The sequence below is a fragment of the Rhizobium sp. NFR07 genome (genome assembly GCF_900111905.1).
GTDB lineage: Bacteria > Pseudomonadota > Alphaproteobacteria > Rhizobiales > Rhizobiaceae > Neorhizobium.
Genome location: NZ_FOKM01000003.1, coordinates 108,498 through 164,243 on the forward strand (window position 1 = coordinate 108,498; position 55,746 = coordinate 164,243).

51 protein-coding genes and 3 pseudogenes (1 of these 54 cut by a window edge) are annotated in these 55,746 nt (G+C 62.0%); 24 read left to right on the forward strand and 30 right to left on the reverse strand.

Annotation, left to right across the window (positions count from 1 at the left end):
- Positions 1 to 79 precede the first annotated feature (79 nt).
- The gene (locus BM216_RS07455; RefSeq protein WP_244530114.1) at positions 80 to 1,057 is read right to left on the reverse strand and encodes a YiiG family protein; all 978 of its coding nucleotides are present in this window, start codon (positions 1,055 to 1,057) and stop codon (positions 80 to 82) included.
- Between the two features lie 378 nt (positions 1,058 to 1,435).
- On the opposite strand from BM216_RS07455, the gene BM216_RS07460 reads away from it, so the two are divergent.
- Positions 1,436 to 3,367, forward strand: coding sequence for a methyl-accepting chemotaxis protein (locus BM216_RS07460; protein WP_092998440.1), 1,932 nt, complete (start codon positions 1,436 to 1,438; stop codon positions 3,365 to 3,367).
- A 364-nt stretch (positions 3,368 to 3,731) separates the two neighbouring features.
- On the opposite strand, the gene BM216_RS07465 is transcribed toward BM216_RS07460, so the two are convergent.
- The 3 genes from BM216_RS07465 to BM216_RS07475 all read right to left on the reverse strand — a co-directional run bounded on the left by BM216_RS07465 (position 3,732) and on the right by BM216_RS07475 (position 7,030).
- A complete protein-coding gene (locus BM216_RS07465) occupies positions 3,732 to 4,796 on the reverse strand; it encodes a magnesium transporter CorA family protein (protein ID WP_092998442.1) in 1,065 nt (354 codons plus the stop codon).
- A gap of 719 nt (positions 4,797 to 5,515) precedes the next feature.
- Positions 5,516 to 5,905 (reverse strand): hypothetical protein, encoded by a 390-nt coding sequence (locus tag BM216_RS07470; RefSeq protein WP_092997364.1) that lies wholly within the window; start codon positions 5,903 to 5,905, stop codon positions 5,516 to 5,518.
- A gap of 132 nt (positions 5,906 to 6,037) precedes the next feature.
- A complete protein-coding gene (locus BM216_RS07475; protein ID WP_092997367.1) occupies positions 6,038 to 7,030 on the reverse strand; it encodes a YihY/virulence factor BrkB family protein in 993 nt (330 codons plus the stop codon).
- Between the two features lie 116 nt (positions 7,031 to 7,146).
- On the opposite strand from BM216_RS07475, the gene BM216_RS07480 reads away from it, so the two are divergent.
- Together BM216_RS07480 and BM216_RS07485 are read left to right on the forward strand one after the other, a co-directional pair.
- Positions 7,147 to 8,721: a helicase HerA-like C-terminal domain-containing protein gene (locus BM216_RS07480; protein WP_092997370.1), complete on the forward strand. Its 1,575-nt coding sequence runs from the start codon at positions 7,147 to 7,149 to the stop codon at positions 8,719 to 8,721.
- 170 nt (positions 8,722 to 8,891) lie between these two features.
- Positions 8,892 to 10,493: an EAL domain-containing protein gene (locus BM216_RS07485; RefSeq protein ID WP_092997373.1), complete on the forward strand. Its 1,602-nt coding sequence runs from the start codon at positions 8,892 to 8,894 to the stop codon at positions 10,491 to 10,493.
- 64 nt (positions 10,494 to 10,557) lie between these two features.
- Here BM216_RS07485 and BM216_RS07490 read toward each other — a convergent pair whose 3' ends face one another.
- From BM216_RS07490 to BM216_RS07505, 4 genes are read right to left on the reverse strand one after another with little or no spacing between them, the layout of a single operon-like run.
- On the reverse strand, positions 10,558 to 11,382 hold the full coding sequence (locus tag BM216_RS07490; protein ID WP_092997376.1) for a VOC family protein: 825 nt from the start codon (positions 11,380 to 11,382) through the stop codon (positions 10,558 to 10,560).
- Between the two features lie 46 nt (positions 11,383 to 11,428).
- A complete protein-coding gene (locus tag BM216_RS07495) occupies positions 11,429 to 11,914 on the reverse strand; it encodes a DUF1579 domain-containing protein (RefSeq protein ID WP_092997380.1) in 486 nt (161 codons plus the stop codon).
- Between the two features lie 50 nt (positions 11,915 to 11,964).
- Entirely contained in the window at positions 11,965 to 12,429 is a 465-nt protein-coding gene (locus BM216_RS07500) for a DUF1579 domain-containing protein (RefSeq protein WP_092998444.1), read from the reverse strand.
- A gap of 42 nt (positions 12,430 to 12,471) precedes the next feature.
- Positions 12,472 to 13,224, reverse strand: a complete 753-nt coding sequence (locus tag BM216_RS07505) for a DUF899 domain-containing protein (protein ID WP_092997383.1) — start codon at positions 13,222 to 13,224, stop codon at positions 12,472 to 12,474.
- A 57-nt stretch (positions 13,225 to 13,281) separates the two neighbouring features.
- Here BM216_RS07505 and BM216_RS07510 point away from each other — a divergent pair, with 57 nt between their 5' ends.
- From BM216_RS07510 to BM216_RS07520, 3 genes are all read left to right on the forward strand, one after another.
- Positions 13,282 to 13,728, forward strand: coding sequence for a MarR family winged helix-turn-helix transcriptional regulator (locus BM216_RS07510; protein ID WP_210217031.1), 447 nt, complete (start codon positions 13,282 to 13,284; stop codon positions 13,726 to 13,728).
- A gap of 346 nt (positions 13,729 to 14,074) precedes the next feature.
- The gene (locus BM216_RS07515; RefSeq protein WP_092997388.1) at positions 14,075 to 16,504 is read left to right on the forward strand and encodes a glucose/quinate/shikimate family membrane-bound PQQ-dependent dehydrogenase; all 2,430 of its coding nucleotides are present in this window, start codon (positions 14,075 to 14,077) and stop codon (positions 16,502 to 16,504) included.
- Positions 16,505 to 16,742: 238 nt separating this feature from the next.
- Positions 16,743 to 17,642 carry a bestrophin family protein gene (locus tag BM216_RS07520; protein ID WP_092997391.1) on the forward strand — a complete coding sequence of 300 codons (900 nt, stop codon included), beginning with the start codon at positions 16,743 to 16,745 and terminating at the stop codon, positions 17,640 to 17,642.
- 66 nt (positions 17,643 to 17,708) lie between these two features.
- Here BM216_RS07520 and BM216_RS07525 read toward each other — a convergent pair.
- Positions 17,709 to 18,552 (reverse strand): annotated as a pseudogene (locus BM216_RS07525) (SDR family NAD(P)-dependent oxidoreductase).
- A gap of 130 nt (positions 18,553 to 18,682) precedes the next feature.
- On the opposite strand from BM216_RS07525, the gene BM216_RS07530 reads away from it, so the two are divergent.
- From BM216_RS07530 to BM216_RS07540, 4 genes are all read left to right on the forward strand, one after another.
- Complete coding sequence (locus tag BM216_RS07530; RefSeq protein WP_092997394.1) at positions 18,683 to 19,567, forward strand: LysR family transcriptional regulator; 885 nt, start codon at positions 18,683 to 18,685, stop codon at positions 19,565 to 19,567.
- A gap of 249 nt (positions 19,568 to 19,816) precedes the next feature.
- Positions 19,817 to 19,978, forward strand: coding sequence for a hypothetical protein (locus BM216_RS33990; RefSeq protein WP_177230731.1), 162 nt, complete (start codon positions 19,817 to 19,819; stop codon positions 19,976 to 19,978).
- A 136-nt stretch (positions 19,979 to 20,114) separates the two neighbouring features.
- Positions 20,115 to 20,315, forward strand: a complete 201-nt coding sequence (locus BM216_RS07535; RefSeq protein WP_092997397.1) for a hypothetical protein — start codon at positions 20,115 to 20,117, stop codon at positions 20,313 to 20,315.
- 109 nt (positions 20,316 to 20,424) lie between these two features.
- Positions 20,425 to 20,694 carry a DUF982 domain-containing protein gene (locus BM216_RS07540; protein WP_177230732.1) on the forward strand — a complete coding sequence of 90 codons (270 nt, stop codon included), beginning with the start codon at positions 20,425 to 20,427 and terminating at the stop codon, positions 20,692 to 20,694.
- Positions 20,695 to 20,722: 28 nt separating this feature from the next.
- On the opposite strand, the gene BM216_RS07545 is transcribed toward BM216_RS07540, so the two are convergent.
- Positions 20,723 to 21,088: an MbcA/ParS/Xre antitoxin family protein gene (locus tag BM216_RS07545; RefSeq protein WP_244530115.1), complete on the reverse strand. Its 366-nt coding sequence runs from the start codon at positions 21,086 to 21,088 to the stop codon at positions 20,723 to 20,725.
- 196 nt (positions 21,089 to 21,284) lie between these two features.
- Between BM216_RS07545 and BM216_RS07550 the strand changes: the two are divergent.
- A pseudogene (locus tag BM216_RS07550) lies at positions 21,285 to 21,916 on the forward strand (LysE family translocator).
- Positions 21,917 to 22,020: 104 nt separating this feature from the next.
- On the opposite strand, the gene BM216_RS07555 reads toward BM216_RS07550, so the two are convergent.
- The gene (locus tag BM216_RS07555; RefSeq protein WP_092998446.1) at positions 22,021 to 22,443 is read right to left on the reverse strand and encodes an organic hydroperoxide resistance protein; all 423 of its coding nucleotides are present in this window, start codon (positions 22,441 to 22,443) and stop codon (positions 22,021 to 22,023) included.
- Between the two features lie 173 nt (positions 22,444 to 22,616).
- On the opposite strand from BM216_RS07555, the gene BM216_RS07560 reads away from it, so the two are divergent.
- Complete coding sequence (locus BM216_RS07560) at positions 22,617 to 23,051, forward strand: MarR family winged helix-turn-helix transcriptional regulator (RefSeq protein WP_092997406.1); 435 nt, start codon at positions 22,617 to 22,619, stop codon at positions 23,049 to 23,051.
- Between the two features lie 27 nt (positions 23,052 to 23,078).
- On the opposite strand, the gene BM216_RS07565 is transcribed toward BM216_RS07560, so the two are convergent.
- From BM216_RS07565 to BM216_RS07575, 3 genes are all read right to left on the reverse strand, one after another.
- Positions 23,079 to 23,495 (reverse strand): lipocalin-like domain-containing protein, encoded by a 417-nt coding sequence (locus BM216_RS07565; protein WP_092997409.1) that lies wholly within the window; start codon positions 23,493 to 23,495, stop codon positions 23,079 to 23,081.
- A 104-nt stretch (positions 23,496 to 23,599) separates the two neighbouring features.
- The gene (locus tag BM216_RS07570; RefSeq protein ID WP_092998448.1) at positions 23,600 to 24,322 is read right to left on the reverse strand and encodes a L,D-transpeptidase family protein; all 723 of its coding nucleotides are present in this window, start codon (positions 24,320 to 24,322) and stop codon (positions 23,600 to 23,602) included.
- 223 nt (positions 24,323 to 24,545) lie between these two features.
- Positions 24,546 to 25,370, reverse strand: coding sequence for a L,D-transpeptidase (locus tag BM216_RS07575; RefSeq protein WP_092997412.1), 825 nt, complete (start codon positions 25,368 to 25,370; stop codon positions 24,546 to 24,548).
- Between the two features lie 296 nt (positions 25,371 to 25,666).
- Between BM216_RS07575 and BM216_RS07580 the strand changes: the two genes are divergently transcribed.
- Complete coding sequence (locus tag BM216_RS07580) at positions 25,667 to 27,640, forward strand: methyl-accepting chemotaxis protein (RefSeq protein ID WP_092997415.1); 1,974 nt, start codon at positions 25,667 to 25,669, stop codon at positions 27,638 to 27,640.
- 65 nt (positions 27,641 to 27,705) lie between these two features.
- Here BM216_RS07580 and BM216_RS07585 read toward each other — a convergent pair whose 3' ends face one another.
- The gene (locus BM216_RS07585; protein WP_092997418.1) at positions 27,706 to 28,164 is read right to left on the reverse strand and encodes an Rrf2 family transcriptional regulator; all 459 of its coding nucleotides are present in this window, start codon (positions 28,162 to 28,164) and stop codon (positions 27,706 to 27,708) included.
- Between the two features lie 153 nt (positions 28,165 to 28,317).
- On the opposite strand from BM216_RS07585, the gene BM216_RS07590 reads away from it, so the two are divergent.
- Entirely contained in the window at positions 28,318 to 29,232 is a 915-nt protein-coding gene (locus BM216_RS07590; protein ID WP_092997421.1) for an NAD(P)/FAD-dependent oxidoreductase, read from the forward strand.
- Positions 29,233 to 29,250: 18 nt separating this feature from the next.
- On the opposite strand, the gene BM216_RS07595 is transcribed toward BM216_RS07590, so the two are convergent.
- Positions 29,251 to 30,144: an alpha/beta hydrolase family protein gene (locus tag BM216_RS07595; protein ID WP_092997424.1), complete on the reverse strand. Its 894-nt coding sequence runs from the start codon at positions 30,142 to 30,144 to the stop codon at positions 29,251 to 29,253.
- Between the two features lie 245 nt (positions 30,145 to 30,389).
- Between BM216_RS07595 and BM216_RS33995 the strand changes: the two are divergent.
- Positions 30,390 to 32,660 (forward strand): annotated as a pseudogene (locus BM216_RS33995) (methyl-accepting chemotaxis protein).
- Between the two features lie 89 nt (positions 32,661 to 32,749).
- On the opposite strand, the gene BM216_RS07605 reads toward BM216_RS33995, so the two are convergent.
- From BM216_RS07605 to BM216_RS07630, 5 genes are all read right to left on the reverse strand, one after another.
- Positions 32,750 to 34,513, reverse strand: coding sequence for a hypothetical protein (locus BM216_RS07605; protein WP_143102749.1), 1,764 nt, complete (start codon positions 34,511 to 34,513; stop codon positions 32,750 to 32,752).
- 546 nt (positions 34,514 to 35,059) lie between these two features.
- Complete coding sequence (locus tag BM216_RS07610) at positions 35,060 to 36,163, reverse strand: hypothetical protein (RefSeq protein ID WP_092997430.1); 1,104 nt, start codon at positions 36,161 to 36,163, stop codon at positions 35,060 to 35,062.
- Between the two features lie 179 nt (positions 36,164 to 36,342).
- Positions 36,343 to 37,971 carry a cisplatin damage response ATP-dependent DNA ligase gene (locus BM216_RS07615; RefSeq protein WP_092997433.1) on the reverse strand — a complete coding sequence of 543 codons (1,629 nt, stop codon included), beginning with the start codon at positions 37,969 to 37,971 and terminating at the stop codon, positions 36,343 to 36,345.
- 259 nt (positions 37,972 to 38,230) lie between these two features.
- Complete coding sequence (locus tag BM216_RS07625) at positions 38,231 to 39,247, reverse strand: ligase-associated DNA damage response exonuclease (RefSeq protein WP_177230733.1); 1,017 nt, start codon at positions 39,245 to 39,247, stop codon at positions 38,231 to 38,233.
- Positions 39,248 to 39,280: 33 nt separating this feature from the next.
- Positions 39,281 to 40,813: an MDR family MFS transporter gene (locus tag BM216_RS07630; RefSeq protein ID WP_092998454.1), complete on the reverse strand. Its 1,533-nt coding sequence runs from the start codon at positions 40,811 to 40,813 to the stop codon at positions 39,281 to 39,283.
- Between the two features lie 115 nt (positions 40,814 to 40,928).
- Between BM216_RS07630 and BM216_RS07635 the strand changes: the two genes are divergently transcribed.
- A complete protein-coding gene (locus BM216_RS07635; protein WP_092997436.1) occupies positions 40,929 to 41,459 on the forward strand; it encodes a MarR family winged helix-turn-helix transcriptional regulator in 531 nt (176 codons plus the stop codon).
- 6 nt (positions 41,460 to 41,465) lie between these two features.
- Here BM216_RS07635 and BM216_RS07640 read toward each other — a convergent pair whose 3' ends face one another.
- A complete protein-coding gene (locus BM216_RS07640; protein WP_092997439.1) occupies positions 41,466 to 42,998 on the reverse strand; it encodes a diguanylate cyclase domain-containing protein in 1,533 nt (510 codons plus the stop codon).
- A gap of 164 nt (positions 42,999 to 43,162) precedes the next feature.
- Here BM216_RS07640 and BM216_RS07645 point away from each other — a divergent pair, with 164 nt between their 5' ends.
- The gene (locus BM216_RS07645; protein ID WP_092997442.1) at positions 43,163 to 44,536 is read left to right on the forward strand and encodes a TIGR03808 family TAT-translocated repetitive protein; all 1,374 of its coding nucleotides are present in this window, start codon (positions 43,163 to 43,165) and stop codon (positions 44,534 to 44,536) included.
- On the opposite strand, the gene BM216_RS07650 is transcribed toward BM216_RS07645, so the two are convergent.
- Entirely contained in the window at positions 44,533 to 44,850 is a 318-nt protein-coding gene (locus BM216_RS07650; protein WP_092997445.1) for a type II toxin-antitoxin system RelE/ParE family toxin, read from the reverse strand. The genes BM216_RS07645 and BM216_RS07650 overlap by 4 nt on opposite strands.
- Positions 44,847 to 45,134 (reverse strand): ribbon-helix-helix domain-containing protein, encoded by a 288-nt coding sequence (locus BM216_RS07655; protein ID WP_092997448.1) that lies wholly within the window; start codon positions 45,132 to 45,134, stop codon positions 44,847 to 44,849. The genes BM216_RS07650 and BM216_RS07655 overlap by 4 nt, the downstream gene beginning before the upstream one ends.
- 130 nt (positions 45,135 to 45,264) lie before the next feature.
- Here BM216_RS07655 and BM216_RS07660 point away from each other — a divergent pair, with 130 nt between their 5' ends.
- Positions 45,265 to 45,912: a glutathione S-transferase family protein gene (locus BM216_RS07660; RefSeq protein WP_092997451.1), complete on the forward strand. Its 648-nt coding sequence runs from the start codon at positions 45,265 to 45,267 to the stop codon at positions 45,910 to 45,912.
- Between the two features lie 26 nt (positions 45,913 to 45,938).
- Positions 45,939 to 46,460 carry a hypothetical protein gene (locus BM216_RS07665; protein WP_092997454.1) on the forward strand — a complete coding sequence of 174 codons (522 nt, stop codon included), beginning with the start codon at positions 45,939 to 45,941 and terminating at the stop codon, positions 46,458 to 46,460.
- Here BM216_RS07665 and BM216_RS07670 read toward each other — a convergent pair.
- A complete protein-coding gene (locus BM216_RS07670) occupies positions 46,450 to 47,355 on the reverse strand; it encodes a LysR substrate-binding domain-containing protein (RefSeq protein WP_092997457.1) in 906 nt (301 codons plus the stop codon). The genes BM216_RS07665 and BM216_RS07670 overlap by 11 nt on opposite strands.
- A 103-nt stretch (positions 47,356 to 47,458) precedes the next feature.
- On the opposite strand from BM216_RS07670, the gene BM216_RS07675 reads away from it, so the two are divergent.
- Positions 47,459 to 47,665: a hypothetical protein gene (locus BM216_RS07675; protein WP_092997460.1), complete on the forward strand. Its 207-nt coding sequence runs from the start codon at positions 47,459 to 47,461 to the stop codon at positions 47,663 to 47,665.
- A 4-nt stretch (positions 47,666 to 47,669) separates the two neighbouring features.
- On the opposite strand, the gene BM216_RS07680 is transcribed toward BM216_RS07675, so the two are convergent.
- Both BM216_RS07680 and BM216_RS07685 read right to left on the reverse strand, forming a co-directional pair.
- Positions 47,670 to 48,293: a glutathione S-transferase family protein gene (locus BM216_RS07680; protein ID WP_092998456.1), complete on the reverse strand. Its 624-nt coding sequence runs from the start codon at positions 48,291 to 48,293 to the stop codon at positions 47,670 to 47,672.
- 75 nt (positions 48,294 to 48,368) lie between these two features.
- Positions 48,369 to 49,376: an asparaginase gene (locus tag BM216_RS07685; RefSeq protein WP_092997463.1), complete on the reverse strand. Its 1,008-nt coding sequence runs from the start codon at positions 49,374 to 49,376 to the stop codon at positions 48,369 to 48,371.
- A gap of 90 nt (positions 49,377 to 49,466) precedes the next feature.
- On the opposite strand from BM216_RS07685, the gene BM216_RS07690 reads away from it, so the two are divergent.
- Positions 49,467 to 50,204 (forward strand): DUF3750 domain-containing protein, encoded by a 738-nt coding sequence (locus tag BM216_RS07690; RefSeq protein WP_092997466.1) that lies wholly within the window; start codon positions 49,467 to 49,469, stop codon positions 50,202 to 50,204.
- Between the two features lie 18 nt (positions 50,205 to 50,222).
- Here BM216_RS07690 and BM216_RS07695 read toward each other — a convergent pair whose 3' ends face one another.
- Positions 50,223 to 51,929 carry a thiamine pyrophosphate-binding protein gene (locus tag BM216_RS07695; protein WP_280141672.1) on the reverse strand — a complete coding sequence of 569 codons (1,707 nt, stop codon included), beginning with the start codon at positions 51,927 to 51,929 and terminating at the stop codon, positions 50,223 to 50,225.
- Between the two features lie 111 nt (positions 51,930 to 52,040).
- Between BM216_RS07695 and BM216_RS07700 the strand changes: the two genes are divergently transcribed.
- Positions 52,041 to 52,505, forward strand: coding sequence for an Lrp/AsnC family transcriptional regulator (locus BM216_RS07700; RefSeq protein WP_244530116.1), 465 nt, complete (start codon positions 52,041 to 52,043; stop codon positions 52,503 to 52,505).
- A gap of 94 nt (positions 52,506 to 52,599) precedes the next feature.
- Here the strand turns inward: BM216_RS07700 and BM216_RS07705 are convergent, their stop codons facing one another.
- Positions 52,600 to 52,746, reverse strand: coding sequence for a DUF1127 domain-containing protein (locus BM216_RS07705; RefSeq protein WP_092997469.1), 147 nt, complete (start codon positions 52,744 to 52,746; stop codon positions 52,600 to 52,602).
- A gap of 629 nt (positions 52,747 to 53,375) precedes the next feature.
- Here BM216_RS07705 and BM216_RS07710 point away from each other — a divergent pair.
- Positions 53,376 to 54,644 (forward strand): YcxB family protein, encoded by a 1,269-nt coding sequence (locus BM216_RS07710; protein ID WP_092997472.1) that lies wholly within the window; start codon positions 53,376 to 53,378, stop codon positions 54,642 to 54,644.
- Positions 54,641 to 55,210 carry a hypothetical protein gene (locus BM216_RS07715; protein WP_092997475.1) on the forward strand — a complete coding sequence of 190 codons (570 nt, stop codon included), beginning with the start codon at positions 54,641 to 54,643 and terminating at the stop codon, positions 55,208 to 55,210. The genes BM216_RS07710 and BM216_RS07715 overlap by 4 nt, the downstream gene beginning before the upstream one ends.
- A gap of 18 nt (positions 55,211 to 55,228) precedes the next feature.
- Here BM216_RS07715 and BM216_RS07720 read toward each other — a convergent pair whose 3' ends face one another.
- On the reverse strand, positions 55,229 to 55,746 hold the 3' portion of the coding sequence (locus tag BM216_RS07720) for an NAD(P)H-quinone oxidoreductase (RefSeq protein ID WP_092997478.1). Its footprint extends 496 nt past the window's final position; 518 of the gene's 1,014 nt are visible here — the last part of the coding sequence; its start codon lies beyond the right edge, outside the window; the stop codon is at positions 55,229 to 55,231.

Below are 55,746 nucleotides of genomic sequence, written 5' to 3' on the forward strand. Positions count from 1 at the left end.
TCCCCGTTGTGGGGGAGATGGCCGGCAGGCCAGAGGGGGCGGGCTTGCGCCGACTAGCGACTGCCAAGCAGCCCCCACATCAATCCTTCGCAAAGGTCGTCGCGGTCTGCGAGGTCGAGACCATCGTGTTGTAGTCCGAGACGATCCATTCGATGTCGTCGCCGCCGGCTTTGCGGGCGTCGCCCTTGACCTTCTGCAGCGTCTCGTCGAGATCGCGCAGCTTCGACAGGAGCGAGGCCGGGCGGGATTCGAAGACGTGGAAACTGTCCGGATGCTCGAGCGCGTAGTCGTCGAACTCGCGAACGGCTGAGGCATAGCTGTCGAGCTGCGTCTTGAAAACGGCCATGTCGACCACCGGCTTGTCGTTGTCCGGCATCAGATCCATCATCGCCTCGGCGTGGATCATGATGTTGCGCACATGCCAGCGAGACTTCTTGCCCTCGGCCTTTTCCAGCACTTCAAGAGAAGCGAGATCGAGCTTCAACTTTTCGGTCCGGAGCGCCAGGTCAGCCGCCTTGCGGTGCTCCTCGTAGGTCGGGGAAAGCGCGGCGATATCCTTGTGGAAGGCCTTCGCGCCCGCCATCTTGTCGGACTTGTAGTCGAGCCGCTCGTAATATTTATTGGCCTTCTCGATGACCGGCGCCAGCTTCTGGTAGGTCTCGACATAGGCGAGCATGGCCTTGTCGAGTTCCGGCATTTTCGGCTCGGCCTTGGCGGCCTCCTCGACGGCTGCGATTTCCTCGCGCACGTCGTAGAGCGAATAGAGGCCGTAGACGACCTTCTCCTTGCCGGTCGGACCCTTCTTCATGTCTACCCAGCTCGCGTAGCGCTGCAGGGATTCCGACGCACGCAGCGAGCGGTTGAGGAACTCGACATAGGAATTCATTTTGCCGATCGCCTCGTCGGTCACGACCGCCTCGGCCCCGGCCGGATCGGCAGGTTTGGCCTCGGATTGAGCGATGGCGGACGAGTCACTCGTCATCAGCACCCAGAGTGGCGCCTGCAGCAAAAGAGCGAAAGCCGCGACGGCGACCGCCTTCGACGCAAAATACCGCATTATGAATACCCCCAGAAAGACTTGGTCTTGAAACGAATGGCATTTGGAGCTGGAACTCCGAAGGTCAATTGTAAGAATTCGTAAAAGATAGAGAAATAGTTCACGGCATGGGGCGTGCAGCCCAACGCTGAAAAATCAATCCAGATTTGCATGCCCGCCAGGCGCGCAACTTTGTTGCATTGCAAATGTTCAGCAATCAAACAATTTTTCGCTGCCGGCCATATTCATTAAGCGGCAATTAAGCATGGCGGCCATAGCGTGGCCTCCAAGCCCATGACAGGCCCGCAGGCCAGCCGCCTCCCGTCGTGCCCCTTCCTTCCATTGCCCTTTCCCGCCCAGACTGCGTCCAAGCGCGGTCCGTTTCTCATGGTGTATGCGATGAGCTTTCTCTCGAACGCGAAAATTCGAACCAAAATCCTTTCCCTGATCGTACCCGTCTGCCTTATCGGCGTCGGTGGCCTGATCGCCGCTTCCTACAGCTTCAAGCAGGCGGACGAGCAGTATTCTGCCTTCATCGCCGAAGACAACGTTGCCGCGACCCAGGTGTCGCGCGCCTCGACCTCGATGCTGTCGGTCGCCTATAGCGCCTATCAGCTGACCGTCTATCCCGAGGGTTCCGAATTCCGCGCCGTCGCGGTCAAGAATTACGAAAGCGGCAAGGGCGCCATCGCCAAGCTTCTGTCCTCGGCAAAGGAGCTCATTCCGGGGCAGGCAGACTCGCTCTCGGAATTCGAACAGCGTACGCAGCAGATCATCCAGATGACCGACACGGCGGTCGCCCTCACCAACCAGGGAAGGATGCAGGAAGCCCAGGCGGCGCTTGCCTCCGTCGACCCGCAGATCGCCAGGATCCGCGACGACCTGCGTGACTGGAACATCGCCTATTCCAAGATGGTGCTGGACGGAAGTGCAGCCATCTCGACCCAGATCAACTCGACGCTGATCACCCTGCTTGCGACCGTCGGCGTGCTGTTTGCCGCCGCGATCGCCGCTTCGCTCTTCGTCGCTGCCCGCGGTATTTCCGGCCCGATCGAGGCGTTGCGCGCCCGCATGGCATCGCTTGCTAACGGCAAAACCGAGCAAGAAATTCCCGGCCTGACGCGTAGGGACGAAGTCGGCCAGATGGCCGGCGCCGTCTCCGTGTTCCGCGACAACGCCATCGAGCGCATCAATCTGGAGCGCGAGGCACAGGCCAATCGCAGCCTGTCGGAAAAGGAACGTGCCGAGCGCGAAGCCGCCAAGGCCAAGGAAGCCGCCGACGTGAAGTTCGCGGTCGAGAACATCGCGACCGGCCTGTCGCATCTCTCCGACGGCAATCTCGCCTACCGGATCAGCCAGCCGTTCACCGAGACGCTGGACAGCGTGCGCCATGACTTCAACTCGTCGGCGACGAAGCTGCAGGACGCCATGACGCGTGTCGCCCAGAACGCCCGCGGCATCAATGCCGGAGCCAACGAGATCCGCTCCGCCGCCGACGACCTTGCCAAGCGCACGGAACAGCAGGCCGCCTCGCTGGAGGAGACGGCAGCTGCTCTCGAGCAGATCACCACGACGGTGAAGGACGCTGCCAAGCGCGCCGCTGAAGCAGGCTCGCTGGTCGCCCGCACCCGCCAGGGTGCCGAACGCTCCGGCGAAATCGTCCAGACCGCGGTCAGCGCCATGGAAGAGATCGAGAAGTCGTCCGGCGAGATCGGCAATATCATCGGTGTCATCGACGACATCGCCTTCCAGACCAACCTTCTCGCGCTGAACGCGGGCGTCGAGGCGGCCCGCGCCGGTGAAGCCGGCAAGGGCTTTGCCGTCGTCGCCCAGGAAGTGCGCGAGCTCGCGCAGCGTTCGGCCAATGCGGCGAAGGAGATCAAGGCGCTGATCACCACCTCCAACGAGCAGGTGCGCAACGGCGTGGAACTGGTCGGCGAGACCGGTGAGGCGCTGAAGACGATCGTGACGGAAGTGCAGGAGATCAACCGCAACGTCGCGGCGATCGTGGAATCCTCGCAGGAACAGTCGTCCGGTCTCCAGCAGATCAACACGGCCGTCAACCAGATGGACCAGGACACGCAGAAGAACGCCGCCATGGTGGAGGAATCCACCGCTGCCAGCCACGGTCTCGCCCGCGAGGCGACATCGCTCAACGCGCTACTGGCCCAGTTCAAGCTGGCCGATGGTCACGTTGCCCAGCAGCCGGTTCGCCCTGCAGCGACGAGTGATGCACCGGCCGTCTCCCCTGCCCGGTCGCTCGCCCGCAAGGTCGCCGGCGCGTTTTCCGGCGATGCGGCAGTGGCGCAGAACAGCTGGGAAGAATTCTGAGCCGAACGCGATCCCTGATTGTCAGAAACAGAGAAGGCGGAGCAGCAATGCTCCGCCTTTTTCGCTTCTAACAAAGCTGTTTTTGGCTGCAGCAGCTTCGATTTCCCTCATTCCTGTGCTTGTCACAGGAATCTAGCCACGGCGCGTCTGCGCTGTGAAAAGACTCCTTCCGCCCAAGGACTTGGGCTGCTGGATTCCTGTGACAAGCACAGGAATGAGGGAGTATGCCAATGCCGCTGCCGACTAAAAACAGACCTCGGCATTGCTAAGCCACGAACTTTGTCAGCAGTCTGTAGGCGGAGCAGCGGTGCTCCGCCTTCTTTCATTGTCGGGATATCCTTGCCTGTGATCAGACCGGGGCCGATTAGAGCCAGCCCCTGCGTTTGAAGTACAGATAGGGCACAGCCATCGAGACCACCATCAGGACAATCGCCGAGTGGTAGCCGTAATGCCACTGCAGTTCCGGCTGGTAGGCGAAGTTCATGCCGTAGACGGAGGCGACGAGCGTCGGCGGCAGGAACATGACGGAGGCGACCGAGAAGATCTTGATGATCTGGTTCTGCTCCAGATTGATCAGGCCGAGCGTCGCGTCGAGCAGGAAGTTGATCTTGCCCGAGAGGAAGGCGGAGTGATCGCCGAGCGAGGTCGCGTCCCGCTGCAGAAGCTTCAGCCGCTGGCGCATTTCCTTCGGCAGCTTGCGGTCGACGCCGTCGAGTGCGCCATAATAGGCGACGACACGGGAGACGCTGACCAGGCTTTCGCGGGTGATGGTGATGAATTCGCCCTTCTGACCGATCGCGCGGATCAATTCCTGCAGGTCGCGCTGTTTCTTGTTGGCCTTGGAGGCCTTGGCGGCGAAGACGTCGCGGGAGATCTGGTCGATATCGTTGCCGAGCCGTTCCAGCGTATCCGCCATGCGATCGATGATCGCTTCGATCAGGCCAGTCATGATCAACTCGCCGGTTGCCGAATGCAGGCCCATGCCGTTCGCCTTGCGGGCACGCGCCATGAAGGCGTCGAACGGGCGGGGCTCGGAGTGGCGCACGGTGACGAGGACATGGCCCTTGACGATGAAGGTGACCGGCACCTTGAGCGGCGTCCCGGCATCCGGCCGGGTCAAGACGGTCATGGTCATGAACTCGGCACCGTCTTCCTGGTAGAGCCGGGCGGAGAGCTCGATGTCCTCCATCTCGTCCATGGTGGGCACGACGATGCCGAGGCATTCGCCGACTTCACGCTCTTCCTCAGCCGTCGGGCTGATCAGGTCGTACCAGACGACGGTCTGCTTGCGCTCTGCGGCAGGCTGCCCGACGAGTGAGGGCTCTGGCGGCGCGGATGCTGCGGTCAGTTCGTTTGCGGCCTCTTCCACCGGCTCGTCGACGACGGCGGGGACAAGGCGGTCGATGTCATAGGCGTGGATACGCAGCATGACGGCTCCTTTTCGGACCATCGGGTCCCCGGAGCGCGTATCCCGTTTTTCAAAGGATCAGAGCCCCGAGGCGGCAGGTCTATGTAATGACGTCGAACTTCGACTGTCGGGGTTCATCTCAATTGTCCTTTGAAATAGGGCAGTCCGAACGGGTGCCCCTTCACGGCGTGAAATGTGCCTCAACCGACCAAAAGTCAAACGGTTTTTTCGCGCCGCAATCGCCGCTCGCAGAGCTTTGATCGCATTGCAGCAGCGGTTCCGTTTGTGCATTATTAATAACTAATATATAAGCTCGGAGACCTGCCCCTCGTAGCTCAATGCCAGAGCAGTTACCGCGTTTGTAGCAGGTCCAGATTCAATTCCTCGGCGGGGGCACCAACACCTCTGCGAGCGTCACAGATCCCCCTCGATCTGGCAATGTTGCGAGTGCCAATCGACAAAAGGCCGCCGGTATAACAGGAACCGGCGGCTTTCTTGTTCCTACACATTTCAGATAAGTGCGTACATTTGCACGGATTAAATAAAACTCTCAAGTAAACATGTTCGCATCTCAAATGTATAACTTCTTATTTACTGATTCATCTCAACAAAGGTCTTCCCATATTCGAAAAAAATATTAGAATTTCCGCAAAACAATCAAAAATCTGATCACAGAAATTGAAAAGCCGCCGGTCTACAGGAGCCGGCGGCCTTCTTGTGTCGGTTACCTACCGAATGGATCAGACGAACTGACTGAGGCCCGGCACCGAGGCGATGACGGTATCGACGGTCTCGTCGCCGGCATGTTCGCGGGCGACCGCCATGGTCTCCTTGGCAAGTGCCGTGATCTCGCCCATGCCGAGCCCCTGGCTCATCAGCTGCTGGCCGAGCGCCATGACGCCACCGCCGAAGCTTGCCATCAGGCCGCCGAGCAGGCCGCCGCCACCGGCGCCCTCGCCGTTGAACTGGGCAACCAGTTCCGGCGCGCCGGGGATCGCTTCGATCATCCGCGCCACCGCGCCGTCATCCGCCTCGCGCTGCAGGAAGCCGAGCATCATGCCGATCGCCTTTTCCGCGACATCGGGTGCAAGGCCGACATTATCGGCGACGCGGGAAACGAGTTCGTTCATCAGAGGTGTCTCCTCGAAAATCTGACGTTAACGTCAACGTAATACACATTCGGCTGGAATATGGCCAGCGGCGGAACCTTGTTATTCACGGGCAAGGGATGATCGCGCAAGGTCTAATCTGGCTATGCCTGGTCAATCGCTCGCCCGCCCCAGCGTATCGGCCATATAGGCGCCGCGCTCGCCCATCGGTTTCGGACGGCCGGTGGTACTGTCCTTCGCCGTCTGGTGCTCGAGCTCGGCATTGATCTCGGCGCCGACGATGACGATGATCGCCGAAATCCAGGTCCAGACCATGAAGCCGATCAGGGCGCCAAGCGTGCCATAGGTGGCGTTGTAGTCGGCGATGTTGGAAAGATAGTAGGAGACGCCGAGCGAAGCGGCGAACCACAGGATGGTGGAAAAGGCCGCACCCCATGTGAGCCAGCGGACCTTGGCCGGCTCACGGCTCGGGCCGAAGCGGTAGAGTGCCATGATGCCGATCCCGACGAAGACCATCATGATCGGCCAGCGGGCAAAGCGGATGATCAGCTCCGCCCATCGATCGAGCCAGAGATAGTTGAGCACGGCCGGCACCACGCCCATGGCAAACAGGATGACCACCGCGATCACGAAGGCACCGAGAGTGAAGACGAGCGAGGCGACATTGAGCCACAGCAAGCTGCGCTTCTCGTTCTCGCCATAGGCGACGTTCATCGCCTCGAACAGCGCCTTGATACCGTTATTGGCACTCCATATCGCCAGCGCCAGGCCGCCGACAAGGCCGATCGACAGCGTCGCGCCGCGCTCGGACGACAGCGCCCTCACTTGATCGAGGAAGATGTTCAAGGCATCGGCCGGCATGACGCTGCTCAGGGAGGCGATGCGCTCGGCAATGGTGGCGGGATCGGCGAGGAAACCGTAGATCGAGACGAGCACGCTCGCGGCTGGAAACAGCGCCAGCAGCAGGTAATAGGTGACCCCGGCGGCGATCAGCGTCACCCGATCCTCCGTGACGGCGGAAAACACGCGCCAGAAGACATCCATCAGGCCACGCGCAGGAATTTCCGCCGGCGTGTCCGCCGCCCGGCCCCGCTCCGTCCCTGCCTTGCCGCCCTCGCCTTCCGCTGCATCGCCGCTGATCGTCATAGCGCCCTCTTTTCAGGCGGTTGCCGCTTTCCGTTCGTCTGCAAAACCGTTGCCCCTCCCCGCGGGCCATCTTATAAGCATTTGACAACAAACGCCGCGAGGGAGCGCATAGTTGCATGACGGACGAGACGGGTAAGCTCTTCATCGGCGGCAGCCGCAAGCCGGACGACACGCTGAACAAGGCGGAATATCTGGACCTCAAGTTCGGCAACCGCCACGGCCTGGTCACAGGCGCGACCGGCACCGGCAAGACGGTGACGCTGCAGATCCTCGCCGAAGGCTTTTCAAAGGCCGGCGTTCCGGTCTTCGCGGCCGACATCAAGGGCGATCTTTCCGGCGTTGCGGCCAAGGGCGAGGCGAAGGATTTTCTGCTGAAACGCGCCGAGCAGATCGGCCTGCAGGATTACGATTTCGAACAGTTCCCGGTGATCTTCTGGGATATCTACGGCGAGAAGGGCCACCGCGTCCGCACGACCATCGCCGAGATGGGGCCGCTGCTGCTTGCGCGGCTGATGAATGCGTCGGAGCCGCAGGAAGGAGTCTTGAACATCGCCTTCAAGCTTGCCGACAAGGCCGGCTTGCCGCTGCTCGACCTGAAGGACCTGACCTCGCTTTTGAACTACATGGCGGAAAATGCCGGCGAGCTTTCCAAGGAATTCGGCCTGATCTCCAAGGCCTCGGTCGGCTCGATCCAGCGCGCATTACTGGTTCTGGAACAGCAGGGCGCCGAGCATTTCTTCGGCGAGCCGGCGCTGAAGATCTCCGATATCATGCGGACGAACCCGAATAACGGTTACGGCCAGATCTCGATCCTTGCCGCCGACAAGCTGATGATGAACCCGCGTCTTTACGCGACCTTCCTCCTCTGGCTTCTCTCGGAACTGTTCGAGGAGCTGCCGGAAGTGGGCGACCCGGACAAGCCGAAGCTGGTCTTCTTCTTCGACGAGGCGCATCTTCTGTTCGACGAGGCGCCAAAAATCCTGATCGACCGCGTCGAACAGGTCGTGCGCCTGATCCGCTCGAAGGGCGTCGGCGTCTATTTCGTCACCCAGAACCCGCTCGACGTGCCGGAAACGGTGCTGGCCCAGCTCGGCAACCGGGTGCAGCACGCGCTGCGCGCCTATACGCCGCGCGAACAGAAGGCGGTGAAGACGGCGGCCGACACGTTCCGCCCCAATCCGGATTTCGACTGCGCAACCGCGATCACCCAGCTCGGCACCGGCGAGGCGCTGGTCTCGACGCTGGAAGCCAAGGGCGCGCCTTCGATGGTGGAGCGCACCCTGATCCGCCCGCCGGCCGGCCGCATCGGGCCGCTGACGGATGAGGAGCGTCAGGGCGTGATGGATCGCAGCCCGGTTCTCGGCGTCTACGACGAGGATATCGATCGCGAAAGCGCCTTCGAAATGCTTGCCTCGCGCGCAAAGCAGGCCGCGGATGCAGCCGCGGCCAGGAATGCGCAGGACGAACTCGAGCCCGCCCCGCCCGCAGGCTCGGGCGAGACGACCGGCTGGACCTTGCCGGGCTTTGGCGACAAGGACGAGGACGAGCCTCGTGGCCGCAAGACCGTCGGCCGCTCCGGCTACCAGCGCGAGACGATCGTGGAGGCGGCGATGAAGAGCGTGACGCGCACGGTCGCCACACAGCTTGGCCGGGCACTGGTGCGCGGCATATTGGGCAGCCTCAAGCGCTGATTGCCGCCGCGCAACACGAACATATACCCGCAGTTGCCGCAACTGCGGGTTTTCTCCTGTGATGTGAAAATAGTTGGTGATTCAAGGCATTATAGAGACGTTGCCTTAACCCCTCGCCTTTAAGGATGCCGCCCGTATTCCCGTGACTTGATTGCACGAGCGAGGCGCCAGTGAAGCGTTCAGGGGTCATAGCCCAAACCATCATCCTCGCCGTCGTCGGGGTGCTTCTCCCGTTATCCGCCACCATCTATGCCGCCTGGACCCTTTCGGCGAAGACCGAAGAGGATCGGCTGATGGACATTGCCCATCAGGCCGTGACCCGCACCGAGAGGTCGATCCTGAATGCCGCCGGGGTCCTGCGCGGGATCGACGGAAACAGCAGCTTCACAGCCTGCTCGGACGCCCATATCGCCGAAATGCGGCGGCTGACGGTCAATTCGCGCGGCGTCAAGGAAATCGGCTATCTCGATGACGGCGTGCTGAAATGCACGTCCTGGGGCCTGGTGACCAAACGGATCGAAAAGCTCAAGGCCGATTTCACCATCGGCGACGATATCGAGGCCTGGGTGTCCGTGCCGCCGCTGTTCAGCGGCGCCGACCCGATGACGGTCGTCCAGGTGGGCAAGCACAATGCGCTGATCGACCCGATCCGCCCCATCGACCTTCTGGCAGACGCCCATATCCGCATCGCCATCATCGCGCCGAACGGCGCCCAGGCCGCCAATCTCAACGGCATGGCTTCGGCCGACACGGAGCGGCTTGCCAGGAAAGGCAGCAGCGGCCTGGAGAACGACCATGTCTATGCCATTGCCTCCGAGGCCGGCTGGACCGCCATCGCCGTCAACCAGCAGGACGAGCTTCTGGAGCATTTCCAGGGCCAGCTCTTGGTCTTCCTGCCCTTCGGCGCCTTTGCCGCGCTGTTCATCGTCGTGCTCGTCGTGCGCATGTCGCGCAAGCGGCTGTCGCCGCTCAGCGAATTGCAGATCGCGGTGCGCAATCGCGAATTCATCGTGCATTACCAGCCGATCGTCGAACTGGCGACGGGACATTGCGTCGGCGCAGAAGCGCTGGTGCGCTGGAAACGGCCGGACGGCAGCCTGGTGCGCCCCGACCTGTTCATTCCGCTTGCCGAACAGAGCGGCCTGATCCAGCCGATCACCGACCAGGTGATCGACGCGGTCGTGAAGGATCTGAACGAGCTTCTGGTGCAGCACCGCGCGCTGCATGTGGCGATCAATTTCTGTGCCGAGGACATCCGGACCGGCCGCATTCTCGAAACGGTCGAGAAGCGGATCAGCCGCACCGGCATCGAAAACCGGCAGATCTGGATGGAAGCGACCGAACGCGGCCTTCTCGACATTACCGAAGCGAGCAAGACGATCGCCGAGGCCCGCACACGCGGCCACAAGGTGGCGATCGACGATTTCGGCACCGGCTATTCGAGCCTGCAATATCTGCAGAGCCTGCCGCTCGATGCTCTGAAGATCGACAAGTCCTTCATCGACACGATCAACAAGCAGACCGCCACCAGCTCCGTCGTGTCCTACATCATCGACATGGCCAAGGCGTTGAAGCTCAGTGTAGTTGCCGAAGGGGTGGAGACGAAGGAACAGGCGGACTACCTGATCGAACACGGCGTCGAGTTTGCCCAGGGCTGGTATTACAGCAAGCCGATGCCAGCCGACCTGTTCATCGCCTACGTGCATTCCGACCTGCAGCGCCAGGCCAGCAAGATCGTGCCGCTGCGGCGCGCGCATCGCGGACGCCGCTGAGACAGGCCGACCGGCAGGCGCAGGACATGAGAGTGCCCCGCGCCTTCCTTTCCCATCACAATGATCAGCGCTTCGGTGCCACGAGGCAGAAGAAGGCGCCCTGCGGGTCGGTGGCCTGGACGATCCAGCTGTCGCCGGGAACCGGCATAGGGCCGTTGACGACCTGGCCGCCACCCGCCTTGACCCGCTCGATCGCAGCATCGATTGCCTCAACGTTGAAATAATAGCTCCAGCACGGGATCGGCACGCTCTGCGGTTTCGTCATCATGCCGCCGATCACCTCTCCGCCATGAGCGAAGATGCGGTAAGGGCCCATTTCGCCCATGTCGAAATCGTGGTCCTTGGTCCAGCCGAAGATTTTCGAATAGAAATCGAAGGCCTCGTCGACATTGCCGGCGTAAAGCTCGCGCCAGCCGACATTGCCCGGATCGTTGGGGCCGAGTTCGCGCGGCGGATTTTCCGGCGGGATCGGCGTCATGATGCAGATCACCGCGCCATGGGGATCGGCGACGACCGCGAAACGGCCGACGCCGGGAATATCATCCGGTTCGCGCTGCACGCGGCCGCCGAGTGAGACATAATCCTTGCATGTCTGGTCGACATCATCGACGGCGACATAACCGGTCCAGTTCGGCGGCAGCTCGCCTTCCAACTCCGGCGGAAAAACCATCATGCCGCCGATGCCGGGGCAATTGTCACCCTCGCCCATCTCGAACAGATAGTAGGGCGGCATATCTTCACCTCCGCCGGGCATGGACATTTCGTTGATCTTCCAGCCGATCACCGACGTGTAGAAATCACCGGCGGCCCTGGTGTCGGTGGTTATCAGCTCGCACCAGATGAACTTGCCGTGCGTGGATGACCGGTTTTCTGAAACTGTCTGCAGCATATTGCTCTCCTCTCCTCGATGTCGCTGTCGCTGTCGCGCCGAAGCTTCAGCCCCGGGCCGCGTGTTGGCGGGTGTAGTGAATGTCCTGAAATGTCTTCCAGCTGCCATCCGGTTGCCTCGTGGCGGAGGTGAAGAGCCGGTGGTCGTCGTCCTCGAAGACGATCTGTTCGCGGTATTCAACGGTGCCACCGCTGCCTTCGAAATCCGGCCCGGTGGTGTAGAGGCTCAGCGTGTTACCATCCTCGGAGAGATTACCCTCATACGTCCAGAGCATGCCCATCATCGTGCCGATCCATGTGCCGACATACTTGCCTTTTTCGGGATCGTAACCGACCGTCAGGATGGTCTTCGCCCAGCCGCCGGGCGTATCTCCCTCGCCTTCGGCGACATACCACATGCCGTCCAGCGAACGGCAGGTTTCGGTCCAGCGGGCATCAGGGCCGGTCATCGAGGACTTGACGTCCCAGGTGCCGACCATGCGCTCCAACGCGAAATGTTCGGGCTGGGGCTTATACATCTCTGCTGCGCTCATCGTTCTCTCCCTTCGGGTTCGAGCAGGTGGGCGGGTGCGGCGAGCCGGTCTCAGCTCTTCCGATGGTAATGCGCTTCCATGAACTGTTTCCAGCTGCCGTCCGCCTGCCTGGCGGCGGAGGTGAAGGTGCGGTGGTCGTCGCTGAGGAACGTAACCCGCTCGCGATAGTCGGCCATGCCCTCGCCGCTCATCGACGGGCCGGTCGTATAAAGGCTGAGCGTCTTGCCGTCGGGCTCGACATCGCCTTCATAAACCCAGAGATAGTCCATCATCGAGCCGAGCCAGGTACCGACATATTTGCCCTTGGCCGCATCGAAGCCCAGCGTCAGCATGGTTGTCGCGGGGCCTTCATCGCCCGGCATATCGCCATTGCCTTCGGCGACGATCCAGAGGCCGTGCAGCGAACGGACATCCTCCACCCACGGAACGCCGGCGCTCATTTCCGAGGTGACGTCCCAACTGCCGACCAACTTTTCCAGGAAACCGTGCTCTGCGCGCGGCTTCGCCATGACCATGGTCATATCTTCCTCCCTGAAGTTTTTCGACCCTACGCCGCCTCAATGGCAGCAGGATGAAGACCCGCTTTCGGGCTTCTGTTCGTATTCATCGTGGCGCTTGACGAAGTTCATCGTCTGCTCTTCGTTGCGGCCGAAAGGCGCGCGGTCGAGCAGCATCAGCGTGCCGATCGCCTCCTCCGATCCCCGCGCATAGGTGGAATAGGTGTGGAAGACCTCGCCCGCCTCGCTCCTGTAGAAGGCTGACAGACCGGGCAGTTCTTCGTAGCCCTCGCTCGGCGGGATTTCGCGGAAATTGTAGGTGATCGCCTCGCCCTTCATGTCGTCCTCGGTGAAGGAGACGTGGAAGTCGAAATTGAAGTCGTTGCCGCTGGCGGAGACCCAGGGAAAATGCCAGCCCATACGCTCCCTGTAGCCCTCGATCTCTGCCAGCGTGCCGCGCGAAACGGCGACCAGCGTGACGTCGTGATTGTTGAGATGCGCAAGCGTGCCGTCGAAATGATCGGCCATGAAGGAGCAGCCAACACAGCCCTCCTTCCAGCCGGGACCAAACATGAAATGATAGATCAGCAACTGGCTGCGGCCGTCGAAAAGTTCGGCAAGCGTCTTCCTGCCCGTCGGCGTATCGAAGACGTAATCCTTCTCCACCTTCACCCAAGGCAATTGGCGGCGCGCCGCGCGCACCTTGTCGCGCAGCCGCGTCTCTTCCTTCTCGAGCGCCAGAAGCTCTCGGCGCCTTGCAAGCCATTCATCCTGGGAAACGGCGGGATTTTTCGAGATCGTGGTGACATCCATGTCTTCGGCCTCCTCTTCCTTGACAGATTACGTTGATATCAACATGATTATCCCATGCTGTCAAATCTCGATTCGGTTCCGTTCTCCACCACCCTGCATGTGCGCGACACGTGCCTGTGCTTGCATGTGCAGCGGGCAGCACGGGCGCTCGCCCGTCGGTTCGACGTGGCGATGAAGCCGATCGGGCTGAACAACGGCCAGTTCTCGCTGATGATGTCGCTGAACCGTCCGGTACCGGCGACGATGAAATCCGTCTGCGACCTGCTCGCCATGGACCGCACGACGCTGACGGCGGCCCTCAAGGTGCTGGAGCGCCGTGGCCTGGTGAAGAGCGATGTGGATCCGAAGGATCGTCGTGGCCGGTTGCTGACCTTGACCGACGCGGGCATGGCGATGCTGTCTGCCGCCGTGCCGATCTGGACCCGCGTCCATGCCGAGATCGATCAGGAACTCGGCGATGACGGCTCTCTCGCCATACGCGAATCCCTTTCTGCAATTCGCTGAAAACAAGAGAATAAAAGCGTATTTTCAGATGCGTGGAAACATTGAACAGTTTGTGTACGAAATAGTACATACATTCCCTTGCAATTTCGTCGCAGGCGGCATTATACCGCAGCGCGGGCATCACAAATGCCCGTGGCTGTCGCGCATTGGGAGGGTGTGGCTGGCCTAGACGAAGTCCTCGAGAGGACGCTCCCGACCCGCCGGTCATAGATGATCGGCCCGCCGCCGGCGTCCTTCGACAGAAGCATGGTAGGCGCATCTTGAACCTCTATTCCGCTCCTGACGTCACTCCCGGGGATTTCGGCTGTCGACATTGTCGAACCCGAAACTGGAGCTAGAAATACCCATGGAAACCTCTCGAAGCGCCCTCTCCGCGATCGCCAAGACCTGGCTGTTCGTGCTTGGCGCCGTCCTCGTCCTCGCGGGCCTGTTCTTCGCCATCGGCGGGGGCAAGCTCGTCATGCTCGGCGGCAGCTGCTACTTCCTGCTGGCCGGCATCGCCATCATCGCAGCCGGCGTGCTGACCATCCTGCGCAAGCCGTCCGGCGCGCTTCTCTTCGGCCTCGTCACCATCCTCACCGCCATCTGGGCCGTATGGGATGCGGGCCTCAACTTCTGGCCGCTGATCTCGCGCCTGCTCGCCTTCGGCGTCGGTGCGACCGTCGTGGCGCTCAGCTTCCCGCTCCTGCGCAGGGCCGCCGGCAGGACACCGGCCTATCTGCCGTCCTTCCTTGTCGCCGCGGTGCTTGCCGTCGCTTCGGCTGCCGGTTTCGCGGGCATGTTCGTGCCGCATCCGACCGTTGCCTTCACCGGCACGCCTGCGCCCCTCACCCCGGTCGATCCGGCCAAGGAGCAGAAGAACTGGGAAGCCTATGGCAATACCAATGGCGGCTCGCGCTTCGCAGCGCTCGACCAGATCACCCGCGACAACGTCAAGGACCTGACGGTTGCCTGGACCTACCGGACCGGCGATACGCCGATCAGCCCCGGTGGCGGCGGCGCGGAAGACCAGCTGACCCCGTTGCAGGTCAATGACCGCGTGTTCCTCTGCACCCCGCACAACAACGTCATCGCTATCGATGCCGACACGGGCAAGGAGATCTGGAAGAACGAGATCAACGCGAAATCGTCCGTGTGGATGCGCTGCCGCGGTCTTGCCTATTTCGATGCCGCCGCTCCGCTCGCCCAGCCGACGATCGACGGTTCGACGCCGGTCACGCCCGTGACGGTTGCCGAAGGCGCGCTTTGCCAGCGCCGCATCATCATGAATACCATCCAGGCCGAGCTGATCGCGCTCGATGCCGATACCGGCGCCTTCTGCCCGGACTTCGGCAACAATGGCCGTGTCGACCTGAAGATCGGCCTCGGCGATGCACCCGATCCGCAATACGTCCTGACCGCGGCACCGACGGTTGCCGGCACGACGATCATCATCGGCGGCCGCATTGCCGACAACGTCCAGACCGACATGCCGGGCGGCGTGATGCGCGGCTTCGACGTCGCGACCGGCGCGTTGCGCTGGGCATTCGACCCGGGCAACCCGACGGTCAACACTGCGCCGGAAGACGGCCAGACCTACAAGCGTTCGACCCCGAACGTGTGGGCGGGCACCTCCTATGACGCGGCGTCCAACACCGTGTTCCTGCCGGTCGGCAGCCCGTCGGTCGACCTCTATGGCGCGACCCGCACCGAACTCGATCACAAGTATGGTGCATCCATGCTGGCGCTCGACGCCACGACCGGTCGCGAGAAGTGGGTCTACCAGACGGTCCACAACGACCTGTGGGACTTCGACGTACCGATGGCGCCGTCCTTCGTCGACTTCCCCAAGGCTGACGGCACGACCGTTCCGGCCCTCGTGTTCGGCACGAAGGCCGGCCAGATCTGGGTACTCGACCGCGCCACCGGCCAGCCGCTGACCAAGGTCGAGGATGTTGCGGTCAAGCCCGGCAAGATCCCGAACGAGCCCTACGCTCCGACCCAGAAACTGTCCGTCGGCATGCCGCAGATCGGCGCCCAGACGCTGACCGAAAGCGACATGTGGGGTGCGACCCCGTTCGACCAGCTTCTGTGCCGCATCTCCTTCAAGGGGATGCGTTACGACGGCGTCTACACGGTGCCGGGCACAGACCTGGCCCTCAACTTCCCCGGCTCGCTCGGCGGCATGAACTGGGGCGGCGTTTCCACCGATCCCACGACGAACACCGTTTTCGTCAACGACATGCGTCTCGGCCTGTGGATCCAGATGAAGGAAGCCGCCCCGACGACCGCCGTCAACAGCGGTTCGGAAGCCACCAACACGGTCATGGGCGTCGTGCCGATGAAGGGCACGCCCTATGCCGTCGACAAGAACCGCTTCCTGTCGGCTCTCGGCATTCCCTGCCAGGAACCGCCTTTCGGTTCGCTGACGGCGATCGACATGACGACGCAGAAGATCAAGTGGCAGGTGCCGCTCGGCACGGTGGAAGACACCGGTCCGTTCGGCATCAAGATGGGTGTTCCGATCCCGATCGGCATGCCGACGATCGGTGGCTCGCTCGCCACCCAGGGCGGTCTCGTCTTCTTCGCCGCCACCCAGGACTACTATCTGCGCGCCTTCGACTCGGCCACGGGCAAGGAAATCTGGAAGGCCCGCATGCCCGTCGGCAGCCAGGGCACGCCGATGACCTACAAGTCGCCGAAGACCGGCAAGCAGTATGTCGTCATCTCGGCCGGCGGTGCCCGCCAGTCGCCCGACCGAGGCGACTACGTGATCGCCTACGCGCTGCCGAACTGATCATCGGTTCGCCACAAATGCTCGAAATGCCCGGCCATGCGCCGGGCATTTTTCGTTTGAACAGCTGCGCAAAACCCCGCTCAAAAAAAGTTTATCGCAGGAACCGCCCTGCCCTGCCTGGTGAAATTATTTTCAAGATCGCCTGATCACTTCGATTGCTGCACCGCACCTCGAAATTGCTGCAATGCAGCTTAATTTCGAAACTGCGCATTTAAGCGAGTGAACGAGGAAGCTTTTCATGGTCTTACCCCAGTCCGCCCGTCTGCACCGCATGCTCGGCTATATCGGATGGCCGCTTGCTCTTCTGTTTCTCTGGGACCTGGCCGTCACGCTGGCCTATGTCTACCTCCCCCACCCCTGGCTCAACCTGCCCGTTCTGCCGATGAGCCTGCTCGGCTCGGCGCTCGCCCTGTTTCTCGGCTTCCGCAACAACAATGCCTATAACCGCTGGTGGGAGGCCCGCACGCTGTGGGGCGCGATGGTGAATGCCTCGCGCTCATTCGCCCGCGAGGTCTATTCGCTGATCGACGACCGGCCGGAGAGCCGTCACCTGCGCCGCACGCTGGTAACGCGCCAGATCGCCTATGTGCATGCCCTGCGCTGCCATCTGCGCAGCCAGAAATCCTGCGAGGAGATCGATGAATTTCTGCCCGAGGATGAAGCGGAAAAGGTGCGCGGCTTCAACAACACGCCGAACGCGATCTTGAACGGCAGCGCGGCGATGCTGGCGGAAGCCGAGAGCAAAGGCTGGATCGACAGCTATCGTCGGATCCAGATCGAAAGCCTGCTCGTCGACATGAGCAATGCGCAGGGTGGCATGGAGCGGATCAAGAACACGCCGTTGCCGCGCGAATACGCCTATTATCCGACGCTGTTCGTACATGCCTTCTGCATTCTCCTGCCGATCGGCCTCGTCGATACGCTGACGATCTACACGCCGCTTGCCTCCACCGTGGTCGGCTTCATGCTGCTTGCCATGGACAGGATCGGCGCCGACCTCCAGGACCCGTTTGCCAACCGCGCCCATGACGTGCCGCTGTCCTCGATCTGCCGTACGATCCAGATCGATCTCGAACAGCTGATCGGCAAGCCCAAGCCGGCAACGCCGCTCAAGCCGGTCGGGAATGTTCTTTGGTAATCTTGCAAGGAAAAACGCCCGGCTTCGTGCCGGGCGTTCTGTTTGATCCGTGTCTTTCCGTTTCGTTCAGGCAGCCTCGGTCTTTGCGAAATCCGTCGAGACGGAGATGCTGCGGAAACGTTCCAGAATGGCTTTGTCGGAAGCGATCTTGGCTTCGATGGCGGCGACCGTGTCGCTGCCGAGCGGCAGGCGGACAGGCGGGTTCTCCATGTCGACGAAGTCGATGAGCACCGAGGCAAGACGGTCCGGATTGCCCGGCTGGTTGCGGCTGATGACCTTTGCCTTTTCACGCACCGCGCCCCGAGGTCTGCGCGTAGTCTTCGATCACCACCGGGCTGGTGGAAAGCGAGTTTCCCTCCAGGAAATCCGTGCGGAAATAGCCGGGCTCGACGGCGGTGGCATGGATGCCGAGCGGCGCGACTTCATCAGCCAGCGCTTCGGTCAGGCCTTCCACGGCAAACTTTGCAGAGGAATAGACGCCAAAGCCGGCAGCACCGCGATATCCGCCGACCGACGAGAAGTTGAGGATATGGCCGGCGCGCTGGCGGCGCATATGGGGCAGCACGGCGCGGGTGACGGAAAGAAGACCGAAGACATTGGTGCGGAAGATCGCTTCGACTTCCTGCCCGGTTGCTTCCTCGACCGCGCCGAGCAGGCCGAAGCCGGCATTGTTGACGAGAACGTCGATGCGACCGAAAAGGGTGACGGCGGCTCTTGCGGCCTCATGGGCCTGGGCCTCGTCGTTGACATCTAGTGCGACGGGCAGAAGGTTGGGATGATTGCCGAGGCGCTCGATGACCGTCTGCGGGTTGCGGGCAGTGGCAACGACATTGTCGCCCTTGGCGAGCGCCTTTTCGGCGATGAGAGCACCAAAACCGCGGGATGCTCCAGTGATGAACCATGTACGCATGAGAATCTCCTATTTGTCATCTGAGACGTCGAAGCCGTCGACCACCGGCGGCTTGAGGAGAGTTCTACGCCCGGAACGTTCCTGAGATAATCGACTCGATTGTCCTCGGCTTAGTGAATACAATTCAGCAATGCGGATCATTGCCCCTACCGACCTGACACCCTTCCTGGCGCTTGCGCGGCACAAGAGCTTTCGGCGCGCAGCCGACGAACTCGGATGCACGCCGTCGGCACTCAGCCATGCGATGAAGGCGCTGGAAGAGCGGATGGACCTGCGCCTGTTCAACCGAACGACCCGCAGCGTGGCGCTGACGGAGGCCGGAGAACGCTTGCTTGCCCGCGTGGCGCCGGCCTTCCGCGACATCGAGGATGCGCTCGATGACCTCAACAATTTTCGCGGCACGCCTGTCGGGCGGCTGAGGATCAACGCATCACGCCCCTCGGCGCGCATGGTGCTCCTACCGCTCGCCGCGCGCTTTCTTGCAAACCATCCACGCATCGGCATCGAGATCGTCATCGACAACGAGTTCGTCGACATGGTTTCGGAGGGTTTCGACGCCGGCGTGCGCTTCGGCGAGACGGTCGCGCAGGACATGATCGCCGTGCCGATCGGGCCGAGGCAAAGAACCGCGATCGTCGCCACGCCGGACTTTTTCGAAACCCATGCGAAACCGACGACACCCGAACAGCTGAAGTCCCTGCCCTGCATCGGCTACCGTTTCGGCTCCGGCCGGCTTTATGCCTGGGAGTTCGAGCGCGGCGGCGTGGAACTTTCCGTCGAGGTGGACGGCCCGCTTGTCCTCGACGATCAGGACATGATGGTGGATGCGGCACTTCTGGGCAGCGGCATCGCCTTCACCTTCGAGGATCAGATAAAGGATCTGGTGAAAGAAGGTAGGCTCGTGCGCGTGCTGGAGGACTGGTGTCCATATTATTCCGGCTTCTATCTCTACTATCCGAGCCGCCGCCAGATGCCGGCGGCGCTGAGAGCGTTCGTCGATTTCGTCAGGGCTTGATGGTGCGGCAAGTTTGCAGGCCTCGGCTGCAAGGTGGCCATGAACTTGTTTAGAACACATTGGCCTCCTATGTAGCTGTCATCGGCATTGCTGATGAGCGCTGAAAACCTTCGCCGCTCGCAAATGCCGCCGCTGCTTCAGCTTTTGACCATGGATGTACCGGCACTGGTTGATAAGGCAGCGATGAGAGAGGTCGGAGCAATATAGCCCCGGCCTTTTTTCGTCTCTCGGCTACCCCGAAAGAAACCCATGAACAAAAAAGATCCGCAGTTGCTGCTCAAGCGAGCAGTGCGACAGCACGCGAATACGAGTGGGGGCGGCCATCTCGGCGGCACCAATCACGGGCAGGGTTACGACGCCAAGACAACGTCCGGCGCAAACGCACCGAAGCGCCGTAGCGGCAAGGCCTGATCCTCAATTCAAGCTTCGGAAAACCAGCGCCCCGCGGCTTCATCTGCGGGGCATTTTTTCTTTGTCTCACCCGCAGATCATAAATCATTTTGGAACAATTCCGTCGCTTGCGCGATGGTTAAGAAAGGAGTTTTCAATGGACAGGAAAATGGTAGAGGCCACAGTGAAGGTCGACGGCACCCGCATTCCGGTGGGACTGATGAACGTAGGCCAGGCACTGGAACTGCCGCGCGAAAGCGGCATGCGGTTCAGCCACCCGGACGGCATGGCCGGCGAAACGGAGCACCTGCTCACCCGTAACGAACTTGCTTCGCTGGTGGAGCAGAGGGCGTCTTAAAGTCCCGCTTCGATAAATTAGCATAATTCAAATCGGACAAGCGGACGGTTTGATGGTAGCTTTGCTTGTCGAAGAGAAACTCTCTCGGTTGAACCGTAAGGAGCCTGCCGTGAGTTCGGTCATACCCGTCGGTTTTTCCCTCGAATGGAGCTATCCGGTCATCGTCAGAGACGGCGAGATCAAGGATAGGTCCATTTGCGGCCCAAGGGCCGCGTTGAAATACCTGCACAATGATCTGACGATCCGTTCCGGCCGCACCTACTGGCGGGCGGTGGATGCGTGCAACGACGCGCTGCGATATCGCGGCGATATCGATGACGCCCGCAATTCCTTCATCGCCGCCTATGCCGAATGCATGACCAAGCTCAGCATTCACTGAGCCATTTTCCATCATTCGAGTTCGATGCTCACGCGGGCAGGAGCCCGGAACTGTCTTCTGCGGCAGCGCAGCTCATCAGATAATCAAGAACGTCGACCAGTCCGGTCCGCGTCCGGATCATGTCGGCCGGAACTGCGCCGAGAGCACGGTTGTGACGTCCAAGCCATGACCTTGCCGCCTCCTCTTCACCCACGCCCATGGCGTGGAGATTTCGAAACACGCCAATCAGCAGCAGCGCCCTTTCAAACGGCTCCGAGCCCTTTTCGAGCAGATGATCCAGACACTGCATGCGCTGGACGGACACCTCCTGCAGACCGAGAATTTCAGCCAGCGCATGATCATCGATGCCCAGCAGTGCCGCAGCCGTGGTAGCGGCCCTGGTCACGACCTGCATTTCGGAGACGACCGGGCGTGATCTTTCCTTGGGCATCGGGGTTGGCTGCGCTCATGTTCCAGCGGTTGAGGGTCCGGCCATTGTCGGGGCGAAGTCGCCGGCAAATTGCCTCGACGCATGGGCCTCCATAGCGTGCCCCGATCAAAAGCGCTATCGTCACCGCCGACGCGCCATTCCCGCATTTCGAGGACCGAGGATGCCTTCATCCGAACTGCTGATCGCATTCTTCCTGACGACTGCGGTGTTTGCCTATATCCCCGGCCCGGCCATGCTCTATGCAGCGGCCCAGACGCTGGCGCGCGGGCGGCGCGGCGGGCTTATGGCGACGCTCGGAATCCATATCGGATGCTACGTGCATGTGATCGCTGCAGCTGCCGGCCTGTCTATTCTCTTCCATGCGGTGCCGACGGCCTATCTCGCCGTCAAGCTGATCGGCGCGGGCTATCTGATCTGGCTCGGGATTTCGCTGTTTCGGGCTCGTGCAGGCGGAGACGCCGGCCTGCCCGCCCTGACGCAGAAATCAGCCCGGCGGGCATTCTGGAGAGTGTCAAGGTCGAGATCCTCAATCCGAAGACCGCGATCTTCTTCATGGCCTTCCTGCCGCAATTCGTCGATGCGTCGGCAAGCTTTCCGGTCTGGCTGCAATTCCTCATCCTGGGGGCGATCGTCAATCTGATCTTTTCCTCGGCGGACCTGGTTTGCGTGCTTCTGGCCGGCGCGATCCTCGGCCGCCTGAAGAGTTCCGGAACCGTCCAGCGGATGATGCAGCGCGCCGGCGGAACCATCCTGATAGGGCTCGGCACGCATCTGGCGCTGCAGCGCAACTGATCCGCCGTCAAACGCAAAACGGCTGGAGACCCTGAGGCCCCAGCCGCTTTGAAGGGTGTGCCGGAAAGCCGCCCGAAGCAGCTTTCCGCACGACTTGTGTCAGATCAGACGACGGTGACCGGAACTTCGGTCGAGGTGCGCATGGCGTGGCTGTAGGGGCATACGATATGCGCCTTGGCGACGAGGTCTTCAGCCTGCGCCTTGTCCATGCCCGGGATATCGACCGCGAGCGAGACTTCGATGCCGAAGCCGGTGCCGTCTTCGCGCGGGCCGATGCCGACGGTGGCGGTGACCTTGGCGTCTTCCGGGATCTTGACCTTTTCCTTGGCTGCTACGGCCTTCAGCGCGCCGAGGAAGCAGGCGGAATAACCGACCGAGAAAAGCTGTTCCGGGTTGGTGCCGGTTGCGCCGTCGCCGCCGAGCTCCTTCGGAACGGTGAGCGTGACGTCGAGAACGCCGTTTTCAGAAGCGCCATGGCCTGCGCGGCCGCCGGTGGCAGAACCCTTGGTGGTGTAGAGGATAGGCATGTCCATATTCCCTTCAAAATAGTTGAGTGCAATTCAATTGCGCACAATAGACTTACGCACATTGCATTCCATCGTCAAGCCTGCGAGAATGAATTATGGGAAAGATAGAGCACAGTTCGATGAAGACAGGGGTTTCGCGCCGGAAAAACTCACCCGCCAACACCATTCCCGGCATGGCCGCCGGACTGGATGCGATGCTGTGCTTTGCCATTTACGGGGCCGCGCACGCTTTTACCCGCGCCTACAAGCCGTTGCTCGAACCGCTCGGGCTCACCTATCCGCAATATCTGGTCATGATGGCGCTCTGGTCGGAGGACGGGCAGAAGGTGAAGACACTCGGCGACCGGCTGGGGCTCGATTCCGGCACGCTGTCCCCCCTTCTCAAGCGGCTCGAACAATCCGGCCTCGTCGCCCGCAAACGCGACCCGGAAGACGAGCGGCAGGTGAAGATCACGCTGACGCCGCAAGGCCTGGCATTGAAGGAAAAGTCCGACGGCGTGATGACCGCGATCGGCAAGGCGACGGGCTGCAGCCTGGACGAGGTTTCGGCGCTGAGGGAGGCGCTGGTGGGGTTGAAGGACAGACTGGAGGGGGCGGGAGACAAATAGGGTCTCAAACCATAGGAAGACAGCGGCCTATTCCCGCCTCCAATTGACGACAGCGAACGTCTTGGCGTTCTGCCGAGGCATGTTCAGAGGAGCACTTGTCAGCGTCATCCTGTCGCCGGATATGTCGCAAAATCTCACCTGATCGGTCCCCACCCAGGGTTCGAACCAGGCGATGTCAACGGTAGTGACAAGCCTATTGGGCGGCTCAACCCTGTAGTGCCCCGAATAGGCCAGCATCGAGCGGAAAGCATCTGCCTCATCGAGGCCGGCCTCGTGAGATACGCGTCGTTCCGACGTAATCATGGCGAACATGCGCCCGCCGGGGTCAAACATTACCGTTCCGGACGGGCGATCGCCCCAAGGCTGGGTTCGCTTGCCCGTTGCACAGTCCTCGACGTGAAAGGACTCGATAATCCAGACGCCGGCCAAATCTTCGGTCTGCATGGGCAACCTTCCAGTTAGCCTTTGCGACGACCCACATTAGCCCTGATCAAACGCCAGCGCGACAAGAAACGCTGGCGTCCGTGCTGTTCGGTCAGGCGATGCTTTTACTGCCACACGACCACCCGCGCCTTGTTCGGCACGCGGTCGTAGAGGTCGATGATGTCCTGGTTCATCAGGCGCACGCAGCCCGAGGAGACGGCCTTGCCGATGGAATTCCATTCCGGCGAGCCGTGCAGGCGGTAGAGCGTGTCCTGGCCATTCTGGAAGATGTAGAGCGCGCGGGCGCCGAGCGGGTTGGTCAGGCCCGGCGGCATGCCGCCGTTGGCGGCCGAATATTTGACCAGTTCCGGCTGGCGGGCGACCATTTCGTTCGGCGGGGTCCATTTCGGCCACTTCTGACGCCACTGGATGACGCCCTCGCCGCTCCAGGCAAAGCCCTCGCGACCGATGCCGACGCCGTAGCGCATCGCCGAACCGCCCGGCTCGACCAGGTAGAGGAAACGCGACGGGGTATCGACGACGATCGTACCGGGGCGTTCGCCGGTCGGGTCGACCACACGCTGGCGATAATAGCGCGGGTTGATCTTCTGATACGGGATGGCCGGAATGACATAACCGCCGTCGACCACCGTGCCGTACATCTGCGCGGCATCCGAATCGCTGCCGCCAAGCATGTCGGGCAGACGCAGGCCGGCGCCTTCGCGATAGGAAATCACGGTTCCGCCGGAGCCGGGCGTGGTCGAAGCACAGCCGGCAAGCGCCGACGCGGCACCTACGCCGAGAGCTGACAGAAAGCCGCGGCGGGAGAGAGAATTGTCGAAGATCATGTCAGGAAGAACCATTCGAGAGGGACACGTTGACGCAAAGCTTAATCGAACGATGTCGAAGACGAAAGGTTCCCATCGACCATGCTCGCCTCTGAACAGATAGGGCTGCGATAAATCCGCAACTATCACAAATGCGACACGGCCGCTCACGGACGCGGGAGCAGCGCGTGGAATGCCAATGTTTGCAGGAGGACCAAGGCTGCTCAGGCGACTTCGGAAGACGTTACATGACGACGATCGGCGTGCCGTTCGGGACGCGGTCGAAGAGGTCGATGACATCCTGGTTCAGCATGCGCACGCAGCCCGACGAGGTCGCCTTGCCGACGGACTGCCAGTCCGGCGTGCCGTGGACGCGATAAAGCGTGTCCTTGCCGTCCTTGTAGATGTAGAGCGCGCGGGCGCCGAGCGGGTTGTTGAGACCGGGTGTCGCGCCGCCCTGGGCGGCTGCAAACTGGCGCAGGTCCGGCTGGCGGTCGACCATGTCCTGCGGCGGGGTCCAACGCGGCCATTTCGCCTTGCGCTGGATGATGCCGCGGCCGGACCAGGCAAAGCCCGCCTTGCCGAGGCCTACGCCATAACGCATGGCCTTGCCGTTTGGCTGGACGAAATAGAGGTAATGGGCGCGGGTATCGACGACGATCGTGCCGGGCGCCTCGCTGGTCTGGTAGTTGACCTCGGCGCGGAGGAAGCGGGCGTCGACACGGGATACCGGAATGGCCGGCAGCGTGTGGCCGTCGTCACGCATCACGTCATACATCGTGCGATGCACGGGATTGGTGACCGGCAGGCCGTAGGTCTGGTGGAAATCGCTCGGGTAGAGCTGGCGCCGATGGGGAATGGCGCCGGGCATGGGCGGCGGCTGGTTCGTCGGCGGATCCTGATATTCCGGGACGGCGAAGACGGGCGCCGTCTCCTGCACGAAGACATCAGGGTTCATGCGGCTCGTATCGGTGACGAAGAGCGGCTGGCAGCCGGCAAGCGCAGTCGCTGCGGCGAGAACGGCGGCAAGGCCCGCGGTGCGGCGGTACGATGAAACGTTTTTCGGCATGGAGACCCACTTCGGCAGACATTATCTGCGGCCAATCTGGCAGGCCGCGCTGGCGCGAGGCTGGAGCGGACGGACGATCGCGGCACCAGGCACGACATCCCCGGCAGGTTGTAGATCTCCAACATGTTTAATCAAATTTAAATTCAGTGCGGCTAATTTTAGCACGACGGTGCCGGAGGATCAGCCGCGATGTGAGCGGCGACGACTGTCATGTATTCTTCCAGACGGCCATTCCCAAGCACAGCGGCAGCTTTTCGCATGACCCTGAGGGATTGCCCCTTCCCATAGGACGCGAAATGCAATTTCTCGAAAACGAAAGGATCCGCACGAAGATCGTGTCGGTAATCGCCCTGATGGGCGCGATCGCCTTTGCCGGCCTCGTTTATGTCAGCATGCAGTTCAAGAATGCTGATACCGGCTATTCCAACTTCATCACCCATGAAAGCATGGCCGCCACCCTGAACGCGCGCGCCACCGGCGGCCTCTTGCAGATGGGCCTGCAGCTCGGCCTGATGCTGGTCAACGATCCGGCCTCGCCGGAATTCGCCGCCGCCGTCAAGAAATACGAGGGCGACCGTGCGCTGATGAAGGAGCGCGTCGGCATGACCGCGCAGCTCGTGCCATCGCGTGGCCCCGCCGTCGAAGGCATGCTGAAGGCGATCGACGAATTCGACCAGCTCGGCATGAAGGTGATCTCGCTCGCCAAGGAAGGCCAGGCAATTCAGGCCCGCGCATCGATGCGTGAAGCCGGCGCCAAGGTCATGGAAGGCCTGCCGCTGTTTGCCAACGGCAATGACGAGCTGATGAAGGCCGTCGATACCGGCACCGCGGAACTTCGCAACGACACGAACAGCACGATCCTGACCGGCCTCGTGGCCCTCGGCGTGTCGCTGGTCGTGCTCATCATTCTCGGCCTCTTCGTCGCCTCGCGCGGCATCACCGGCCCGATCGCCCGCCTCAGCGCTCGCATGACGGAGCTTGCCGGCGGCGAGAACAGTCGCGAGATCCCGGGCCTTGCCCGCCGCGACGAGATCGGCACGATGGCGCAGGCCGTCCAGGTGTTCAAGGACAATGCGCTGAAGACCGAAGCGCTGGAGCGCGAGGCGGAAGCCCAGCGCAGCCAGACGGAAGAACAGCGCCAGCGCAATGCCGAACAGGAACGCGCCCGCGCCGAAGCCATGGCGGAAGCGACCAACGGTCTCGCCAGCGGCCTGAAGCATCTGTCGGCCGGCGACCTCTCCTTCCAGCTCGACCGTGCCTTCGCCCAGGATTTCGAAAGCCTGCGCGCCGACTTCAACGCCGCCGTCAGCCAGCTGCGCGGTACGCTCGGTTCCGTCGCCCAGGCGACCAGCTCGATCGATAGCGGTTCGCGCGAGATCAGCCAGAGTGCCGACGACCTGTCGAAGCGCACCGAACAGCAGGCCGCCTCACTGGAAGAAACTGCAGCCGCTCTCGACCAGATCACCACCAACGTGGCGAACTCGTCCAAGCGTGCCGAGGAAGCCCGTACCGTCGCCATCCAGGCCAATGACAGCGCCCGCCAGTCTGGTGCCGTCGTTGCCAATGCGGTCAACGCAATGGAGCGGATCGAGGAATCCTCCGGCCAGATCGGCAACATCATCGGCGTCATCGACGACATCGCCTTCCAGACCAACCTTCTCGCCCTGAATGCCGGCGTCGAAGCCGCGCGTGCTGGCGAAGCCGGCAAGGGTTTTGCGGTCGTCGCGCAGGAAGTGCGTGAACTCGCCCAGCGCTCCGCCCAGGCGGCGAAGGAAATCAAGGACCTGATCGGCAAATCTTCCGTCGAGGTCGAGACAGGCGTCAAGCTGGTCAGCGAGACCGGCGCAGCGCTGAAGACGATCGAAGGCTATATCATCACGATCAACCAGCACATGGATGCAATCGCGACGTCGTCGCGCGAGCAGTCGGTCGGCCTGGCGGAAGTCAACACGGCCGTCAACCAGATGGACCAAGTGACCCAGCAGAACGCGGCCATGGTGGAAGAAGCCAACGCCGCCGGTGCGACGCTTGCCAATGAATCCGCCCGCCTGCGCGATCTCATCGCACAGTTCCAGCTCGGCACCGGCGCATCGTTGCAGAGTGCTGCGCTACGCCAGACGGCCTCGGTCATGTCGGCAACACAGCGCTCGGCGCCGGTTGCCTCCCCTGCCCGCGGCATGGTCAGCAAGATCGCCCAGGCCTTCGGTGGCGGCAGAAGCGCCGCCGCTGCGGCTCCTTCCGCCTCGGCCGACAGCTGGGAAGAATTCTGATCTGCAAAGATCATCATCGATGACGGAAAGGCGGGGTGCAGACCCCGCTTTTTTTGTCGGGCTGGTCAGGACGCGCAGCGCTCGCCGGCGGCGTGACCATCGATCGGGGATCCGGGCGGAAATTCGTTGGCGATATCGGCCAGCGTCACGCCGGCAAAGCGGGTCAGCAGGAGTTGTTCCGCCTCCGCGAAAACGCTCTTCAGGGTACTGTTGACCGCCTGCTCGATCGGGCAACCGGGCATGTCATATGCGGGGCCGACGGCAAAGACGGATGGCTCACCGACGGCGCGGTAGATATCGAGAAGCGTCAACTCCTCCAGTGGCTTCGCAAGCCTCCAGCCGCCGCCATGGCCCTTTTCGGAACGGACATAACCCTCATCCCTCAAGCCAGCCATCGTGCGGCGGATGACGACCGGATTGGCGTCGAGCATGCGTGCGATCATGTCCGATGTCATGGCCCCGTCGTGCCGGCCCATATGGACCAGAACATGCAGCATGCGGGAAAGCCGGCTGTCCTGCCGCATCTCGATAATCCTTGCTTCCGATCACCCACGCCCAGACGAAGGCCTGATCTCCCCTAGCACGCCACCGCAGTTACGTCACAACAAAAGTTGCATGACCATTGACTTCGACAAATCACGCAACTTATGTTGTGACAAGAAACACAGGAGCATGGCATGGACAATCCAATTCATGACGTCATCATCATCGGCGGGAGCTATGGCGGCCTTTCCGCCGCTTTGCAGCTTGCCCGCGCCAGACGCGACGTGCTGATCATCGACGAAGGCAAGCGCCGCAACCGTTTTGCCAGCCATTCGCACGGTTTCCTGACGCAGGATGGTGTCGATCCGGCTGTCATTGCTGCCGATGCCCGCGCGCAGGTGATGGAATACAGGACGGTGAACTGGCTTTCAGCGCGAGCCGACAGTACCGCGCGCATCGAGCCAACCGATGGGTCCGGCGCAAATTTCGAGGTCATGACCAACGGCCGCAAGCATCTCGCACGCCGGCTGCTGCTGGCGACGGGGGTGAAGGATATCCTGCCTAGGATCACAGGGCTCGAGGAGCGCTGGGGAAAGGCCGTTTTCCATTGCCCCTATTGCCACGGGTATGAGCTGGACCAGGGCCGGATCGGCGTCATCGCGGGATCAGAACTCTCCATGCACCACGCGCTGATGCTGCCCGACTGGGGGCCGACGACATTCCTTATCAACGGTGCTTTCGAACCGGATGCGGAGCAGCTTGAAAGTCTTGCAGCGCGCGGCGTGACGGTCGAGCGCTGCCCGATCGAGGCGATCACTGGCCATGCCGACATCCTGCTTGCCGATAGACGCACCCTGCCCTTTGCGGGCCTGTTCACACTGACACCCTTCGAAATGTCCAGCCCGATCGCCCAGGAGCTCGGTCTCGACTTCGAGGAGGGGCCTGTCGGCTCGGTGATCAGGACCGATGCCATGAAGGAAACCAGCATGCCCGGCGTTTTTGCCTGCGGCGACGCCGCCCGACCCATGGCCTCGGTGGCCCTGGCCGTTGGTGACGGCAATCTCGCCGGCGCCGGGCTGCACCGATCGCTGATGTTCGGCACGGTCTGACGAAGCGGTCGGCGCAGATCAGCCGAACCGGTTAAAGAAGCGGATGCTTTCATCGACCGCGCCCGGAACGACACCGTTGTGGGTGCCGGGAAGCAGGGCCTTGTCGATAGCTAGACCGGCAGACCGGGCGCGCTCGATCAGCAGCAGGTGATCCTGATCATAGGGGTTCTCCTGCGCACCACGCAGCAGAAGCGTCGGGCATTTCAGGCTCGGCGCGAAGCAGACAGAGGAGCGCATGACGAATTCCTGCGGGTTCGACGTATCGAAGCGGAGATCGTCGCGAAAGCGGTCGAAGAAGCGCCACGCATTGACACTGGCGGAGATCGGCACCGCGGCCCTGAACGGCCTTGCCATGGCGCAGAGCAGCGCCATGGTGCCGCCATTGCTGTGACCGGCGAGGAACAGGCGGTTCCGGTCGATACCCGGCAGGTTTTCGAGAAAAGCGGCAGCCGCCAGCGCATCGCCCGTCTCGTCATAAAAGCCGGAGAATATGCCTTCCTGGCCGTTCTCGCCGCGGAATGACGGGAGCAGCACGACAAAGCCGGCGTCCCGATAAGGTTTCATCAGTTCCCAGTGGCCGTCGCCTGTGGCGTTTCCGCCATGCAGAAAGAGCACCGCGGGCCGGAGCGTCCGGGACGGCTCGTATTGCGAAAGCCAGGCGACCAGATCGATCGATCCGTCCGGCCCCCCGCGATAGGTGACGCGCTGCGCACCCGGCGGCGTGCCGAGCGGTTGGGAGGCCTCGGGGGCCGGGCCTGACCTGATAAGATGGGTGGTGAAATTTAGGCGGGCCCTGCCGTAGTCCTCACGCGACAGCGGCGGAACCGGGGGAATGGCATAGGGTGCCGCTCTGCCGCCGGAAGGCGCCAGCAACGCGGCGATGCCTGCGAGAAAACTCCTGCGACCCAACATTTTAACCTCACCATCCGCTGCCGGCGCCCCGACCATTCGGAGGCAAACGGGAAAGACGCAACCTCTGCCTGTACGGCGAAATCAGAGCGAAGTAGAAAAACAACCCAGCATTGACGAGGCTGAGCCCAATACTTTGAAAACACTTCCAAATAGAAGAAAATTCAAATGTAGTTTATCTAAAATTAGCGTTTTTTTTCGCTTAATTCTCTGGCGCGGAGATGACCGCTTCAGAGGATTTCGACTACATGACTAACATGACCATCAAGCGGCCGTTGTGGATGACTATAACGGGCTGCGGCTTTGCGGCCGTCTTGTTCGCCAGTGCGGCCATCGGTGGCCTTGCCTGGTACCAGCAGGCCGACATGAACGACAAGGCGCTCTACAGCAAGGCAGCCAGCGATCTCGACGTCATCCAGACCGACATGGCGGCAATCCAGCGCTCGGCATCGGCACTCGCCCTCGTACTGGCCGGCGAGCCGGACATGCCGAACTACATCCGCAACAACGACCGCCAGGGCCTCCTCGACAAGTTCTCCAGGAACGTCAAGGAAATGGCCCAGACCGGCGGCCTGCAGATCATCACCATCGCCGATGCCAAGGGTGATGTCGTTGCCCGCGCCCATTCGCCGGAAAAGTTCGGTGACAATGTCATGGGTCGCCGCAAGACGGTGCAGGCAGCGGTTTCCTCCGGCAAGCTTGCCGCCGGCATCGAGCCCGGCAAGGCCGGCATCGGCATCTATGCGGTCGCCCCTGTCATCGTCGATGGAACGGTAATCGGCGTCGTCGACATCGGCACTGAACTGTCCAACGCCTATTTCGCGCCGATCGCCGAGAAACTCGGTGCGGAGATCGCCGTCGATGTCCTTTCCGAGGGCAAGCTGGTCAACCAGTCCTCGACCGAGGGAGGTTCCTCCTTCCTGCCGGCAGAAACGGTTCAGGCTGCATTCGACGGCAAGCCCGTCTTCCATCAGGCCGTCCTCGAAGGTCGGGAGATGCTGATCAAGGCCGTGCCGTTCAACTCGTTCTCGGGCGACAAGCTCGGCGTGTTCGAAATCGGCACCGATGCGACCACGATCATGGCTGAAGCCCGCAGCGCGCTGTGGACGATGCTCGGCGTTTCCGTGCTCATCTCTCTCCTGGCTCTGGCCGGCTTCCTTCTCTTTGCAAAATCGCTCGGCAATGCCATCGGCCGCCTGACCGGCACGATGTCGCGACTGGCTTCGGGCGATCTGCGCGCCGAGATTTCCGGCGACGAGCGCCCCGACGAAATCGGCGCGATGGCGAAGGCCGTACAGGTGTTCAAGGACAATGCCCTCAAGGCACAGGCGCTGGAGCGCCAGGCCGAGGAACAGCGCAGCCAGACCGAGGAACAGCGCCAGCGCAATGCCGAACAGGAACGCGCCCGCGCCCAGGCGATGGCGGAAGCCACCAATGGCCTGGCGAGCGGCCTGAAGCATCTGTCGGCCGGTGACCTAACCTACACGCTGAACCGGCCGTTCGCCGACGACTTCGAAAGCCTGCGCGCAGACTTCAACGCAGCTGTCGAGCAGCTGCGCGGCACGCTCGGTTCCGTCGCCCAGGCGACGAGCTCGATCGATAGCGGTTCGCGCGAAATCAGCTAGAGCGCCGACGATCTGTCGAAGCGCACCGAACAGCAGGCCGCTTCGCTGGAAGAGACCGCAGCCGCTCTCGACCAGATCACCACCAATGTAGCGAACTCGTCGAAACGCGCGGATGAAGCCCGTACCGTCGCAATCCAGGCGAACCAGAGCGCCCGCAGCTCGGAATCGGTCGTTGCCAATGCGGTGGAGGCGATGAGCCGGATCGAGCAGTCGTCCAGCCAGATCTCCAACATCATCGGCGTCATCGACGACATCGCCTTCCAGACCAACCTTCTGGCTCTTAACGCCGGCGTCGAAGCGGCACGTGCTGGCGAAGCCGGCAAGGGCTTTGCGGTCGTCGCACAGGAGGTGCGCGAACTCGCCCAGCGTTCCGCCCAGGCTGCGAAGGAAATCAAGGATCTGATCGGTAAGTCTTCCGTCGAGGTCGAGACCGGCGTCAAGCTGGTCAGCGATACCGGCGCGGCGCTGAAGACGATCGAAGGGTATATCGTCACGATCAACCAGCACATGGACTCGATCGCCACATCGGCGCGCGAGCAGTCGGTTGGTCTTGCCGAGGTGAACACCGCCGTCAACCAGATGGACCAGGTGACCCAGCAGAACGCGGCCATGGTGGAGGAAGCCAATGCCGCCGGTGCGACGCTTGCCAATGAATCCGCCCGCCTGCGCGACCTCATCGCACAGTTCCAGCTCGGCGGAACCTCGATGCAGACGGCAGCCCTTCGCCAGACGGCTTCGGCAATGTCGGCCCCGGTTGCCTCCGCCTCGCACCGCTCGGCGCCGGTCGCCTCTCCTGCCCGCGGCATGGTCGGCAAGATCGCCCAAGCCTTCGGTGGCGGACGCAAGGGCGCGGCTGCGGCGGCTCCTTCGGCAGACAGCTGGGAAGAGTTCTGATCGGACTACGGTTCGCGAACAACAAGAAGGCGGGAGCGCTAACGCGCTCCCGCCTTCTGCTTTTTAAAGGTCGTCTGCCGGAGCGGAGTTCAGTGGGTGCGGATACCGATACGGAACTCGCCGGATTGCTGCCCCATGTTCTGGCGGGCACCCTCGACGGCCTGGACCAGCCCCTCCAGTGCCGCATTGGCTTCTGCCTCAGCCTTCACCTTGGCATCGGGCGCCAGATCGAACATCTGTGGCACGTTGGCCTGCAATGCCTTCGACTGGAAATCCCTGAGCGCACCCCGCACCGTTGCGAGATCGCCCGCTCCCTCGGCAATTATCTCGGTTTCGACGACAGGTGTGGCAGGCTGAGCAGGTGGAGCTACCGCAACAGGGGCCGACGACGGCGCCCCCTCGTATTTCTCGATGAACTTGTGCAGGGTTTCACAGCGCCAGGGCAGGAATGCCTTTTCCAATGCCGGTGAAAGGCCTCCATTTTCGTCGACGTGGACGAAACCGTTGTCTGCAGGCCACTCGATGCCGGGCGCGATTTCTACACCCGCGCCACCCGAAGGAGCCGTGAGCCTGTGACAGCCTGCGCAGCTCAATGCTTCCGCCCGCGCAAGAATATGCTTCGGCTCCAGCTTCCAATTTGCCGGAAGGTGGTATTTCTTCAACTCGGCTTCGATGCCCGCCTTCACATCGCCTGACGCAGTCCTCGTGATTTCATCGACCACGGTTCCCTGCGAGATGCTCTCGAAATCGTTGAACTTGTCGTCGAACAGAGCGCTGAGACGATTGATCAACTCAATGGCGTCCGGTTTGGGCTGGTTATTCGCTTCCGCCTCGAGATCCAGATCGATCAGTTGCCGCACGTTGCCGAGGGAAAACCGCATTTTGAAGTCCGGTCGAAGGTCGGCAAAACGTTGCCGTCGGCCGTGATCGGACCCATCCGTCGAAAGCGGCGCGTCACCGTAGAATTCGGGGACGGGATTGGACTTCACCGTATCGGGGACAAAGCTGGTACCCGTCGCGGTGGGCTGGCTCCGCCATTCCCGCAGCATCCACGGGTTTCCATTTTTATCGCCATCCGTCATGAACAGGTTGCCGCGCACCTGGCCAAAGGGCACGCCATAATGCTTGTTGTGGACGACGGGCGCTGTTGGCAGCCCACCATCACCCAGATCGCCGAAGGAGTAGAAGCCTTTCAGCGCGTTGGTGAGTTCGCCGACAGTCTTGCCCGACAGCCCCTTCCAGAATTTGGCGATCCGGAGACATCCGGCCACGCCGTTATTCGGATCAGGATTGTCCACCGCCGCCTCAAAGATCAGGAAGAAGCGATTGTCGCCGTCCTCGCCATTCCCCAAGGCGTAGACAACCCGCTGCTCGCCGCAATGATCAAAGCTTGCAGGCACGAGGTCGAGGCGATTGAAGATCGCGACAGGATGCAGATCCTTCAAAAGCTGCTCCGGCGTCAGCGCCGCTTCGTTCGGCCGCTGGGTGGCGTTGTTGACGATGCCCTCGCGATTGACGCGGGTCGTCTCCCAGAAGCTGTTGAGCAGGGTGGCCACCAGTTCCCGCTGGGCTTTGGGCGTGGAAACGGCATCCAGCTTCTTCTGTGCATCGGGATCATCCTTCGCGACCTCGATGGACGTCTGCAGCATGCGGGCGATGGTATCCTTGAAGCTGAACTTGCCGCTCTTGAATACTTCCGGATCGGTGATCACCACCATCCTTCGAAACTCGTCCTTAAGCTTGCCGTTCTCCATGGTACAGCGAGGTGCCGGCTGAGCTGCGGCGCTCGCGCAAAGCGCCAGGCCGACAGCCATAGAGACCCCGATTCTTTCGGCATTCCTGAATGCGCGCATCATCGTTACTCCCTCTCTTCAACACGGCGTTGCCGTTGCAACGTCACTGGCTTTGCCGGGCCGCAGGGTGCAGCATTGCGGGCACGCGCCCATCCGGCGGATGGGGCACGCGCCGGACCGGGCGGCGGCAGCGAAATTTCCGGCATCCGACCGGAAGACGGTGGGATTTGCGCTTCGAACCAATGGACAGGTCGGGAGGATTGCGGATCGACAGTGTCGTCGGATTGTCTGTCGCCGCGTGGTCATGGGACAGCGAAAGTATACGGCTGGACAGTGCGGCCTGCCGGAGTAAAGCTCGCACTGTAACTCGATACACAGAACAGGCTGAACCGCTGCCGCAGGCATGATCGCCCCCACCAACAATACAATTCAGGATTGTTTTATTAGCAATATCCACATCTTCTGTGACAGGCTCCAGCAGCCACGAAGACATATAGACCGAATTGCAGGTTCGCCCCGTCAGACGTCCGCCTCTGCGGACGACAAAAAGCGGGAGCGATTTCCCGCTCCCGCCTTCATGTGCTTTTCATCGGCCGAACCCGATCGTTACTTCCAGCTCGTAAAGTCGCCTGCAGTGCAGCCGTAGGGTGCGCGATCGTTGCCGAAGCGCTTCTGCAACTGGTCGCAACCCCATTCGTTGACCGGCTGCGGCATGAGGTTGTTGATCTCCATGCCGATCTGGTTGAACTGGGTTGGTGAGCTCAGCACGTACCAGAACCAGAAGCCGAGCAGACCAACGGCAAACAGCAGTATAACGGCAAGGAAGGTGAGGATACCGCGCAGGATGCGGCCCTTCTTTGCCGGCTCGCGCAGCGATGGCGGGCGCGCCTCGGCCTCCGACACCTGCTCCGCCTGGATCACGGCAAGCGCTGCGGCGCGCTCCTCATCGGTCATCATGATCCGCTCCAAGCGGTCGTCGAGCAGGATCGGCAGCGAGGTCCTGCCGTGACGCACGGCGAGCGCCACGGCATGGCCCTTGGCTTCACCGATAATGATGGGCTCCCGCCCCTTGCTGAAACGGGTATAGGCGGTGCGCTTCGTCTTCTTCTCGGCCAGCTTGTCGGCATAGGTGACGAAGAGCGTCCTGCCGCGTTCGTTGAAGGCGGTGATTTCCACCGGGATGGGTGTCAGCACCGCAGGCGTCGTCAGGCGGCTCCTGACCCAGGCGACGCGGAAGCCGAGAAAGATCGAGGTCAGGCACAGGCCGCCGATCAGGACAATCAGCGCTCCGAACGAAATGATGCGGTTACAGAGCTTGTCCAGCCCGAGGCTGATCGTCGCCAGTTCCGGATGTTCGGCGGAGATGACGAGGCCTGTTTCATAGTCGCCGGAATGGGCATCGACGAAGAAGATATGGACCTCGCTGTCGTAGCTCATGCCGTCATAGGTATAAACGAGGCGCGCCTCGCAATCGGTGAAGACGGCCTTGCGCGTCTGGCACTTTCCGTCCCGTATGTCGCCATTCTCCAGCAGAAGCGGGTTCTGGCTGATCTGGTAGTCGCGCAGCAGATCGGGACCCTGCCAGTACAGCAGAAAACCGGCGAGTACGAACATGAAGGGTGCGGCCCAAGCGTAACCGCGCGGTGTCGTGATCGACGTGGCCTTCAGCGCGAGCGGGCGGTTTGGAAGCGGAATATCGGGAAAGGTCATCAAGCCTCTCTTTTGCGAGAAACGCAGCAATGAATGCGGGTGATAAAAAGATCAGTCTGGGGAATGGGAAGCCGAGAAATAAAGGCATCCCTTGGTGGGAAGGTCACAATAGGCCTGCTGCCTTTGCGTGCACGCTCAAAAAGCAGAAACTCACAGATTAAAGCCGACCATCCGAAGGGTCATCCCGTTCCCTCCCGGGCCTCAATCATCGCCGTCAGCGTTTCCAGTCGGTCGGCATCACGCGGCAGCTTGTCCTGCCTCAGGCGTGCAATGCGGGGAAAGCGCATGGCGACGCCCGACTTGTGGCGCGTCGAGCGGGCAATACCCTCGAAGGCGACTTCCAGCACGAAACCGAAATCCGGTGTCGCCTTCACCGCCCTCACCGGTCCGAAACGGTCGATCGTGTTGTCGCGGACGAACTTGTCGAGCACTTCCAGTTCCGCATCGGTGAAGCCGAAATAGGCCTTGCCGACCGGCACGAGCTGGTCCTTGCCATCCTCGCCGATCGTCCAGACGCCGAAGGTGAAGTCGGAATAGTAGCTCGATCGCTTGCCGTGGCCGCGCTGGGCATAAAGCATGACGGCATCGATATTGTAGGGATCGCGCTTCCACTTGAACCACGGGCCTTTCAGGCGGCCGGCCTGGTAGGGGCTGTCCTTGCGCTTGATCATCACGCCCTCGATCACCGGATCGGGCGGATCGATGCGCAGGCGATCCAGCTCGGCCCAGTCGGAGAAGGCGACGAGATCGGAAAGGTCGAAACGATCATGCGGCGCCTTTTCGATCACCTCCGACAGGCGGTTGCGGCGGGTGAGAAAACCGTCGGCGCGAATATCCGCCTCGCCTTGGAAAAGCAGGTCATAGGCGCGGACGAAGGCGGGGTATTCGTCCATCATCTTGCCCGTGACGGTCTTGCGGTTAAGGCGCTGCTGCAGGTCGGAAAAGGTGCGGGTCGGAGCGTTCGTCCGTTTCGTGCCGCCGACCAGCAGTTCGCCGTCGATGACTCCCTCGAAATTGATCGCATCGACAACATCGGGGAATGCGCCGGTAATGTCGTCGCCGGAGCGGGAATAGAGCTTTTTCGTGCCGCCATAGCTCGACATCTGCACGCGGATACCGTCCCATTTCCACTCGGCGGCATAATCCTGCGGGTCGAGCTTTTCGAGATCGCCCTCTTCGACCGGATTGGCCAGCATGACGGAATGGAAGATCGCCGGTGTCGCCAGAACCGGCTTTTCCGCCTTGCCTTCCAGCCAGGCGAAGAGCGGTTCATAGGGCGGCGTCAGGCCGTGCCAGAGCGTCTCGATCTCGATGATGTCTTTACCGCTCATATCCGCCAGCGCCTGCTTGGCGAGGCGGGCGGAGACGCCGATCCTGAGCGAACCGGTGGCGAGTTTCAGGAAAGCGAAGCGGCCGGACGGGTCGAGATGGTCGAGCAGGTCACGCACGGCGCCGCGCACTTCGGTGCGGCCGAGCGAATTCATGCGCTTGACGACGTCGGAGAGGCGCGGCTCCTCGGTCACATGTTCCTTGGAGGCACCTTCCCAGACAAGCGAGATGGTTTCGGCGAGATCGCCGACATAGTCATAGGAATATCGGAACAGCACCTCGTCCATGCGTTCCATGACGAGCTCGCGCAGCATGGCGGGCTTGACGCTCTTCAGGTCCAGCGCGCCGGCAAGGGCTGCAAGCCCATAGCCACGATCAGGGTCGGGGGTGTCGCGGAAATAGTCGACAAGCAGGGTGAGCTTGCCGTTGCGGGATGGGGTGAGGACGAGGCGGTCGAGGAGGGTTGCGAAGGGTCTCATGGGCTGGCCTCGCCGATAGCTTCCGTCGTGCCCTGCCAGCCCCCCTCTGGCCTGCCGGCCATCTCCCCCACAAGAGGGGAGATCACAAGTGGCCTACTCTTCGCCGCCAAAGACCGTTTCAGCATAAGGCCAGGATGCTGTGGGGCCGTGGTGCAAGCGGCTTGATTGGGACGAAAGCGCACGCCCAGCTGATCTCCCTGTTTGTGGGGGAGATGGCCGGCAGGCCAGAGGGGGGTAGTTTGGCGCGAACGCATGCCCATCAATCCCCCTCGTCCTCATAACCGACCAGATGCAGCGGCCGTGCCGGAATGCCCTTCAGCTCGCACCACCTCACCAGCGCCTCCTCGCGGCCGTGGGTGACCCAGACTTCCTGCGGGGCGATTTCCTCAATCGTGGCCAGAAGCTCGGGCCAGTCACAATGGTCGGAGACGACGAGCGGCAGCTCGACGCCGCCCTGCTTGGCCCTTTGGCGCACCATCATCCAGCCGGAGGCAAAGGCGATCAGCGGTTCGTTGAAGCGCCGGGCCCAGCGATCCTGGAATGCCGAGGGCGGGCCGACGACGACGGCGCCGGAAAATTCCGCGGGCTTGCTCTTCTCGATCGTTGCCGGGCGGATGTCGCCCAGCTCTATGCCTTGGGACTGGTAGTAGTCGCAGAGCCTCGCCAAGGCGCCGTGGATGTAGATCGGCTCGGCATAACCATTGTCGCGGATCAGCCGGATGACCCGCTGTGCCTTGCCGAGCGCATAGGCGCCGACGAGATGGCTGCGCTCGGGAAACTGTTCAAGGGAGGTGAAGAGTTTTCCGATCTCCGCCTTCGGGTCGGGATGATGGAAGACCGGCAGGCCGAAGGTCGCTTCGGTGATGAAGACGTCGCACGGGATCGGCTCGAAGGGCGCGCAGGTGGGATCGATACCGCGCTTGTAATCGCCCGAGACTACAATCCTCAGCCCGTCCTTCTCGATGAGGATCTGGGCCGAACCGAGTACGTGGCCGGCCGGTTTGAACATCACCGTCACGCCGTCGATGACGATTTCCTCGCCCCATTCCGCCGCCTGTTCGGAACCGGTGAAATCATCGCCATAGCGGATGCGCATGATGTCGAGCGTCTGGCGGGTGGCGAGCACGCTGCCATGGCCGGCGCGGGCGTGGTCGGAATGGCCATGGGTGATCAGCGCCCGACCGACCGGGCGGACGGGATCGACGTAAAAATTGCCGATAGGGCAGAACAGCCCGGCGGGAGTGGGATGAAGCAGGGCCTCGGGTTTCATCCCCATCAAGATAGGCGCAGTTACGAGACTTTCGAGAGCCTAGGCTGCGGCCTTTTCTTCCTTCGGTGCAGGAGCGGCCTGCGCCATCGGGAGACGGATCGGCTTGAGGCAAAGGGCAGCGATCAGGCCGATCACCGTGATGCCGGCAGCCGTCAGGAAAAGCGGCGAGAAGGCATCGTGATAGATCGCGGCGACGGCCTGGCGCGAAGCCTCGGGCAGACCCGCAAGGATCTTGGGCGTCAGCGCCTCGACATCCGGCAGGCCGGGGATCGGCACGGAGGATGCCTTCAGGCCGGTTCCGATAATCGCGCCGAAGAGTGAGATGGCGATCGACGCGCCACCCATGCGCATCAGCGTCACGGCACCGGTCGCAGCGCCGATGTCAGCCCGTGGGGCCGAGTTCTGCACGCCGATGATCGGCGCCTGCTGGCCGATGCCGACGGACATGCCCTGGAGGAACATGATCACCGCGACGACCGCGAGCGAGACATCGTGCCCGGTGCGGGAAAAGCAGAAAAGCATGATGCAGCTCATCGACAGGCCGATGATGGTGAAGGGCTTGTAGCGTCCGGTGATGGAAATCAGCCGGCCGGCCGACAGCGAACCGGTGACGATGCCGCCTGTCAGCGCGATGAAGAAAAGGCCGGCAAGCGACGGAGACAGGCCCGTCGTCGTCTGCAGGAAGAGCGCGTAGTAGTTCACCAGGCCAATGCCGACCGCGCCGGAGCAGAGCGAGATGATGAGGTAAAGCGAGAAAGTACTGTCGCGGAAGAGCTTTAGCGGCACGATGGGTTCCGGCACGCGGCTTTCGACGAAGACCCAAAGGGCTGCACAGGCGATGCCGACCGCCAGCATGGCGAGTGAGGCAGGTGCGACCAGCGAGCCGAAGATCTGACGGCTGTCGGCGAAGGCGACGAGGCAGGTAATCGTTGCGGCCAGCACGGCGGCGCCCAGATAATCGATCTTCGGCCGACGGGTCGGGCGACGATAGGGCAGCATCATGATGAGGCCGGCGATGACGATGACGCCGAGCGGCAGGTTGATGAGGAAGATGGAGCGCCAGCCGAACAGGTCGCTCATCGTGCCGCCGAGCAGAGGGCCGACGCTGCCGGACGCCATGATCATAAGGCTGGAATAGCTCTGGTACTTTGCCCGCTCGCGCGGTTCGAAGAGATCGGCATTGATCGAGAAGATCGAGACCATGATGCCGCCGCCGCCAAGCCCCTGGAAGACGCGCGCCGCAATGAGGCTGTCCATCGACCAGGCGAAACCGCAGGCGAGCGAACCGAGCGTGAAGATGACGACCGCGGCCAGCATGACGTATTTGCGGCCGAAGAGATCTCCGAGCTTGCCGTAGATCGGCATGACCGCGCTGGTGGCCAGCAGGAATGCGGACGTGACCCAGCCGAACCGCTCCATCTGGCCGAACTCGCCGACAATGGTCGGCAGCGCTGTGGAGACAATCTGGTTGTCGAGCGTCGCCATGAACAGCGCCGCCATCAGAAAGCAGAAGACGATGAAACGCTGCCGATGGTCGGCAACAAGCGGAGGGGCGATATGGGTGGGGGTCATGGCGGATCCAAGCTTCCGCCAATTCATGTGCTTTTCGCACATAAATGTCAATCGCACTTTCATGTGAAAGGCAGATATCTATTGCGAGGACATTTCTCTCTGGTATTCTTGCGCCATGATGAAGCAGACCACCCTGACAGAACCGGCCTCCTCCGCGGCCGCCGATATCGCCCATATCAGTGACGTGATGGGCCGCATGCGCATGATGATCGGCCGGCGCGTGATCAGCCGCACGGTTATCGACAAGATCGCGCCCAGCCTGGAAATCTCGCATCTCGATGCGCTCGACGCGATGCGGCGGATCGATGGAGAGGTGACGGTCGGCGCAATTGCGGATGCGATGCGGCTTGATCCATCGCGCGGCAGCCGGCTGGTGGCGGAGCTGGTGGCGCAGGGCATCCTGCGTCGCGACGCATCCCAGATCGACGGCCGCCGCTCGATCGTCGTGCGGACGGAACTGGGCGACAAGCTTCTCGCCGAAATCCACGCGACGAAGCGCCGGCTGCTTGCATCGCTGCTGGAGGACTGGCCGGAAGACGAACTGCGGGCGTTCTCCGTACTGTTCGAGAAATTCGTCGGGCGCTTCGAGAGCGCTTATGCGAATGAGAAGACGCCGCAGCAGCCCGCCCTCGCCAACGCATCCTGACATTGCTTATCTAGCCGGACCCTGCCCGCCACGACCGACTTCCTTGTCGCGGTACATCGCATGGTCGGCGCTTGCCAGAAGCTCGTCCGGCGCATCGCCATCGACCGGGAAGAAGGCGATGCCCATGCTGCAATTCGCGGTGATATCGCGCCCCTGCAAAGCGATCGGCCTGGTGATCAGGTCCTTCAGGGCGTCAAGACGGTCAAGGGCGGCATTCCGGTCGTCCGTGTCATCGAAGACGACGGCGAATTCGTCGCCGCCGAGCCGGACGAGAAGATCGCTGGCACGCGCATATCTGGCCATGCGCGCGGCCACCGTCTTCAACACCTCGTCGCCGGCCGCGTGACCGAACGTGTCGTTGATATCCTTGAAATTGTCGAGGTCGAGATAGGCGACGGTCAGCCGGCGTGCTTCGCGCTTCGCCTGCTTCAGCGCATCGCCGAACTGGCTCCAGAACAGAGCGCGGTTCGGCAGCCCAGTGAGGGCATCATGGTGGGCCATGTGACGGATGCGGCGTTCGCTGAGATCGCGCTCGATCGCGATACCGGCGAGGTCCGTCGCCATGGTCATCAGTTCCAGTTCTAGCGCCGTGGGCTCGCGCACGCAGGCTGCATAAAGGGCGAACGTGCCGAGTACCCGTGCCTCCGCGCCGATGATCGGCGTCGACCAGCAGGAGCGGAAACCGAAAAGCGGACCGAGCTCGCGGAAATCTTCCCAGAGAGGGTCGCTGTTGACGTCCTTGACGATCACCGGCTCGCGGCGCCAGGCGGCCGTGCCGCAGGAGCCGCGGGAGGCGCCAACCTCCAGACCGTCGATCAGCCTCGCATAAGCCGCCGGAAGGCTTGGGGCGGCACCCGAGGTGAGACGCTTGCCGCTTTCGTCCGTCAGCATGATCGCGCCCCTGACATCATCAAGCTGGTTCTCGGCAAGCTTGATCAGTGCTTTCAGGACGACATCGATGGGCTGTCCGCGGGCGATCATTTCCAAAAGCCGAGCGTGGCCGTGACGCAGATCCTCCTGCCGCTTGCGCTCGGTTATGTCCCGCGAGACCTCGACCACACCGATGATCTCGCCGAGATCGTTGCGCAGCGGCGTCTTGGAGATGGAAAGCCAGAGCGTGCGGCCTGTTGCCAGCACGCATTTTTCCTCGTGCTTTTCCACCGCGACGCCCGTTGCGAGCACGCGCTTTTCCAGCGTGGATAGACGCAGTGCGATTTTCTCTTCGATGAAATCGAAATCGGTCTTGCCGGTCAGTTCGGCGCCGTCGTCGGCACCGGTGGCGCGGCAGACCACCTGGTTGCAGAAAACATAGCGCCCTTCCCTGTCCCTTACCGACACATAGTCGGACAGTTGGTCGAGAAGCCCGAGCGCGGGCAGATCGTTCAGCGCCTGATCGAGGTCCTCGTCGAGACGAGCGCCATCCTGGAGAGAGATAATCTGCAGCGGATCGCGGAGCGCCTCGGGTGACTGAGCTGCCGCGTTCCTGCGCAGCTTTGTCGAAACATCCGAGATCATAGTCTGCGATGCCAAGCCTGCCATTATTCCCTCCTCGAAAATGAATAGAGTAAACGTCGCGACTCAAAGAATGTGCCAGATTTGGATGATGACAAAGTTTTTACCCGCTTGGGCAAACAATATCGACGCAGGTCGGTCACAGATCCGGCCATGAATAACGTCCGATTAACAAGCGCCACGGGGCCTGGATGATTTCGAAACGCGAGTTGCTGGCGGGATTGACGGCAACGGCTTCGCTTGCAGCACTTCCGTCTATGGCCATGGCGCAGTCTCCGGCGGTCGGTGGCGCGAACCTGCGCGGTGCGCTGGACGCCCGCGCCCATGGCGTGACGCCGGAGGGAGGTGCCGCGTCGCAGCGCAAGCTCATACGCCTGCTGCAGGATGCCGCCCGGCAGAACCTGCCCGTCTTCCTGCCGCCCGGCAATTATTCGGTCTCCAATCTCGACCTGCCCGACGGCTGCCGGATCACCGGCATCGCCGGGGCCTCCCGTCTCGTCTATTCCGGCGAGGGCTCCATGCTGCGGGCGGAATCTGCACGCAGGATTGAACTCTCCGACATCGTCATCGACGGCGGCAACCGGCCGCTGACCGGCGATGCGCCGGCGCTGGTCCGCCTGAGCGGCGTCTCGGAGCTTTTCATCGAAAACTGCGCGATCACGAATGCCAATGGCACCGGGTTGAGCCTCGAGAGATGCGGCGGTCGCGTGGAGCGCAACCGCATTACGGAGGCGAGCGACTACGGACTTTATGCAGTCCAGAGCGCCGATCTCTCGATCACCGGCAACAGCGTTTCCGACTGCGGCAATGGCGGCATCCTCGTCCACCGCTGGGAGAAGGGCAAGGACGGCACCATCGTGACCGGCAACCGGGTTTCGCGGATCGCCTCGACCAATGGCGGTACAGGCCAATACGGCAATGCTATCAACCTGTTCCGCGCCGACAACGTGATCGTTTCCGGCAACCATATCTCCGACGCCGCCTTTTCCGCGATCCGCGCCAACAGCGCGTCGAACGTGATGATCGCCGACAACCACTGCACCTCGTCCGGCGAGACGGCAATCTATGCCGAATTCGCCTTCGAGGGCGCGATGATCTCCGGCAATATCGTCGATGGCGCCGCGAACGGCATCTCGGTCGTCAACTTCAACGAGGGTGGGCGGCTGGCCACCGTTTCCGGCAACATGGTGCGCAACCTGCGCCTCGTCGGTCCCTATGTTCTCGACGGCGCAATCTTCGGCGTCGGCATCAGCGTCGAAGCCGATACGGCGGTCACCGGCAATGTCATCGAGAACGCGCCGTTCTGGGGCCTGGCTCTCGGTTTCGGCCCGTATCTGCGCAATGTGACGGCGACCGGCAACATCGTACGGCAGGCCGGCACCGGCTGTGCCGTCTCGGTGGCAGACGGCGCCGTAAGCACGGTCATCGCCAACAACATCTTCCAGTCGGTGCAGCGCGGCGCGATCATCGGTTATCGCTGGAACGACGCTGCGACCGGTGACCTCGCCAAGGGCGGCGCGGACGGCTTTCCGCATCTGACGATCGAGGGCAACCGGGTGAGCTAGTTTTTCGCGTCGGAGGTGTAGTCGTCGGGATCGACGTCCCGACCTTTGTGGTAGATTCGGAGAATAGTAACTGTGCGTCTTTCTATAGCGAAGGCAATCGTTGCCCTGTATCGATATCCGACAAGCCTGATACCGGGGCGGATATCGTCGCGCTGCATCCCGCGATTGGGAAATGTCCCGAAGCCGACGCAGTATTTTCGAATCTTGCCGATATATCCACGCGCAGCGGACGCACCCATTTCTGCTGCGAGATAGACGAACAGGTCGTCCAGGTCCGTTATGGCTCGAGGCGAAAAGACGACCTCGTAGTTCATCGCCGCCCTTCGGCCTGAAGCAATTGAGCCAGCCGTGCATCAAGCCGCCGGTCGACTTCCTCGACCGAAAGGAGGCGCTCGGGGTGCGCTTTCATCTCGTCGTATGTGGGACCGACTTCCTCCACCAGCCATCTCTCGATCGCCGCATCGCGGGCGATCAGCGTGCGCAGGCCGTCGCGGATGACCTCGCTTTCGGAAGCGTATTCGCCCGAGGCGACCTTGGCCTTGACCATCTCCGCCATTTCGATCGGAAGCGTGATGCTGAGGGATTGGGTGGTGCGCATGGCTATCTCCTCTGGTCATTCGACACGATTAAATCCTATCGAAAACTTTCATGGACGTCCAACGCGCAATGATCTTCCGTTCGTCATGGAACCGCTTTAGCTTCGCGCGCACATCACGAGGGAGACATTGATGCTGAAGATCTACGGGGTTTATCGTTCGCGCGCGACACGGCCGCTCTGGCTTGTCGAGGAAATCGGCCTGCCGTTCGAGCATGTGCCGATCATGCAGGCCTATCGGCTCGACGATCCGATGGCGGACGGTGCGCCGGTGAACACGCTGTCGGCAGAATTCCTCGCGGTAAATCCGATGGGCTCGATCCCGTCGATGGACGATGATGGCTTCGTGCTGCATGAGTCGCTGGCGATCTGCCTCTACCTCGCCCGCAAATATGGTGGCGATCTCGGACCGAAGGATATCGCGGAAGAGGCGCTGATGGTGCAGTGGTCGCTGTTTGCCGCGACCAGCGTGGAGACCCCGGCGCTCAAGATCCAGTCCACCAAGGCCGATACCGCCGAAGGAGAGGCCGAGATCGGGGTTGCCGCCCGCCTGCTGAAACGGCCCTGCGACGTTCTGGAAAAGCATCTGACGACGACCCACTACATGGTCGGCGACCGCTTTACCGCAGCCGATATCAACGTTGCCGAAATCCTGCGCTATGCGCGCGGCCATGACGCCCTGTTCGACAGCCGCCCGGCACTGAAGGCATGGTACGAGACCTGCACCAGCCGTCCAGCCTATCGCGCCATGTGGGCCAAGCGCAACGCCGAACCGGCGTGAGCGGGATCGCAAGACGGAGAGGCTTGATGGCACGTTCTATCTTTGCTGCTTTCCTCTCCGTATTCGGGCTCGGCGGCCCGGCCGTTCCCACGGCCGCGGCCCCGAAAGCCGCGGCAGCGGATCGGCAGGCCGCGGCCGACAAATCGATGGAATATATGGGTGAGATCGCCCGGGCGATCATCGAGGCCGACGATATCGAAAGCGATTGGGACGAGCTCAGCCTCCTGCTCGGTTTCGATGACGACGGCGAACTCAACGAAACCTATGGCTATGCCTATGACGCGTCCGGCGACTTCGAGGCAATCTCCATCCGTCCGCGGCTATTGAGAGAGCCCGCCGAAGTCTATCGGCAATGGCTGATGAGGCTGCGCGACGGCAAGATCGTCGAGCCCGCGCCGATCCATAACGGTATCATCAAGATGCTCTTCCAGTTCAACCGGCGCAACAACAGGGTCAATGCGGATTTCGAATACGACGATCCGGATCGCTGGAAGGTCACGCCGAACAATCTAGACGCGATGATCGAGGAGCTGCGACCTAAGCTTTGATGGCCGGCGCAGGCTGCAGTTCGGCAAGCTCGCCCGTCAGCCAGGCATGGAAGGCCTTCACCTTCGGAGGCTGTCGCATCCCCTCCGGCGTGACGAAATAATGACCGGCTCCCGTCGCGGCCCGGATTGCAAACGGCTCTACAAGCTTGCCCTCCTTCATCGCATAGGCGGCGAGTGTCTGAAAGGCCAGCATCACGCCCTCCCCTGCGATGACCGCATCCAGGCAGAGCGACGCCTCATTGAACACGTGGCGCACCTCCATCTGCCGACCTTCCAGTCCGGCGGCGCGGAGCCACACATCCCATGAGAAGAGCGCCCGGCCGTCGACGATCGTCGGCATAGCAAGAACGTCAGCCGGCTCCTTCAGCCGCTTGGCGAGCGCCGGCGTGCAGACGGGGAAGACCAGCTGCGGCAGAAGCAGTTCGGCGTCCACACCCGGCCATTTGCCCGCACCGACGCGGATGCCGAGATCGACGCCGTCGGCGACGAAATCGGCCAGCGCCGTCGTCGCGTCGATGCGGAGGCGAATGTCGGGATGGAGCGCCGTGAAACGATCGAGCCGATGGACGAGGAAGCGGGCGGCAAAGACCGGGGCAACGGAGATGGTCAGCAGTTTTTCGTCGCGCGGCCGGCCGATCGCTACCGCTTCCGAGAGACTGCGGAAACCGTCCGTCAGGCGCGCCAGCATCGGACGGGCGCCCTCGAGCGCTACCATGCCTTTGGATAGCCGCTGGAAGACGGGATGGCCGAGTTGCGCTTCCGCCTTGATGACCTGCTGGCTGACGGCGCCGATCGAGACGCCAAGTTCATCGGCTGCCGCCTGTAGCGAGCCGAGACGGGCAACCGCTTCCAGCGCCCTGAGGCCGTTGAGATGAACGAGGTTCAGATTACTCATATAGAAAACCTATACCGAGCACCTGAGAATGTCGATTGTATGGACCGCGCCTCATCTCCATATTCACCCTGCAAATGAAACCAGCATTTGTGAGGTGCTAGAGATGAACTCCCTCAAGATTTTCTTCAATTTACGGACGCGGATTATGGATCTGCTCCTGGCTACGGACCGTCCCGCCCCGGATGCGTTCGATCACCCGGACATATGTGCCATGAATCTGCGCGAGCTTGCAGACCTGCCCCTGCCCGGCCTGCCCCTGACAACAGAGAGCGAGATGCACGAAACGCTGCCGCTCGCGCGCTGCGCCTGAACCTTCAAGCCGACTTTTCTTCGGCCAGCGCCTTCTGCACGGCCGGGCGCTCCAGCATCATGCGGTAATGAGCGTGCACGCGGGGAAAATCCGCGATCTCCACGCGGTCGCTTTTCAGCCAGCCGGAAATCAGGAAGAGATAGGGATCGGCGGTCGAATAGTGCTCGCCGAGCACATAGGGACCTTCCAGCATGCCGTCCTCGATCAGGCGAAAGCACTCGGTCATCACCTGCGGCAGCTTGTTCTTCATGTCATCAAAGGACGTCTCCTGATCGGCCCAGCGATAGCCACGCCTTCCATGGGCATGGGCGACATGCACGGTCGAGGCCATATAGGCGTTGAAAGCCTGCATCTTCGCAAACAGATAGGGATCGTGAAGCGGCGCCAGCTTCGCCTCCGGCGCCATCTGGGCGATGTAGGCGAGGATGGCGACGGTTTCGGTAACGACACCGCTTTCCGTCACCAGTGCCGGCACGCGACCTTTGGGATTGATCGCCAGATAGGCTTCTCCCTGCTGCTCCTTCTCGGCGAAGTTCAGCTTCTTCACCTCATAGGGCAGGCCGGATTCGGCCAGCGTGATGTGGCTCGCCAGCGCGCAGCTTCCCGGCGAAAAATAGAGCGTGTTCATCGGCATCCTCCGTGTTTCCCGAGTCATATCACGGCATGAGCCGCTGACCAGCACGGGCGATGCCGATCTCCCCGATCAGGCGAACATCGCGTCGGTGACCCTTACGTCGCCGACGTGGCGGCCGTTCCAGTTCTTCATCTGGCGGTTGGCCATGCCCATCAGCTTCGTCTCGATCTCGCCGCCCTTTTCGAAATAGCGGGCGATCAGGGCGAAGATCATCGCCTCGGCGGCGCGGGTCGTGCCGTCCTCGCACTTTACGGCCATCGAAAGGCCCTGCTCCGGCAGAAGCGCGACGAAGACGCCTTCGGCGCCGGTCTTGGCAAAAATCTTGCCGGGTGCGAGTTCCATCAATGTGGTGCAGGCGCGGCCGGTACCGGCAACGTAGAAGGGTTCGGCCATGCAGGCATCGATCAGGCGGCGCGAGGCTTTTGCACGCGATGCAGACAGGCCCTCGCCCGTCAGCATCTTGGCAAAGCCGTGAGCAAGGCCCTTGAGCGGCACGGCATAGGTCGGGATCGAGCAGCCGTCGGTGCCGCAATTGTCGGCGCTAAGCACGGCGCCCGTCAGGCTCTGCATGACATCGCGGATTTCCCGCTGCAGCGGATGGTCGTATTCGACATAGCCGGCGACTGGCGCATCGGAATGAACGCAGGTACAGACGAAGCCGGCATGCTTGCCGGAGCAGTTGTTGTGGAGTTGCGTCGGCGCATCCATCGTGCGCGCCTGATGAATCAGCGACTGTTGTTCGAAGGCCCAGTGGGAGCCGCATTCCAGCGCCGAAACGTCGCGGCCTGCCTTGGCCAGCATCGAGGTCGCCATTTCCGCGTGACGGTCCTCGCCGGAATGGGAGGCGCAGGCGAAGGCGAGTTCGGCATTGCCGAAGCCGTAAGCGTCCGCTGCACCGCTTTCGATCAGCGGCAGGGCCTGCATCGCCTTGCAGGAGGAACGCGGGAAGACGGCCGCATCGGCATCGCCGAAGGAAAACACGGTCTTTCCGCTGCCATCGACCACCACGCCCAATCCCCTGTGGCGGCTTTCGACGAGATTGCCGCGGGTCACTTCTACGGTAACGGGATTTTGCATGGTCAGTCCTGGCTTTGCTGGCTTGAATGACAAGAAGAAACGGTGGCAGCCTCTTAGCTTGTTCGCCTCAGACTTGCACGGGAAATACTTATGAAATCGGTAAAGCGATTGCTGATCGTCATTTTTGTCGTCTACCTGCTGCCGACCTTCGCCTCGGCCGGGTTGTGGGCAATGGGCGAACATCCTTCGCGCTGGAGCGAGGCACGCTGGACGTCTGCCGGCATTCTGCCGAGAGCCGATGAAAGCAACGACGCGGCGATCTACATTTTCTCGGCCATGACCGGGGGATTGAAGGGATCCGTCGCCAGCCATGCCTGGATCGTAACGAAAGAAAAAGGCGCCTCCGCCTATACCCGTTACGACAAGGTGGGATGGGGGTCCCCGATCCGCCGCAACCACCGGGAGGCCGATGCCTACTGGTATTCGAACATGCCGCAGATGGTGGCAGAAATCCGCGGTGCGAAGGCGGAACTGTTGATCCCGAAGGTGGAGGGCGCGATTGCCGCCTACCCTTATGCCGAACCCGGCGGCTACACGATCTGGCCCGGGCCGAACTCCAACACCTTCGTCGCCTATGTGCTCAGAACGGTGCCGGAACTCGGCGCCGTTCTGCCGCCCCATGCCGTGGGGCGCGACTACCTGCCGAACGGCGAATTCGTCCATCTCGACGATGACTGGCGCGACCTTCATGTGACGGTTCGTGGCCTTGTCGGATTTTCCGTCGGCCAGCGCAGCGGTATCGAAGTGCATTTCCTCGGCCTCGTCGCCGGGCTCGACTTCGCGCAGCCCGGCATCAAGGTTCCGGCACTCGGCCGGATCGGGGTCTGATCCTCTCCTTCAAGTCGCTCAATCGGTGCCGATGACGATTTCGACGAGGCTGGGTTCGCCGGACGCGACGGCGTGGCGGATCATCGGCTCGATCTGGTCGACACTGGTGGCGCGCCGGGCCTGCAGGCCGAAGCCGGTTGCAAGCGCCTGAAAGTCGACCGGTGGATCGGTGATCTCCATGCCTGGAAGGATCGAGTTGCCGTCCTTCTCATACCCTTGCGCGACCGCGTATCGTTTGACGATATTATATTCCGCGTTGTTCATGATGACGAAGGTGACCGGGAGTTTCAGCTTCGCCGCGGTCCAGAGGCCCTGTGGGGAAAATAGTGCCGAACCATCTCCGAGCAGCGCCACGACCGGCGCGCGATCAAGCCCCAGCGAAACGCCGACGGCTGCAGGCAGGCCCCATCCCAGGATGGCGCTGCGCATGAAGAAATACCGACGAACCGACGCCCGCTCCAGAAAGGCCCGGACGTGATGCATGGTTGCCGGCGCCTCGTCGACCACGGCAACATGGTCACCCAGCGCGCGCAGGGCCTCCCCGGCCGCCACGAAGGGCGTGATCGGCGTTTGCCACCTCTCGTTCTGAAACCTCGCTTCCAGATTGCTCAGGCGGAAACCACGGGCCGTGGCCGCGATATCCTGGACCGCGGCGGCGGCGCGCTGACTTTCGGCAATCCGATGACAAAGCGCCTTGAGAAGCTGCCCCAGGGACGCCTTGAGATGACCGATGCAGGCAATCTCCGCCGCATAGGTTCGGCCGGCCTCGATGGCATCCTGGGTAAGCTGGAACAGCCTGCAGCCCTCGGGCAGCGCCCCTCCCTCGCTATAGGGGTAGGAGATGAACGGGTTTTCCCCGACGACGAAGACTGCATCCACCTCGACAAGCTGGGATCGCATCGCGGCGGCGCTTGAGGGAAGATTCCCGCACCAGAGCGGATGCGTCGCCGGGAAAGGCATAGATCCGGGCCAGGATGGGCCATGCACCTTGGCACCCAGCACCTCGGCAAGCTGCACCACTTCGGCGCTCGCCTCGCTGCTCCCCACCTCCTCGCCGGCCATGATGACCAGCCGGCCGGGTTTGGCCGCGGCCAGGGCGGCGGCCAGTGCGTCGAGCCCTCCGGCAACCGCCTGCCTGTTGATCACGGAACCTGAACCGGTGCCGACCGTCGCGGTCGCGTTCAGCACATCGATCGGCAACGACAGGAAGACCGGGCCACGTGTCGGCGCCATGGCGTCCTGCAGGGCGCGGCGGACAAGGGCTGGAACATGGTCGGGATGCAGAACCTCGCGTGCCCATTTGACCGCAGGCTCGGCTATCCTAACGCTATCTGCGTAGAGAAGCGGGTCGGCAAAGCTATGGCGAGTATCCTGTTGCCCCGCGGTCACCACCATGGGCGTTCTGGCAATGCGGGAGTGGAGCAGCGCGCCCATCGCATGACCGAGCCCGCCCGCCGTGTGGAGATTGACGAAGCCCGGCTTTCCGCTTGCCTGGGCATAACCATCGGCCATGGCAACAACAGACGCCTCCTGCAGGCCCAAAATATACTGAATGTCCGGATGGTGGCGCAGCGCATGTATCAAGGGCATCTCGGTCGTACCCGGATTGCCAAAGACGTATTGAACGCCCTCCTTATGGAGGACCTCGGCCATGAGATCCGCTCCGGATTTTGTCGCAATGTGCAGCAAAACTGCCTCCCGCAAAGAAATGAAAGAAATCCTCACTCAACAGGGCGTCAATCTAAGCTAACGGTTGCGGCAGCGGATTGCGAAGACCATCTATTTTCCGCCTAAGTTGAAAACCAATTGCCTACTTAAGCACTTGTGGAGAATCGCGTGCCAATCGAACTGGACCGGATCGACCGGGCTATCCTCGCAGCAGTTCAAAGCGAGGGACGCATACAGAACCTGGATCTCGCCGCCCGGGTGGGGCTTTCCCCCTCGCCCTGCCTGCGGCGGCTGAAGCGGCTGGAAGACGCGGGCGTCGTGCGGCGCTACGTCGCCCTGCTCGACGCCGACAAGATCGGTATCGGCCTCAGCGTCTATGCGCGCATCGCCCTCGTCGCCCAGGATGCGGCGACCGTCGAGAACTTCGCGCAGGCGATGAACGCGCTGCCGCAAGTGGTGGAATGTCACATCATGGCCGGTGAGTGCGACGCGCTGCTGCGGGTCGTGGCAAGCGACCTGAACGGCTATCGCAATTTCCAGATAACCCACCTGACGCGGGAGAACGGCGTGCAGAGCGTGAAGACAGACGTGCCGATCCAGACGGTGAAATCGTCGACCGAACTGCCGGTGTGAGGGAGAGTTGCGGACGGGCGAAGATGCGCCATCCCGAAATGCAAAACGCCCGCGATGGAGCGGGCGTTTACGAAGTAAGTTGCCTATCTATTGATCAGAGGCCGTTGGCGGTCCGTGCAAAGTGACGGATGTTCTTCGGGTCGACCCCGATATCGGTCAGTTCGCGCGGCGTCATGCGCCCCAGTTCGGCAACCGTCTGACGGTACTTGCGCCAGTTGGTGAAGGTGCGTGCTACGTTCATGATAGTCCCCCTTTCCTGGGTTTTCGAAGCCGGCGGCCAGTCAGTGGCGCCCTGATTGCTTCGATGACCCTCTTATACTCCAGGATGTGTCCCTGCCGTAGCACTCGTTCGTCAGCACACCTATGCACAACGCGCATGGGTCGAACTGATCTCGATCAAAGTTGAGGCAATCAGCTGCGGATAGACTGAGGGGATATTCGTCAAAATGCTCGCCGCCATGCTGGAGGCAGAAAAAGGAAAAGGGCCGCCAGAGCGACCCTTCCATGAAATTTGGTCCGGTTGAACGAACCCGGGCCGCCTCTAGACGGTCCGACAGGAAGATGAGGTTTAAGCCGAGGGCTGCCTCGTCAAAACCACCTTTCCATTGCCCATTACGCAGACCGAAATCTCATTAGACATTGGATCACCTTCCTTTCACTACGTTGACGATGATTAAAAGGTAGGAGCGAAACGCGCCTTTCGCAAGGCAAGTTATGTAACCGAATGGCGAAATACGTGTGTTGCAAAGCTCATTGCACGGCTTAACATACGCAAGCGATCGAGCCTGATTCTCTTTCTCGCTCTCGCTGGACATCACTTCCCACCCCTCTACATTACCGGTCATCCCGCCACTGCACGACAGGTCTGCCGTGAAGCTTCCGACCGTTCGCCGAGACCCGACCGACGCCAGCGAACCGGCGCCGCCGCTCGAAATCACCGTCACCCAGACGATCGACGACAGGGTGCAGGCCCTGGTCATGCAGGAGATCGCCTATGGCGTGCGCAGCAAGGGCAAAATCAAAGCCCGTGCGGTGATGTGGATCTGGCTGTGGCTGTTCTTCGTGCTGGCCCTCGGCTTCTTTCTGTATGACGACATTCGCGAACGCGGCATCGAGGTGTTTCTGACGGGTTCGGCGATCGCCACCATTCTACCCATCCTGCTCCTGCTGGTCGCAGCGACGGTCGCAGACCTTTTGTGGTCGAGGGGCGCCGCCAGGCGCAAGCGGGGGAAATACCGCCGCTACCTGACGCGGCTTGGCGAGACAGGCCAGCGCGCCGTCACCTTCCGCTTCGATGGCGAGGGCATCACGCTCACCGAAGAGGATGAGATGGCGCAGCTGCAGCCCTGGCACGACAAGTTGTCGATGACGGACGAGGACGGATGGCTGTGCTTCACCGGCCATATGCACGAATTGTGCATCGTCATTCCCAAGCGCGACCTCTCTGCCCAGGAAATCGAGGCAGTAGAGCGGTGGAATGAACAGCGATCGGCCGCAGGCCCGCCCGCAAGCCTCGCCATCCAACCGGACCTCGCAGGTGCAGAAATCGCGCGTTCTGAGCCGTTCACCTCCAGCCGGGACGAACTGATCGCCACGGTGGAGGAAACCGGCAACAGCCAGGCCTGGAGGACACATCGCACAAAAGTCTTCGTGGCCATCGCCATCGCGCTCAGCCTCCTCACCCCGGCATTCTACCTGATCGGGTGGATTATCGATCCCGACCGGCTGCCGCTCGCAATCGCCCTGCCGATCTATCTCGAGCTGTTTTCGACGACCTTCTGGAAACATGCTCTCGTCGCAGTCGCCGTCCTGGCCGTCTTTGCAGCCCTCAACCCCATGCTTCGCCGCTGGGGCGCGCGGTTTTATGCCGACCAGATGCTGGCCGCGGGACTTGGTGAAAGCACGGTAACTGTCGGCGAAGACGGCCTGCTGGACGATGGCACGGCAATCCGGATGTTCATTCCGTGGAGGGCTATCCGCAAGTGCAGGATCACGCCCGAGCACATTTTCCTGACGATACGACTGGGCGCCGTGCTGACCTATCCGAAGCGCGTCTTTCCAGCCGACAAGATCGCCGCCATCGACGCCTTGTTCCGCGAGAAGGCCGGCCGAGACGCTACGGGAGGAAAGAGCGCATGAGGATCATCGCCCCCCTTCTGCTCGCATCCAGCCTGCTGATGGCCGGACCGGCGACGGCAGACACATCGCAGGTGAAGCTCGACCACGGCATCTCCTTCACGCTGCCGCCGGGCTGGGTGCTTGAGCAGGTCCGCGACACACGCAAGGGCGACAAGGGACGCCTCGTCGCCGAGATCGCCTGCGAGACCGAACATTGCAAGGACGAGACGCTGGAGACCTGCCGCATCGTGCTTTTCCCCGAGCATTTCGGCGACAACCGTGATGCCGAAAATCTCGAGGCGCTTTATGCCAATCCGATGGATCGCTATTTCCGGATGCGCGCGGTGCGCATCGCAATGAGCAAGGACGCAGAGTTTCGACGCCTGCTGGCGCCGATGGCGATCGGCGCGCGTGACTGGTACGTGGCGGAGACCGACGCCCGCCACAACATGAAGTCGGGCCTGTTTGCCGATAGCGTCATCGGCGGCTGGAGAGTGCAGGTCAGCTGCAAGACCTGCGAAACAGGCGAGATACGCTACCGCGACGCGATGGCCATGCTCGCCTCATTTCGCCAGGCCGACGACTGACGGATGGAGCGTGCCGCCCTAGAGCTTCATCACGATCTTGCCGATATGGCTGCTGGTCTCCATCAGCCGATGCGCCTCGATAACCTCATCGAAATCCACGACCGAATGGATGACCGGGGCGACCTTGCCCTGCTCCAGAAGCGGCCAGACCTGGGCCAGGAGATCGTCGCGGATCGCGCGCTTTTCCTCGGCCGTTCTTGGGCGCATGGTGGAGCCCGTCACCGTCAGGCGCTTGACCATGATCGGCGTCAGGTTGGCGTTCTCAACCATATTGCCGCCGAGGAAGGCGATGATCGACAGGCAGCCATCCTTGGCGAGCACAGACAGGTTCTTCTCGAAATAGGTACCGCCGATCATGTCGAGCACGACGTCCACGCCCTTGCCGCCGGTCTCGTTTCTCACCACTTCGGCGAAGTCTTCCGACTTGTAGTCGATCGCGCGTTTCGCACCGAGCTTTTCGCAAGCATCGCATTTTTCCTTCGAGCCCGCCGTCGTGTAGACGGTCGCGCCAAAAGCCTTGGCGAGCTGGATCGCGG

Excerpts from the sequence above, each read along its gene's own strand:
- BM216_RS07475 (WP_092997367.1), bottom strand. The coding sequence starts at position 7,030 with ATGACGATCAGCGGCGATGCAGCGGAAGGCGAGGGCGGCAAGGCAGGG.
- BM216_RS07590 (WP_092997421.1), top strand. The coding sequence starts at position 28,318 with ATGGACAATCCAATTCATGACGTCATCATCATCGGCGGGAGCTATGGC.
- BM216_RS07515 (WP_092997388.1), top strand. The coding sequence starts at position 14,075 with ATGGAAACCTCTCGAAGCGCCCTCTCCGCGATCGCCAAGACCTGGCTG.
- BM216_RS07655 (WP_092997448.1), bottom strand. The coding sequence starts at position 45,134 with ATGCGCACCACCCAATCCCTCAGCATCACGCTTCCGATCGAAATGGCG.
- BM216_RS07680 (WP_092998456.1), bottom strand. The coding sequence starts at position 48,293 with ATGAACACGCTCTATTTTTCGCCGGGAAGCTGCGCGCTGGCGAGCCAC.
- BM216_RS33990 (WP_177230731.1), top strand. The coding sequence starts at position 19,817 with ATGAACAAAAAAGATCCGCAGTTGCTGCTCAAGCGAGCAGTGCGACAG.
- BM216_RS07660 (WP_092997451.1), top strand. The coding sequence starts at position 45,265 with ATGCTGAAGATCTACGGGGTTTATCGTTCGCGCGCGACACGGCCGCTC.
- BM216_RS07555 (WP_092998446.1), bottom strand. The coding sequence starts at position 22,443 with ATGCCTATCCTCTACACCACCAAGGGTTCTGCCACCGGCGGCCGCGCA.
- BM216_RS07585 (WP_092997418.1), bottom strand. The coding sequence starts at position 28,164 with ATGCGGCAGGACAGCCGGCTTTCCCGCATGCTGCATGTTCTGGTCCAT.
- BM216_RS07610 (WP_092997430.1), bottom strand. The coding sequence starts at position 36,163 with ATGACCTTTCCCGATATTCCGCTTCCAAACCGCCCGCTCGCGCTGAAG.
- BM216_RS07565 (WP_092997409.1), bottom strand. The coding sequence starts at position 23,495 with ATGCAGACCGAAGATTTGGCCGGCGTCTGGATTATCGAGTCCTTTCAC.
- BM216_RS07480 (WP_092997370.1), top strand. The coding sequence starts at position 7,147 with ATGACGGACGAGACGGGTAAGCTCTTCATCGGCGGCAGCCGCAAGCCG.
- BM216_RS07615 (WP_092997433.1), bottom strand. The coding sequence starts at position 37,971 with ATGAGACCCTTCGCAACCCTCCTCGACCGCCTCGTCCTCACCCCATCC.
- BM216_RS07460 (WP_092998440.1), top strand. The coding sequence starts at position 1,436 with ATGAGCTTTCTCTCGAACGCGAAAATTCGAACCAAAATCCTTTCCCTG.
- BM216_RS07500 (WP_092998444.1), bottom strand. The coding sequence starts at position 12,429 with ATGGTCATGGCGAAGCCGCGCGCAGAGCACGGTTTCCTGGAAAAGTTG.
- BM216_RS07470 (WP_092997364.1), bottom strand. The coding sequence starts at position 5,905 with ATGAACGAACTCGTTTCCCGCGTCGCCGATAATGTCGGCCTTGCACCC.
- BM216_RS07640 (WP_092997439.1), bottom strand. The coding sequence starts at position 42,998 with ATGGCAGGCTTGGCATCGCAGACTATGATCTCGGATGTTTCGACAAAG.
- BM216_RS07570 (WP_092998448.1), bottom strand. The coding sequence starts at position 24,322 with ATGATCTTCGACAATTCTCTCTCCCGCCGCGGCTTTCTGTCAGCTCTC.
- BM216_RS07635 (WP_092997436.1), top strand. The coding sequence starts at position 40,929 with ATGATGAAGCAGACCACCCTGACAGAACCGGCCTCCTCCGCGGCCGCC.
- BM216_RS07690 (WP_092997466.1), top strand. The coding sequence starts at position 49,467 with ATGAAATCGGTAAAGCGATTGCTGATCGTCATTTTTGTCGTCTACCTG.
- BM216_RS07490 (WP_092997376.1), bottom strand. The coding sequence starts at position 11,382 with ATGCTGCAGACAGTTTCAGAAAACCGGTCATCCACGCACGGCAAGTTC.
- BM216_RS07650 (WP_092997445.1), bottom strand. The coding sequence starts at position 44,850 with ATGAACTACGAGGTCGTCTTTTCGCCTCGAGCCATAACGGACCTGGAC.
- BM216_RS07685 (WP_092997463.1), bottom strand. The coding sequence starts at position 49,376 with ATGCAAAATCCCGTTACCGTAGAAGTGACCCGCGGCAATCTCGTCGAA.
- BM216_RS07495 (WP_092997380.1), bottom strand. The coding sequence starts at position 11,914 with ATGAGCGCAGCAGAGATGTATAAGCCCCAGCCCGAACATTTCGCGTTG.
- BM216_RS07675 (WP_092997460.1), top strand. The coding sequence starts at position 47,459 with ATGAACTCCCTCAAGATTTTCTTCAATTTACGGACGCGGATTATGGAT.
- BM216_RS07665 (WP_092997454.1), top strand. The coding sequence starts at position 45,939 with ATGGCACGTTCTATCTTTGCTGCTTTCCTCTCCGTATTCGGGCTCGGC.
- BM216_RS07705 (WP_092997469.1), bottom strand. The coding sequence starts at position 52,746 with ATGAACGTAGCACGCACCTTCACCAACTGGCGCAAGTACCGTCAGACG.
- BM216_RS07455 (WP_244530114.1), bottom strand. The coding sequence starts at position 1,057 with ATGCGGTATTTTGCGTCGAAGGCGGTCGCCGTCGCGGCTTTCGCTCTT.
- BM216_RS07505 (WP_092997383.1), bottom strand. The coding sequence starts at position 13,224 with ATGGATGTCACCACGATCTCGAAAAATCCCGCCGTTTCCCAGGATGAA.
- BM216_RS07520 (WP_092997391.1), top strand. The coding sequence starts at position 16,743 with ATGGTCTTACCCCAGTCCGCCCGTCTGCACCGCATGCTCGGCTATATC.
- BM216_RS07630 (WP_092998454.1), bottom strand. The coding sequence starts at position 40,813 with ATGACCCCCACCCATATCGCCCCTCCGCTTGTTGCCGACCATCGGCAG.
- BM216_RS07560 (WP_092997406.1), top strand. The coding sequence starts at position 22,617 with ATGGCCGCCGGACTGGATGCGATGCTGTGCTTTGCCATTTACGGGGCC.
- BM216_RS07545 (WP_244530115.1), bottom strand. The coding sequence starts at position 21,088 with ATGCAGGTCGTGACCAGGGCCGCTACCACGGCTGCGGCACTGCTGGGC.
- BM216_RS07605 (WP_143102749.1), bottom strand. The coding sequence starts at position 34,513 with ATGCGCGCATTCAGGAATGCCGAAAGAATCGGGGTCTCTATGGCTGTC.
- BM216_RS07625 (WP_177230733.1), bottom strand. The coding sequence starts at position 39,247 with ATGGGGATGAAACCCGAGGCCCTGCTTCATCCCACTCCCGCCGGGCTG.
- BM216_RS07535 (WP_092997397.1), top strand. The coding sequence starts at position 20,115 with ATGGACAGGAAAATGGTAGAGGCCACAGTGAAGGTCGACGGCACCCGC.
- BM216_RS07465 (WP_092998442.1), bottom strand. The coding sequence starts at position 4,796 with ATGCTGCGTATCCACGCCTATGACATCGACCGCCTTGTCCCCGCCGTC.
- BM216_RS07530 (WP_092997394.1), top strand. The coding sequence starts at position 18,683 with ATGCGGATCATTGCCCCTACCGACCTGACACCCTTCCTGGCGCTTGCG.
- BM216_RS07645 (WP_092997442.1), top strand. The coding sequence starts at position 43,163 with ATGATTTCGAAACGCGAGTTGCTGGCGGGATTGACGGCAACGGCTTCG.
- BM216_RS07595 (WP_092997424.1), bottom strand. The coding sequence starts at position 30,144 with ATGTTGGGTCGCAGGAGTTTTCTCGCAGGCATCGCCGCGTTGCTGGCG.
- BM216_RS07575 (WP_092997412.1), bottom strand. The coding sequence starts at position 25,370 with ATGCCGAAAAACGTTTCATCGTACCGCCGCACCGCGGGCCTTGCCGCC.
- BM216_RS07670 (WP_092997457.1), bottom strand. The coding sequence starts at position 47,355 with ATGAGTAATCTGAACCTCGTTCATCTCAACGGCCTCAGGGCGCTGGAA.
- BM216_RS07580 (WP_092997415.1), top strand. The coding sequence starts at position 25,667 with ATGCAATTTCTCGAAAACGAAAGGATCCGCACGAAGATCGTGTCGGTA.
- BM216_RS07715 (WP_092997475.1), top strand. The coding sequence starts at position 54,641 with ATGAGGATCATCGCCCCCCTTCTGCTCGCATCCAGCCTGCTGATGGCC.